At 46.2% G+C, this 56,680-nt stretch carries 62 protein-coding genes, 1 pseudogene and 1 riboswitch (2 of these 64 only partly in view); of the genes and pseudogenes, 13 read left to right on the top strand and 50 right to left on the bottom strand.

The window, feature by feature from the left end:
• From groL to ABLT31_RS16035, 7 genes are all read right to left on the bottom strand, one after another.
• Nucleotides 1-1,617, bottom strand: the 5' portion of a protein-coding gene (gene groL, locus ABLT31_RS16065; RefSeq protein ID WP_367753344.1) for a chaperonin GroEL. The gene continues 21 nt to the left of window position 1, outside the view; the window shows 1,617 of its 1,638 coding nt (coding positions 1-1,617); the start codon lies at nt 1,615-1,617; the stop codon falls past the left edge of the window.
• 103 nt (nt 1,618-1,720) lie between these two features.
• Nucleotides 1,721-2,002, bottom strand: coding sequence for a co-chaperone GroES (gene groES / locus ABLT31_RS16060; protein WP_367753342.1), 282 nt, complete (start codon nt 2,000-2,002; stop codon nt 1,721-1,723).
• 347 nt (nt 2,003-2,349) lie between these two features.
• The gene (tatC, locus tag ABLT31_RS16055) at nt 2,350-3,126 is read right to left on the bottom strand and encodes a twin-arginine translocase subunit TatC (protein ID WP_367753340.1); all 777 of its coding nucleotides are present in this window, start codon (nt 3,124-3,126) and stop codon (nt 2,350-2,352) included.
• Entirely contained in the window at nt 3,119-3,766 is a 648-nt protein-coding gene (locus ABLT31_RS16050; RefSeq protein ID WP_367753338.1) for a redox-sensing transcriptional repressor Rex, read from the bottom strand. The genes tatC and ABLT31_RS16050 overlap by 8 nt, the downstream gene beginning before the upstream one ends.
• A 26-nt stretch (nt 3,767-3,792) precedes the next feature.
• Complete coding sequence (locus ABLT31_RS16045; protein WP_367753336.1) at nt 3,793-4,785, bottom strand: molybdopterin-binding protein; 993 nt, start codon at nt 4,783-4,785, stop codon at nt 3,793-3,795.
• A complete protein-coding gene (locus tag ABLT31_RS16040; protein WP_367753334.1) occupies nt 4,779-5,294 on the bottom strand; it encodes a MogA/MoaB family molybdenum cofactor biosynthesis protein in 516 nt (171 codons plus the stop codon). The genes ABLT31_RS16045 and ABLT31_RS16040 overlap by 7 nt, the downstream gene beginning before the upstream one ends.
• Before the next feature lie 104 nt (nt 5,295-5,398).
• Complete coding sequence (locus tag ABLT31_RS16035; RefSeq protein ID WP_367753332.1) at nt 5,399-5,980, bottom strand: 5-formyltetrahydrofolate cyclo-ligase; 582 nt, start codon at nt 5,978-5,980, stop codon at nt 5,399-5,401.
• A 79-nt stretch (nt 5,981-6,059) separates the two neighbouring features.
• Between ABLT31_RS16035 and ABLT31_RS16030 the strand changes: the two genes are divergently transcribed.
• Entirely contained in the window at nt 6,060-7,985 is a 1,926-nt protein-coding gene (locus ABLT31_RS16030; RefSeq protein ID WP_367753330.1) for an ABC-F family ATP-binding cassette domain-containing protein, read from the top strand.
• Between the two features lie 53 nt (nt 7,986-8,038).
• Nucleotides 8,039-8,275 carry a hypothetical protein gene (locus tag ABLT31_RS16025; protein WP_367753328.1) on the top strand — a complete coding sequence of 79 codons (237 nt, stop codon included), beginning with the start codon at nt 8,039-8,041 and terminating at the stop codon, nt 8,273-8,275.
• Between the two features lie 185 nt (nt 8,276-8,460).
• On the opposite strand, the gene ABLT31_RS16020 is transcribed toward ABLT31_RS16025, so the two are convergent.
• From ABLT31_RS16020 to tsaE, 5 genes are all read right to left on the bottom strand, one after another.
• A complete protein-coding gene (locus ABLT31_RS16020; RefSeq protein ID WP_367753326.1) occupies nt 8,461-10,626 on the bottom strand; it encodes a hypothetical protein in 2,166 nt (721 codons plus the stop codon).
• Nucleotides 10,627-10,939: 313 nt separating this feature from the next.
• Nucleotides 10,940-12,010 (bottom strand): tRNA (adenosine(37)-N6)-threonylcarbamoyltransferase complex transferase subunit TsaD, encoded by a 1,071-nt coding sequence (gene tsaD, locus ABLT31_RS16015; protein WP_462976500.1) that lies wholly within the window; start codon nt 12,008-12,010, stop codon nt 10,940-10,942.
• Nucleotides 11,973-12,458, bottom strand: coding sequence for a ribosomal protein S18-alanine N-acetyltransferase (gene rimI / locus ABLT31_RS16010; protein WP_367753322.1), 486 nt, complete (start codon nt 12,456-12,458; stop codon nt 11,973-11,975). The genes tsaD and rimI overlap by 38 nt, the downstream gene beginning before the upstream one ends.
• Nucleotides 12,459-12,466: 8 nt before the next feature.
• Complete coding sequence (tsaB, locus tag ABLT31_RS16005) at nt 12,467-13,159, bottom strand: tRNA (adenosine(37)-N6)-threonylcarbamoyltransferase complex dimerization subunit type 1 TsaB (RefSeq protein WP_367753320.1); 693 nt, start codon at nt 13,157-13,159, stop codon at nt 12,467-12,469.
• On the bottom strand, nt 13,156-13,623 hold the full coding sequence (gene tsaE, locus ABLT31_RS16000; RefSeq protein ID WP_367753318.1) for a tRNA (adenosine(37)-N6)-threonylcarbamoyltransferase complex ATPase subunit type 1 TsaE: 468 nt from the start codon (nt 13,621-13,623) through the stop codon (nt 13,156-13,158). Before tsaE ends, tsaB begins: the two co-directional genes overlap by 4 nt.
• Before the next feature lie 155 nt (nt 13,624-13,778).
• Between tsaE and ABLT31_RS15995 the strand changes: the two genes are divergently transcribed.
• Together ABLT31_RS15995 and cmpA are read left to right on the top strand one after the other, a co-directional pair.
• A complete protein-coding gene (locus ABLT31_RS15995) occupies nt 13,779-14,120 on the top strand; it encodes a hydrolase/acyltransferase (protein ID WP_367753316.1) in 342 nt (113 codons plus the stop codon).
• An 88-nt stretch (nt 14,121-14,208) separates the two neighbouring features.
• On the top strand, nt 14,209-14,334 hold the full coding sequence (cmpA, locus tag ABLT31_RS15990) for a cortex morphogenetic protein CmpA (RefSeq protein WP_367753314.1): 126 nt from the start codon (nt 14,209-14,211) through the stop codon (nt 14,332-14,334).
• A 47-nt stretch (nt 14,335-14,381) separates the two neighbouring features.
• On the opposite strand, the gene ABLT31_RS15985 is transcribed toward cmpA, so the two are convergent.
• From ABLT31_RS15985 to ABLT31_RS15925, 13 genes are all read right to left on the bottom strand, one after another.
• A complete protein-coding gene (locus tag ABLT31_RS15985; protein WP_367753312.1) occupies nt 14,382-16,541 on the bottom strand; it encodes a Tex family protein in 2,160 nt (719 codons plus the stop codon).
• A 203-nt stretch (nt 16,542-16,744) separates the two neighbouring features.
• On the bottom strand, nt 16,745-17,095 hold the full coding sequence (gene ndoA / locus ABLT31_RS15980) for a type II toxin-antitoxin system endoribonuclease NdoA (RefSeq protein ID WP_367753310.1): 351 nt from the start codon (nt 17,093-17,095) through the stop codon (nt 16,745-16,747).
• 3 nt (nt 17,096-17,098) lie between these two features.
• Complete coding sequence (locus tag ABLT31_RS15975; RefSeq protein ID WP_367753537.1) at nt 17,099-17,368, bottom strand: CopG family ribbon-helix-helix protein; 270 nt, start codon at nt 17,366-17,368, stop codon at nt 17,099-17,101.
• Between the two features lie 268 nt (nt 17,369-17,636).
• Entirely contained in the window at nt 17,637-18,791 is a 1,155-nt protein-coding gene (gene alr, locus ABLT31_RS15970; RefSeq protein ID WP_367753308.1) for an alanine racemase, read from the bottom strand.
• Nucleotides 18,792-18,799: 8 nt separating this feature from the next.
• Nucleotides 18,800-19,225, bottom strand: coding sequence for a hypothetical protein (locus ABLT31_RS15965; protein ID WP_367753306.1), 426 nt, complete (start codon nt 19,223-19,225; stop codon nt 18,800-18,802).
• A gap of 143 nt (nt 19,226-19,368) precedes the next feature.
• Nucleotides 19,369-20,406 (bottom strand): DUF4367 domain-containing protein, encoded by a 1,038-nt coding sequence (locus tag ABLT31_RS15960; protein WP_367753304.1) that lies wholly within the window; start codon nt 20,404-20,406, stop codon nt 19,369-19,371.
• 121 nt (nt 20,407-20,527) lie between these two features.
• Nucleotides 20,528-22,057, bottom strand: coding sequence for an NAD(P)H-hydrate dehydratase (locus tag ABLT31_RS15955; RefSeq protein ID WP_367753302.1), 1,530 nt, complete (start codon nt 22,055-22,057; stop codon nt 20,528-20,530).
• 66 nt (nt 22,058-22,123) lie between these two features.
• A complete protein-coding gene (gene acpS, locus ABLT31_RS15950) occupies nt 22,124-22,504 on the bottom strand; it encodes a holo-ACP synthase (RefSeq protein WP_367753300.1) in 381 nt (126 codons plus the stop codon).
• A gap of 151 nt (nt 22,505-22,655) precedes the next feature.
• Nucleotides 22,656-24,404 (bottom strand): pyruvate kinase, encoded by a 1,749-nt coding sequence (pyk, locus tag ABLT31_RS15945; protein WP_367753298.1) that lies wholly within the window; start codon nt 24,402-24,404, stop codon nt 22,656-22,658.
• Between the two features lie 17 nt (nt 24,405-24,421).
• On the bottom strand, nt 24,422-25,381 hold the full coding sequence (gene pfkA / locus ABLT31_RS15940; protein WP_367753296.1) for a 6-phosphofructokinase: 960 nt from the start codon (nt 25,379-25,381) through the stop codon (nt 24,422-24,424).
• The gene (locus ABLT31_RS15935; protein ID WP_367753294.1) at nt 25,378-26,358 is read right to left on the bottom strand and encodes an ROK family glucokinase; all 981 of its coding nucleotides are present in this window, start codon (nt 26,356-26,358) and stop codon (nt 25,378-25,380) included. Before ABLT31_RS15935 ends, pfkA begins: the two co-directional genes overlap by 4 nt.
• A 153-nt stretch (nt 26,359-26,511) precedes the next feature.
• Nucleotides 26,512-27,537 (bottom strand): sugar-binding transcriptional regulator, encoded by a 1,026-nt coding sequence (locus tag ABLT31_RS15930; protein WP_367753291.1) that lies wholly within the window; start codon nt 27,535-27,537, stop codon nt 26,512-26,514.
• An 89-nt stretch (nt 27,538-27,626) separates the two neighbouring features.
• The gene (locus ABLT31_RS15925; RefSeq protein ID WP_367753289.1) at nt 27,627-28,313 is read right to left on the bottom strand and encodes a polysaccharide deacetylase family protein; all 687 of its coding nucleotides are present in this window, start codon (nt 28,311-28,313) and stop codon (nt 27,627-27,629) included.
• 116 nt (nt 28,314-28,429) lie between these two features.
• Here ABLT31_RS15925 and uvsE point away from each other — a divergent pair, with 116 nt between their 5' ends.
• A complete protein-coding gene (uvsE, locus tag ABLT31_RS15920) occupies nt 28,430-29,395 on the top strand; it encodes a UV DNA damage repair endonuclease UvsE (protein ID WP_367753287.1) in 966 nt (321 codons plus the stop codon).
• Between the two features lie 68 nt (nt 29,396-29,463).
• Here uvsE and ABLT31_RS15915 read toward each other — a convergent pair whose 3' ends face one another.
• The 5 genes from ABLT31_RS15915 to ABLT31_RS15895 form a co-directional block, all read right to left on the bottom strand.
• Nucleotides 29,464-29,886, bottom strand: a complete 423-nt coding sequence (locus tag ABLT31_RS15915) for a hypothetical protein (protein WP_367753285.1) — start codon at nt 29,884-29,886, stop codon at nt 29,464-29,466.
• Between the two features lie 350 nt (nt 29,887-30,236).
• Complete coding sequence (locus ABLT31_RS15910; RefSeq protein WP_367753283.1) at nt 30,237-31,832, bottom strand: peptide chain release factor 3; 1,596 nt, start codon at nt 31,830-31,832, stop codon at nt 30,237-30,239.
• Nucleotides 31,833-31,908: 76 nt separating this feature from the next.
• Entirely contained in the window at nt 31,909-32,526 is a 618-nt protein-coding gene (locus ABLT31_RS15905) for a YdcF family protein (protein ID WP_367753281.1), read from the bottom strand.
• The gene (locus ABLT31_RS15900; protein WP_367753279.1) at nt 32,498-34,006 is read right to left on the bottom strand and encodes a hypothetical protein; all 1,509 of its coding nucleotides are present in this window, start codon (nt 34,004-34,006) and stop codon (nt 32,498-32,500) included. The genes ABLT31_RS15905 and ABLT31_RS15900 overlap by 29 nt, the downstream gene beginning before the upstream one ends.
• Complete coding sequence (locus ABLT31_RS15895; RefSeq protein WP_367753277.1) at nt 34,003-34,533, bottom strand: RNA polymerase sigma factor; 531 nt, start codon at nt 34,531-34,533, stop codon at nt 34,003-34,005. Before ABLT31_RS15895 ends, ABLT31_RS15900 begins: the two co-directional genes overlap by 4 nt.
• 195 nt (nt 34,534-34,728) lie before the next feature.
• On the opposite strand from ABLT31_RS15895, the gene ABLT31_RS15890 reads away from it, so the two are divergent.
• From ABLT31_RS15890 to sspK, 3 genes are all read left to right on the top strand, one after another.
• Nucleotides 34,729-35,094 carry a group I truncated hemoglobin gene (locus tag ABLT31_RS15890; protein WP_367753275.1) on the top strand — a complete coding sequence of 122 codons (366 nt, stop codon included), beginning with the start codon at nt 34,729-34,731 and terminating at the stop codon, nt 35,092-35,094.
• Between the two features lie 125 nt (nt 35,095-35,219).
• Entirely contained in the window at nt 35,220-36,083 is an 864-nt protein-coding gene (locus ABLT31_RS15885; RefSeq protein WP_367753273.1) for an SDR family oxidoreductase, read from the top strand.
• A gap of 55 nt (nt 36,084-36,138) precedes the next feature.
• Nucleotides 36,139-36,279: a small acid-soluble spore protein K gene (gene sspK, locus ABLT31_RS15880; RefSeq protein WP_367753271.1), complete on the top strand. Its 141-nt coding sequence runs from the start codon at nt 36,139-36,141 to the stop codon at nt 36,277-36,279.
• 89 nt (nt 36,280-36,368) lie between these two features.
• On the opposite strand, the gene ABLT31_RS15875 is transcribed toward sspK, so the two are convergent.
• The 10 genes and pseudogenes from ABLT31_RS15875 to glpK form a co-directional block, all read right to left on the bottom strand.
• A complete protein-coding gene (locus ABLT31_RS15875) occupies nt 36,369-36,941 on the bottom strand; it encodes a nitroreductase family protein (protein WP_367753269.1) in 573 nt (190 codons plus the stop codon).
• A 190-nt stretch (nt 36,942-37,131) separates the two neighbouring features.
• Entirely contained in the window at nt 37,132-37,881 is a 750-nt protein-coding gene (locus ABLT31_RS15870; protein WP_367753267.1) for a FixH family protein, read from the bottom strand.
• A gap of 106 nt (nt 37,882-37,987) precedes the next feature.
• Nucleotides 37,988-38,362, bottom strand: a pseudogene (locus ABLT31_RS15865) (universal stress protein); the annotation flags it as partial.
• 40 nt (nt 38,363-38,402) lie between these two features.
• Nucleotides 38,403-39,383 (bottom strand): S66 peptidase family protein, encoded by a 981-nt coding sequence (locus ABLT31_RS15860; protein WP_367753265.1) that lies wholly within the window; start codon nt 39,381-39,383, stop codon nt 38,403-38,405.
• Complete coding sequence (locus tag ABLT31_RS15855; protein WP_367753263.1) at nt 39,352-39,546, bottom strand: hypothetical protein; 195 nt, start codon at nt 39,544-39,546, stop codon at nt 39,352-39,354. The genes ABLT31_RS15860 and ABLT31_RS15855 overlap by 32 nt, the downstream gene beginning before the upstream one ends.
• Before the next feature lie 118 nt (nt 39,547-39,664).
• Nucleotides 39,665-39,824: riboswitch (cyclic di-AMP (ydaO/yuaA leader) on the bottom strand.
• Between the two features lie 112 nt (nt 39,825-39,936).
• Entirely contained in the window at nt 39,937-41,445 is a 1,509-nt protein-coding gene (locus tag ABLT31_RS15850) for a leucyl aminopeptidase (RefSeq protein WP_367753261.1), read from the bottom strand.
• Nucleotides 41,446-41,796: 351 nt separating this feature from the next.
• Nucleotides 41,797-41,943 carry a YtzI protein gene (gene ytzI, locus ABLT31_RS15845; RefSeq protein ID WP_367753259.1) on the bottom strand — a complete coding sequence of 49 codons (147 nt, stop codon included), beginning with the start codon at nt 41,941-41,943 and terminating at the stop codon, nt 41,797-41,799.
• A gap of 99 nt (nt 41,944-42,042) precedes the next feature.
• Nucleotides 42,043-42,993 carry a cation diffusion facilitator family transporter gene (locus tag ABLT31_RS15840; protein ID WP_367753257.1) on the bottom strand — a complete coding sequence of 317 codons (951 nt, stop codon included), beginning with the start codon at nt 42,991-42,993 and terminating at the stop codon, nt 42,043-42,045.
• Between the two features lie 11 nt (nt 42,994-43,004).
• Complete coding sequence (locus tag ABLT31_RS15835; RefSeq protein ID WP_367753255.1) at nt 43,005-43,313, bottom strand: ArsR/SmtB family transcription factor; 309 nt, start codon at nt 43,311-43,313, stop codon at nt 43,005-43,007.
• Between the two features lie 102 nt (nt 43,314-43,415).
• Nucleotides 43,416-44,909: a glycerol kinase GlpK gene (glpK, locus tag ABLT31_RS15830; protein WP_367753253.1), complete on the bottom strand. Its 1,494-nt coding sequence runs from the start codon at nt 44,907-44,909 to the stop codon at nt 43,416-43,418.
• A 133-nt stretch (nt 44,910-45,042) separates the two neighbouring features.
• Between glpK and ABLT31_RS15825 the strand changes: the two genes are divergently transcribed.
• A complete protein-coding gene (locus tag ABLT31_RS15825) occupies nt 45,043-45,651 on the top strand; it encodes an IMEF encapsulin system ferritin-like cargo protein (protein ID WP_367753251.1) in 609 nt (202 codons plus the stop codon).
• Between the two features lie 15 nt (nt 45,652-45,666).
• On the top strand, nt 45,667-46,515 hold the full coding sequence (locus tag ABLT31_RS15820; protein WP_367753249.1) for a family 1 encapsulin nanocompartment shell protein: 849 nt from the start codon (nt 45,667-45,669) through the stop codon (nt 46,513-46,515).
• A gap of 129 nt (nt 46,516-46,644) precedes the next feature.
• On the opposite strand, the gene ABLT31_RS15815 is transcribed toward ABLT31_RS15820, so the two are convergent.
• From ABLT31_RS15815 to ABLT31_RS15785, 7 genes are all read right to left on the bottom strand, one after another.
• Nucleotides 46,645-47,103 carry a hypothetical protein gene (locus tag ABLT31_RS15815; protein ID WP_367753247.1) on the bottom strand — a complete coding sequence of 153 codons (459 nt, stop codon included), beginning with the start codon at nt 47,101-47,103 and terminating at the stop codon, nt 46,645-46,647.
• Between the two features lie 114 nt (nt 47,104-47,217).
• A complete protein-coding gene (locus ABLT31_RS15810) occupies nt 47,218-47,997 on the bottom strand; it encodes a hypothetical protein (protein WP_367753245.1) in 780 nt (259 codons plus the stop codon).
• A gap of 10 nt (nt 47,998-48,007) precedes the next feature.
• Complete coding sequence (locus ABLT31_RS15805) at nt 48,008-48,460, bottom strand: flavodoxin (protein WP_367753243.1); 453 nt, start codon at nt 48,458-48,460, stop codon at nt 48,008-48,010.
• 129 nt (nt 48,461-48,589) lie between these two features.
• On the bottom strand, nt 48,590-49,312 hold the full coding sequence (locus ABLT31_RS15800) for an IucA/IucC family C-terminal-domain containing protein (RefSeq protein ID WP_367753241.1): 723 nt from the start codon (nt 49,310-49,312) through the stop codon (nt 48,590-48,592).
• Nucleotides 49,313-49,320: 8 nt separating this feature from the next.
• Complete coding sequence (locus ABLT31_RS15795; RefSeq protein WP_367753239.1) at nt 49,321-50,145, bottom strand: ABC transporter ATP-binding protein; 825 nt, start codon at nt 50,143-50,145, stop codon at nt 49,321-49,323.
• A gap of 14 nt (nt 50,146-50,159) precedes the next feature.
• Entirely contained in the window at nt 50,160-51,221 is a 1,062-nt protein-coding gene (locus ABLT31_RS15790) for a FecCD family ABC transporter permease (protein WP_367753237.1), read from the bottom strand.
• Entirely contained in the window at nt 51,218-52,228 is a 1,011-nt protein-coding gene (locus ABLT31_RS15785) for a FecCD family ABC transporter permease (protein WP_367753235.1), read from the bottom strand. Before ABLT31_RS15785 ends, ABLT31_RS15790 begins: the two co-directional genes overlap by 4 nt.
• Before the next feature lie 178 nt (nt 52,229-52,406).
• Here ABLT31_RS15785 and ABLT31_RS15780 point away from each other — a divergent pair, with 178 nt between their 5' ends.
• Nucleotides 52,407-53,399 (top strand): ABC transporter substrate-binding protein, encoded by a 993-nt coding sequence (locus ABLT31_RS15780; protein WP_367753233.1) that lies wholly within the window; start codon nt 52,407-52,409, stop codon nt 53,397-53,399.
• 14 nt (nt 53,400-53,413) lie between these two features.
• Here ABLT31_RS15780 and ABLT31_RS15775 read toward each other — a convergent pair whose 3' ends face one another.
• From ABLT31_RS15775 to ABLT31_RS15765, 3 genes are all read right to left on the bottom strand, one after another.
• Nucleotides 53,414-53,758 (bottom strand): phage holin family protein, encoded by a 345-nt coding sequence (locus ABLT31_RS15775; protein WP_367753231.1) that lies wholly within the window; start codon nt 53,756-53,758, stop codon nt 53,414-53,416.
• 95 nt (nt 53,759-53,853) lie between these two features.
• Complete coding sequence (locus ABLT31_RS15770) at nt 53,854-54,252, bottom strand: hypothetical protein (protein ID WP_367753229.1); 399 nt, start codon at nt 54,250-54,252, stop codon at nt 53,854-53,856.
• A gap of 120 nt (nt 54,253-54,372) precedes the next feature.
• Complete coding sequence (locus tag ABLT31_RS15765) at nt 54,373-54,834, bottom strand: YhcN/YlaJ family sporulation lipoprotein (protein WP_367753227.1); 462 nt, start codon at nt 54,832-54,834, stop codon at nt 54,373-54,375.
• A gap of 126 nt (nt 54,835-54,960) precedes the next feature.
• Between ABLT31_RS15765 and ABLT31_RS15760 the strand changes: the two genes are divergently transcribed.
• Together ABLT31_RS15760 and ABLT31_RS15755 are read left to right on the top strand one after the other, a co-directional pair.
• The gene (locus tag ABLT31_RS15760) at nt 54,961-55,770 is read left to right on the top strand and encodes a DUF2935 domain-containing protein (RefSeq protein ID WP_367753225.1); all 810 of its coding nucleotides are present in this window, start codon (nt 54,961-54,963) and stop codon (nt 55,768-55,770) included.
• Nucleotides 55,771-56,022: 252 nt separating this feature from the next.
• Nucleotides 56,023-56,680, top strand: partial view of a carbonic anhydrase gene (locus ABLT31_RS15755; protein ID WP_367753223.1) — the 5' portion only. Its footprint extends 44 nt past the window's final position; the window shows 658 of its 702 coding nt (coding positions 1-658); its start codon is at nt 56,023-56,025; its stop codon lies off the right edge, out of view.

Below are 56,680 nucleotides of genomic sequence, written 5' to 3'. Positions count from 1 at the left end.
ACCCATTCCGCCCATGCCGCCCATGTCAGGCATTCCAGCGCCTTTTTCTTCTGGCTTATCAGCGATTACCGCTTCAGTTGTCAAGAACATCGCTGCAACGGATGCTGCATTTTGAAGAGCAGAACGAGTAACCTTAGCAGGGTCAACGATACCCGCTTCGATCATGTTTACCCACTCGCCAGTAGCTGCATTGAAGCCTGTTCCAACTTGCTCATTCTTCAAGCGCTCAACGATTACAGATCCTTCTAGACCAGCATTGCTTGCAATGATGCGAACTGGCTCTTCAAGCGCACGAAGCACGATGCGAGCACCAGTAGCTTCATCCCCTTCAACTTGAACAGCTTCTACAGCCTTAACTACGTTGATAAGAGCCGTACCGCCACCGGATACGATTCCTTCTTCAACGGCAGCGCGAGTAGCATTCAAAGCGTCTTCGATGCGAAGCTTCTTTTCTTTCAATTCGGTTTCAGTAGCTGCACCAACTTTGATTACAGCAACTCCGCCAGCTAATTTAGCCAAGCGCTCTTGAAGCTTTTCCTTATCGAACTCAGAAGTTGTAGTTTCAACTTGAGAACGGATTTGCTTTACGCGAGCATCGATGTTTTCTTTATCTCCTGCACCTTCAACGATAGTAGTGTTTTCCTTAGAAACTACTACGCGTCCTGCTGTACCAAGGTGTTGGATTGTAGCAGCCTTAAGGTCTAAGCCAAGATCTTCTGTGATTACTTGACCGCCAGTCAACACAGCGATATCTTCTAGCATAGCCTTGCGGCGATCCCCGAATCCAGGAGCCTTAACAGCTACAGCAGTGAAGGTTCCGCGAAGCTTATTCACAACTAGAGTTGCAAGAGCTTCCCCTTCTAAATCTTCAGCAATGATCAACAAAGACTTACCTTGTTGAACAACCTTCTCTAATACAGGAAGGATATCTTGAATGCTAGAGATCTTCTTATCAGTGATCAAGATGTAAGGATTCTCAAGAACGGCTTCCATCTTGTCTGTATCAGTGATCATGTAAGGAGACACATATCCGCGGTCAAATTGCATACCTTCAACCACATCTAGTTCTGTGTTGAATCCTTTGGATTCTTCTACAGTGATAACGCCTTCCTTGCCAACCTTTTCCATAGCTTCTGCGATCAATTGTCCGATTTCTTCGTCAGCAGCAGAAATAGCAGCAACTTGAGCGATAGATTCTTTGGTTTCAACATTCTTAGAGATATTCTTGATCTCTTCAACAGCAGCACGAACAGCTTTCTCGATACCCTTGCGGATAACCATTGGGTTCGCACCGGAAGTTACGTTTTTCAACCCTTCACGGATCATAGCTTGAGCTAATACCGTAGCAGTAGTTGTACCGTCACCAGCTACATCGTTCGTCTTTGTTGCTACTTCTTTAACAAGCTGAGCACCCATGTTTTCGAATGCATCTTCAAGCTCGATTTCCTTCGCGATCGTTACGCCATCGTTAGTAATAAGAGGAGAACCAAACTTCTTCTCTAATACTACGTTACGGCCTTTTGGTCCAAGGGTAACTTTAACCGCGTTGGCTAGAGTATCCACACCGCGAAGCATAGAGCGGCGAGCTTCTTCACTAAATCTAATATCCTTTGCCATGTTAATGAAACCTCCTTCTAATTCTCATATGTAGTGCCGAATCTATTTTTCAATTTTCCCGCAGGAAAATTCCATTCATAAAGATAGCTTCCAATCAATGAATTTATTGTAGGATAGCTAGAATATCGCTTTCGCGCATGATTAAATATTCTTTGTCACCGAATTTCACTTCAGTGCCAGCATATTTAGAGAAGATAACTTTATCTCCTTCTTTTACTTCAAGAGCAACGCGCTCTCCGTTTTCGATACGTCCGGAACCTACAGCAACAACGCGGCCCTCTTGAGGCTTTTCCTTTGCTGTGTCTGGCAGAACGATCCCACTTGCTGTTGTTTCTTCCTTAGCAATTGCTTCGAGAACCACACGATCACCTAATGGCTTTAACACTGTGAAACACCCTCCTTAAGGACATTTGCGTTTTATTAGCACTCGCTTAACTTGAGTGCTAACACAATTATTATAATAGTCATTTTTCCCCAACTTTGCAAGCCCCTAAAACAATTTTTTTTCCAAGGTAGCCAGACCACTTTTGTCTAAGCCTTTTATTGTTCTGGAAAAGTTTGTTACTTCCTCATTTTAGCATCTAAAAGTTTTTCATCCAGTTAAAAAATTGTAAAAGATTTCTAATCCTAGGGAATTACCCTTTACATTGTAACCGAAGGAGGGCTAGAGCATACTACAGGCATCCGCAGTGAGCGCAAAAAAGAGAGGATCGACATCTCCCCTCTTCTGATCTAATCATCCGTATCTATAATGGCAAACTCTTCTTCATCCTTTTCCCATTCCTTATCTCTTTCCTGCTGTCTGCGATAAACAAATTTGGATAACCAAATACTGATTTCATAGAGTGCGATGAGAGGAATGGAAACGAGGATATTAGAGATGAAGTCTGGCGGTGTCACCATGGCTGCAATGGTCACAAATACTAAAACTGCGTATTTTCTCCACTTGGCGAGAATAATTGGATTGACTATCCGAATGGTCGTTAAAAACAAAATGACGACAGGCAGCTCAAATAATAAGCTTACGGGCAATACCAGGTTAAACATGAATTGAAAATATTGAGTCAACCCGTACGTTTCCTCTGCCCCGAGAGCCGAGGTGAAATTGGACATAAAGCCAATAATCATAGGAAGTAAAATATAATATCCGAATGCTATGCCCAACAACAACAGAATGACAGCAAAAGGAATATACGTAAGCAATGCCCTCTGCTCCACCTCAGTCAAGCCTGGAGACATGAAGCGCCAAACATGGAAAAGGATTACAGGCATCGTCAGGACCAAGGCAATGATAAAAGATACCTGCATGTAGATGCGCAACGCATCAGAGAGCCCGAACACGTGCCAAGATACGTTTGATGCTGCCGGGTCGTTTTTCAAATGTTCGACTACAGCTGGTGCTGCTAAAAAGCCGAGTATCATAAATAAGATAAAACAGGCGATAACCCAAATGAGCCTTTTGCGAAGCTCAGACAGGTGATCTACCATGGACATTTCTTTATCATTCATCTTCTTCTACGACCACCGGTTCATTTTTTTTCAAGAAGTATACGAGTGACTGCAACTCCACACTAAGGTCAATGTAGTGGATTTTTATGTCGTCTGGCACCTGCAGCCGAGTCGGAGTAAAGTTTAGGATTCCCTTGATGCCGGACTTCACCAATTGATCCGTAACCTCCTGTGCAGCCTGTACAGGAACGGTCAAAATGGCTACTAGAGCATGTTCTTCACGGACGATCCTATCAAAGTTGTTTAGAGGATAGATGGGGATGCCATTAATTTTTTGTCCCACTTTCGAAGGGTCATTATCAAAAGCGGCAACGATCATCGCATTATTTTTCAAAAAGTCATACTGCAATAAAGCCGTCCCTAGATTTCCTACTCCAACTAGAATGACATGTGTGGTCTCATCCTGCTTCAAGAACTCTCGCAGAAATTGAATCAGATATTCCACATCATATCCATACCCTTTCCTGCCCAAGGCTCCCAGATAAGATAGATCACGGCGTATCGTTGCTGGATCGATATTCAGGGACCGGCTGAGCTCCGCTGACGAGACCCTGCGGATCCCTAGGGAGGAGAGCCGATCGAGATAACGAAAATAAATGGGCAATCTCTTAGCCGTAACCTTTGGTATGGCATGTTCCATAAACTCACCTCCTCACCGTCTAATTGCTAACAAGTATGAAATCCTCCATATCCCAAGGAGGTAATGTCTTTTTCTGTAATCTTTTCACCTGCTAGGATCCGCGGCAAAAAGACATCAAATGAGGTAAAAGGATCATGCATGACACAGCCGGGCAATCCCATGATCGGGGTATTCCCAAAGTATGCAATCAAAAGCATAGAACCTGGAAGCATCGGTGTCCCATAGCGGACAATGTCAGCTCCTACCCCTTTAATGGCACCAGGCGTCCGATCGTCCGGATCCACCGACATGCCTCCTGTAACAAGGATCAAGTCCATTTTTTTCTCGATAAAATGCTTGATTTCATCTTGGATATGATCCGCTTCATCATTAGCGAACCGCTGCTCAACCATCTCGGAACCAAAAGCCTGAAGCTTTTTTTGAATGATGGGTCCGAATTTATCCTGAATTCTGCCCGTGTACACTTCACTTCCGGTCGTCACCACTCCAACCTTTAAAGAATGGAAAGGCTTAACGGTTATCGCGGGTTGGGAGGCAATCTGCTCTACATGGGCAATTTTCTCTTCCTCAATAATTAGCGGAATCGGCCGGACTCCTGCTAAAGATTGACCGGATTCAACCACGCGGTTGTTCAGTAAGGTGGATAGAGAGATTCCATCGATTTCATTTACCATATGGATAATATCTTCACGCACCTTTAGCAACCCGTGAATGGCTGATTTTAACGTCACTTTTCCTTCTACAGGTTCGGTTAAGTGAATGTTTTCCCCCGCCAATGCCCGCGCCATTCGCTCGGCTCCCTCATTCTCATGAAGAAAGCCCTCAGGGATATCCATAATATAGATGTGTCGTTTGCCGATGTCCAGCAATAAGGGAATGTCCTCTTCCGTGATGACGTGCCCTGCTTTAAATGCTCTTCCCTTAAACTCCCCAGGAAGAATCCGGGTTAAATCATGGCCTAGTCTCATTCCTACCGCTTGTTCCACCGGCACTTCAACTAGATAGGATGGCTTCACCACTTTTCCTCCCTTGTGATAGAACCAGCGCCTACATTCCCATGGATAATGTTAATGGCATGAGGAATTTGATCGGAGATGGCTGTAAAGCATTCTTCGACCCCTTTCGGATTGCCGGGGAAGTTAATAATGAGCGTATTTCCTCGCGTACCTGATATCGCTCGGGTTAACATGGCGCGGCGGGAATTGGCAAGGGAAGCCCTTCTCATCTCTTCCGCCAATCCAGGCACATGTCGATCGATAACAGCCTCTGTAGCCTCAGGAGTAACATCTTCAGGGCTTAATCCCGTTCCCCCGACGGTTATCAGCAATTCCACCCGCTCTCTATCCGTTAGCTCTATCATGTTTTCCTTGAGGATTTGAATATTATCGGGGGATACACGATGAATATGTATCTCGCTGTCCAAGTGGCTTTTTAGCAATTCAACCAATTTCTCAACGCTGTCGTTTACCCTTTCCCCCCGGAAAATTGAATTGCTTGCAGTGATGACACCAATTTTATATACAGACATAAAAATCCTCCCAATTTAAAATAAAAAAAGCTTCATTGATAAAGCCAGACTATCTTTAGAGGAAACAAGAGTCCATCTATATTGTACATTATTTCACAACGTAATTAAAACGAATTTGTACAAGTGATCGAATCTTGATCCGTAACAAGGCCATCTACTCGAAAATCATGGTTTTCCATAGGAATTTGATCGATGACTTGCTCTGAAAAGCATGGAGCGATCATATGGGGATGTTTAGGAAGATCAGCTAAGAACCGGTCATAGTAGCCTCCCCCATATCCTAGCCTTCCTCCCTGCTTGTCAAAGGCCACCCCCGGCATAACAATCAAGTCTATCTTCGCCGGATCTGCCATTTCTGCGCGTTCAGGATCTGGTTCCAGGATCCCATAAACCCCAGTAACCAATTCGTTCCACCCCGTAAACAAATAGGGAACCATCACCTTTCGATCCGTAAAAGTTTTCGGTACACCTACTTTCTTCCCATCCCGGACAGCTGTAGACAGGATCAAACGGATATCAGGTTCATCCCCAAAAGGGATATAGGAGAACAGATAGCTCGCATTTTGATAGCTCTCACTTTGCAAAAAAGCTTTTACGATTTGGTTCGATTTCTGGGCACGCAATTGGCTTCCAATCCCGCTTCGCAAAGCCAGCATTTGCTTCCTTAGCTCCTTTTTGTTCAGCACGTCCCTTCCTCCCTTCCCCATCACCTTTCCCATAGGAATATGGTACACTAGAACTGTATATTATTTCGAGGTGACATCCATGATTTTATTACAAGCAGTTGAGATTTCCAAATCGTTTGCTGCCGAACCTATACTAAGCGGAATTAACCTGCAGATCCAAACGGGTGAGAGAATCGGGCTCGTCGGGGTCAATGGCGCAGGAAAATCGACCCTATTAAAAATCATTACCGGGCAGCTTCTCCCTGATACAGGGGATATTCGCAAGGGCAAGGATGTTCAGCTCGGCTATTTGGCCCAAGACAGCGGACTAGAATCCGTCCAGACCATTTGGGATGAGATGCTGTCTGTATTTTCATCTTTGCGTTCCATGGAAAAGGAGCTCCGCGCCCTGGAAAGCAAGATGGGTGATCCGATGCCCGCGAAAGACTATGAGCAGCTGTTAGCGCAGTACTCCGCTATGTCCGAGCAATTCAAGGAACGGGGCGGCTACCAATACGAAGCTAATATTCGAAGCATTTTACATGGTTTAAGATTTTATGAAGACGACTACCAAACGTTGATATCGTCACTCAGCGGCGGTCAGAAAACGCGATTGGCCCTATGCAAATTGCTTTTGACTACTCCTGACATCCTCGTACTCGACGAGCCGACCAACTATTTGGATATTGAAACCCTAACCTGGCTGGAACGTTATCTCCATAACTATACTGGGGCTGTGCTGGTCGTATCCCATGACCGATATTTTCTGGATGCTCTTGTCACCGTAATCTATGAGATTGAGCGGACTCATTGCAAACGCTTTGTCGGAAACTACTCTAAGTATCTGGACCTAAAAGCAGAGGACATCGAACGCCAATTAGCTATGTTTGATAAGCAGCAGTCAGAGATTAACCGGCTCGAGGATTTTATCGCGCGAAACATCGCCCGGGCTTCAACGACCAAGAGGGCTCAGAGCCGACGAAAAATGCTGGATAAAATCGATCGCATCCAGCGGCCCATTACGGCTGACAAGCGCGTATCTTTTTCCTTTGACATTGATCGGGTCAGCGGAAACGAGGTCATCAAAATCAAAGACCTTTCTGTCGGGTACAAGGACAAGAAGCTAAGCTCCGGACTGACCTTTCAGCTTGACCGCGGAGAACGGGTAGCTTTGCTTGGCCCTAACGGAATCGGTAAATCAACCTTGCTCAAAACGGTCATCGGAGAACTCGAGCCTCTCTCCGGGACAATCGCTCTGGGCTCCAACGTAACGATTGGCTATTACGACCAGGAGCAAAAAGAGCTTCATTCCGATAAAACGGTTCTTCATGAGCTATGGGATGATTACCCTCTCATGCCTGAAAAAGATATTCGAACCGTACTGGGCAATTTTCTGTTTAGCGGGGATGATGTGCTGAAGAAAATTTCCTCTTTAAGCGGCGGCGAAAAGGCTAGAGTCAGTCTGGCCAAGCTTATGCTGCAAAATTCCAATTTTCTCATCCTGGATGAGCCGACTAACCATCTGGATATCTACAGCAAAGAAGTCCTGGAAAATGCCCTGGAGGATTACCCTGGCACTATTTTATTCGTGTCCCATGACCGTTATTTCTTGAATAAAATGGCCAGCCGGGTCATCGAGCTTCATTCCCATGGCGCTGTCAGCTACTTGGGAAATTACGAATACTATCTGGAAAAGAAAACGGAAATGGAAGATCTTGGGAAGATGCCCGCAGCTCATGTTCAGGATACTCTAGAAGATAAAAATCGGAGAAATTCGGACAAAGAATCGTTCCTTCTGGATAAGGAGCAACAGAAGAAAGAAAGGCAGCGCCAGCGAAAAATCGAAGAGATCGAGAAAAAAATCGAGGAGCTGGAAAGCGAAATTGCCAACTTGCAGGATCTCCTATGCCAGCCTGAAATCTTCGAGGATCCCGCTAAAGCCCATGAAACCAATCAACAGCTGGAAGAAAAAAATCAACAGTTGGAAGCTCTACTGGAAGAGTGGGAAACGCTGCAGGAAGAGTAAGGAGGAGGTTAAGTTTCAGGCGGAGGGTCACGTCCTCAAGTATGTTTTCTTTAATGCTTAAAAAAGAGGGTGTCCGCAAAAATAGGCTTTTTGGGTCACCCTCTCCCCATTTGAAGAGTTCACTTCTGCCGGTTAAACGGAGCGTGAAAAGTCCATTTAGTGGAGAAACTCCACTTAAAATCAAAATCAAGCTAGATAAAGTCGAAATAGCTGGAAAAGCTCCACCTAAATCAGCTCAATCCCAACATTTTGGTCGTTTCAACTCCATTAGTGGGCGTTTTTCCACCTAAATTCGTGATAAAGTAATGCTCTGGAGGTTTAATTGTATAATCTCCACTTATTCCAAATCCATCCACCTTTCCCTCACAAATCTGCCGATCCTATCACGCAACTGCATCTAATCTTCACGCTAAATCACCTAGACTGGGCAGGCTGATCCCCAAAAGCCGTTATTTACCGACCTTTAGGGACACCTTTATATTCCATCGACACCCCCTTGCTTCTCCACCACCTTTTCCTCCAATCCTAAAAACAGCAATGGCACCACCATATAAATAATCGTCGTCGCTGCCGCCACGATCCCGGAATCATTGACAACCAAAGCAGTAAACGCCCCAACAATGATGCCAAAAAATCCTCTCACGGCATAAGGGTACTTCTCCGATAAACGGCCGATCATTCCAGCGGGTCGATAGCAGAGAAGCCCGAGAACTAACAAGGATGTAATAAATACTTTGCTCCATGAAGATACACCGATCAGTTTCCAGTTCATCGCTAATTTCCGTTCCACGATATTGAAGATTTCGCTCCATTCTCCTTGAACCAGCTTTTGCATCGCTCTGCCGATGTGAGATTGCATCTGGTCCGCTGCCATCATGTTAATCAGAAACAAGCTAGATAGGGCAACAACAATGGACAACAGTCCCCAGAAGATATACCTCGCATTCAGCCGGACATCAAACAAGCGGACAAAGGATGTGCTGTAGGCCGCAACGGCGGTTAACGCTCCTCCCGCATTCGTTCCCCACCCTGGTAAGGAGAAAAACACCAGATAGAGACTAAACACCCCCATCGCTATCGCCTTGACGATTCTCATATGCTTTTTTGTCAGTTCCAGCAGCATGGCTAAGCTGAGAATCGAACTACCGATCACCACACCCATATATTCATTGCCAATGCCATAATACCTTGCACCGATAATCGGATCGTAGCCCAGATAAGACCGCTTCATCAGTGCAGACTGCCATCCGATGCCATCAAGCAGCACAGGCACCCAGTTAATCAAACTAATGAAGAAAAACAGCCAGGGAAAAGGAAGTCGAATCACGGAAGCTGATAGGGCGGTTCCCAGTACGAGCAAGAAAATCACCGTTAGCTTCGCTTCTTTTATAGCGGGAAATAACGGCAGGATTAAAAACATAAAAGGCGACAAGGTTATAACCAGCAATAAAAACCGAAGGATTCCGTTAGCGACCGGAAATAGAGAGTGGCCAGGACGGGCAAAAAACCAAAAGGCTGCTGCTAAGATAAGTACCGCCACCTGAAACGTGACATACCCATATAAAACGGTGGAGCGAGTGGAATAAATATGCTTGATCTCTTCCCAATCACTCCAAAAGGATTGGTTTCCCTGCACAACCGATATGGCTCTGCCCGTTACCTCCTGCGGAATGGGAATGCCTAACCATTGCAGAATCGTCGGGGTCACATCCATATTAGCGACCACTCCAGCTTGCCTGGTTGTCGAGGTGTACAGGATCCCCTCCCCCTTGTGCGGCCCGACATGAATAAAGGGAGCCATCATGGATTTCATTGCCTGGGCATCCGAATGAACCATCGGAGTCAATACCAGAATCAATTCTTCCTCACTTCGGCTTTCCACCAGAGTCTTCATGAAACCATTCATCTCTTCAAGGATCCGTTCCTTCATCAAAGAAAAATGCGTTTCATCCATGGCACCCTTCGCGGAATATAGCCGGTATAAATCGCCTAATTCTAGGACCATTAGCGGAGATTTTTCGCGTTGAACCTGAACCTGGCTTAACATATAGTCATAATTCGTAGAAATCCCGTACACCCGCTGTGGATTCTTCCTGTTCACCCGATCCGAGATATCCCCAGCTTCCACCACACCTTGGCTATTCGTCACAAGCAAAGGAGCAAATCGGACCTTATCCTGTCCCCTGTCCGAGTTTCCCATGACATAAGTGTGGATTCCATAGCGCTGGAGCTGATCGCCCAAAAGTCCAGGCTGAATGGTATAAGGTTGTTTTCTGTTGTTATCCACAAGCTGGCGGAAATCGGGAAGATAGATTGCCTCCTCTTCCCCAGGGAAACCAACAAGCTGTTGATAAACCTCCCAAGCCCGCATATCCTGAACCTTCTCTTCGCCCATATAGGCTTTAGCTGACTTCGCAGGCCCGACCGCGCGACTTCCGCTATTCATTGTGACGAGGTTATTCCACTCATTAATCTCAGCAGCCGTCCTTAGATTCATCGCCCCGATTACGCCTTGCTTTATCCACAAGCCATTTTCCATTGATTCCATCTGCTTCACATCTTCTAAAGAAAGATGATTAATCAATACGACTGAGACACGATTTGTCGGCTCCTGTTGCATCGCCATGACCGGTAGTGACAAGAATAAACAGAAAAAAACTAAAAGTGTGGATAAAATATTCCGAATCATCATAAATTACCCTCTTTTCCACAATACCCACAGAGTTATACACAACCTTTATTGCTATAACCGCGCGTTTCTACTCCATTATCCACATATTCGACAAAATCCGCTTCAATTTTTATTAACGACCTGAGTAAAGCCTAAACCTTGATAAATCAGTTATTCACAGACTTACTCACATTATCCACAGAAACTTATGAATAACTTGTCCACGGGAACATATGTATGTAAAGAAACGCAAAAAAAGACAACTAGTAACATAGTTGCCTTTTTAACTTAAGGGTAAACCAGGAATTGCATTCAAATCCAATTCGCTGAAATTCCCTTTAAGATATTGGATATACCCTGCTGCGGCAATCATCGCTGCGTTATCCGTACATAGAGAAAGCGGCGGGATAACCAGGTCGATCCCTTCCTGCCCGCTCCTCCGCGCCAGTTCCGTACGCAACCCTTGGTTGGCAGCCACCCCGCCGGCTAAGAGGACTTGTTTTACTCCGTATTGCTGAACGGCGCGAAAAGTTTTTTCCACCAGCACTTCTACCACAGAAGCCTGGAAGCTGGCTGCCACATCCGCTGGAGCTAAACTTTCCCCACGTTGCTGAGCATTGTGCAAGGTATTAAGTACTGCCGATTTTAGCCCGCTGAAACTAAAGTCATAGGAGCCCGGCTCAAGCCAAGAGCGAGGGAAGGGGATCGAAACCTCTCCCTCATGCGCCAGCCGATCGATATGAGGGCCTCCCGGATAAGGCAAGGACAGCGAACGAGCCACTTTGTCATAGGCTTCGCCTGCGGCATCATCTCTGGTTTGGCCTAAGATTTCGTAGGATCCATGCTCCTTCATGTACACCAACTCTGTATGTCCTCCGGAGACCACAAGAGAAATCAGCGGAAATTCCATTTCCTTAACCAAACGATTCGCATAGATATGGCCTGCTATATGATGCACGCCAATTAAGGGGATGTGTCTGGCATAAGCGAGGGCTTTCGCTGCCGAGACTCCCACCAGCAATGCCCCGACTAGCCCGGGACCATAGGTGACGGCAATGGCAGATACATCATCTAGTGAAATTTCAGCCTTATCTAACGCTTCTTGCAGGATGACCGTAATCCCTTCCACATGCCTGCGGGAAGCGACTTCCGGCACCACGCCGCCAAAGCGCTTGTGGATATCAATCTGAGAGGAAATCACATTCGAGCAGATTTCCACACCATCTCGAATAACCGCCGCTGACGTTTCATCGCAGCTCGTTTCAATTCCTAGAATATAGCAGGGCTTCCCGGAAGCTTTTTGCCGTTCATATTTCTCAAGAGCTTTTTGTTTCCATCGGTTTGTCTGCATCATGATCAAAATTCACCCACATAATCAGGGCATCCTCGCCATTATCGGAATAATATCTTGGACGAACCCCGGTTTTATCAAAGCCTAGCTTTTTATACAGATTCTGCGCTACCGTATTGGATGCCCTGACCTCCAGGGTCATGGCATTCGCTCCTTGGCGGATGGCATGGAGCTTCATCGCAATCATCAGCTTTTCGCCCCATTTCTTCCCCCTGTATTCAGAAGCGATGGCAATATTGGTCACATGGGCTTCATCCCCGATGACCCACATGCCTCCGTATCCCGCTACTTGTCCTTCTACCTCCAGAATCAAATAATAGGCAAAATGATTATTGACTAATTCATTTTGGAAAGATTGCCTGGACCAAGGAATCGTAAACGTCGAATTTTCAATCTCCTCAATGGCATCTAAATCGTCTAGCGTCATGCGCCGAACAAGATAATTGTCCATCTCATCACCTACTTTTTCTGGGAAGCCAACCATTTCGACTCTGCTTCCGCAAGCTGGAGATATTGAGGGGCAAAAGCATCCACTTCCATATGAAGCCCGTCACGTATCTTTTTCAACCCAGTTCTAGCGATATAAGCTGCTCTGGGAACATTCCACTCGGCTTGTCCAAAAAAAGCTAACGCTCCCATCTTATCCACAATCGTCTCGCGATGCAGCGCCGCATCATCACCTAAAAACAAGACAGGCTCCCCCGCTTCCGCTAATTCCTTTGCCCATTCCTCCATGAGACGAATTTGGTCCTCCGCCACGCGATTTCCGTTTTCGAACAAGCTTGTATACGCCTGTCCTCTTCTGGCATCAAATAACGGACATACTCTCCCGGAGAAATATGGAACATTTCCCGCCACCGCTTCCAAGCTGGAAATGCCCACAAGAGGAATCTGAAGGGACCAAGCCATCGTCTTAGCCGTGGTGACGCCCATGCGCGTACCCGTGTAGGATCCAGGACCGTGAGCCACCGCAATTCCATCCAGCTCGGCAGGGTCTACCTCCACTTCATCCATCAGGAGAGAAATGGCTGGCATGAGCCGCACTGAGTGATTTTTCTTCAGATTGGTCGTATATTCTCCCAATAGCTTATCTTCTTCCATTATCGCTACGCTTAGAACTAAGTTGGAAGTATCGATCCCAAGTATCTTCATTTCTTCAACTCCTCACAAATCTTACGGAAGCGCCCGCCCTTTGGAGTGACCTGAATCTCTCGGGAATCCCCTTCCAATCGCTTGATATAAATGGACAGCAATTCAGGAGGAAGAGCGGAAGGAATCCGGCTTGCCCATTCTACCACCGTCACGCCTTCCCCGTAAAAATACTCATCAAATCCCATTTCTTCAAATTCATCATCCATTCGATACACATCCATATGATAGAGGGGCATGCGTCCCTGATATTCTTTGATCAGCGTAAAGGTCGGGCTATTCACCACTCCCTTAACCCCTAGGGCCTGTGCTAATCCTTGTGTAAAGGTCGTCTTCCCCGCTCCAAGGTCCCCCTCCAAAGCAATCACATCGCCCGGTTCAAGCCGCTGCGCCAGCTTTTCCGCCCACTTTTTTGTGTCCTCCGGAGAGTGAGAGGTAAAAATATATTCATCAACTGAAGGATTCAAGTTAAGACACTCCTACTAAATTAGAAATTGTTCCCTGCTTATTATATCTTTCACCAACCTTGACCGCAATAAAACCACCCGGAAACTTGAAAAGGCAAAGGGGATTGAAGTAGACTTAAAAGCAGATAGAAAGCAGAAAAGATGGAGGAAAAAATATGCGCTATTGCCTGCTTCAAGGACAACAAGGCCTTGAATTTGTCGCTATACCCAAAGACCATATGTACCAATTTGTGGCTTTATTTCGCCGCTTGCACAAAGAAATCGATAAGCTGACCGCTGGACAAAAGCCTTCCCTGCCCACCGTTATTGCTGAATGCAGCGACTTGGAGCTGGTTTCCTATGACCATGAGGTGGCATCAGGCCTGGACTATATCAATCGCTTGGAAGCTAGCTTCGCGGGAGTACAGGAAGAAAATTATCCGCTGATCTCCCTTTTGACTGAAATCCGCGCTTTTCAAGCTCAGTTAGAATATTTAGCTGAAGAAGAAGAAATTTAGTTGTTCACCCTCTCCCCTTTTCTGAATATCTTATAGGTAACAGAACTCCCTAGAAGACAGCAGAAAGGGGACAGAGGAGGGACACATGATGCCAGAGTGGCTGCGCAAACAATTAATGCGTGCCTTTCTCGGTAAAGACCGGAGACAAATCCGTCTTTTAAACGATTGCTGGTTCGTCTACAAACAAAAAAATAACGGCAGAAGCTTTTCTTAAAGCTTGCTTAGAATATAAAAAGAAGCAGTCTGGGAGACTGCTTCTTTTTATGATGTGATCGGAACCATCGAAAGCCCTACACGCATTTTCTTGACATCGATTTCCGTCACCCAGACGGTTACAATCTGACCGACAGACACCACGTCAAGAGGATGCTTGACATATTTTCCGCTCATTTTCGATATATGGACAAGACCATCGTTTTTCAATCCAATATCCACGAAGGCTCCGAAGTCTACCACGTTTCTCACCGTACCTTGAAGCTCCATGCCTACCTTTAGATCCTCGATCGTCAGTACATCCTTTAGCAGCAACGGCTTCGGCAATTCATCGCGAGGATCTCGGCCCGGTCGCAGCAAGCTGTCCAGGATGTCTTTGAGGGTGGGCTCTCCCACTTCTAACTTTTCAGCCATCTCTGGGATGTGCACCGCTTGCAGCTTTTCTTTCGCTTCCGGTGAACCAATGTCCTCCGCTTGGATCCCGATCAATTCAAGCAGCTTGGCAACCTTGTCATAGGATTCAGGGTGGATTGGGGTTTTATCCAAAGGGTTTTCCCCATCCATCACCCGCAAAAATCCGATACACTGCTCATAGGTTTTATCTCCTAACCGGGGGACCTTCTTCAATTGAGCGCGATTGGAGAATTTGCCGGATTCCTCTCGCATTTTCACAATGTTCTTCGCTACCTGCTTGCTTACGCCGGATACATACTGAAGCAAGGAAGGAGAAGCCGTATTTACATCCACACCCACGTAGTTTACTGCTGATTCGACAACGAACTGCAGGCTTTCCGCCAATCGGGTCTGACTTACATCATGCTGATACTGACCTACCCCAATGGATTTCGGATCAATTTTCACCAGCTCCGCTAGCGGATCCTGCAAGCGGCGGGCAATGGAAACCGCGCTTCGTTCCGCTACATCCAAGTCAGGGAATTCTTCCCCAGCCAGCTTAGAAGCGGAGTAGACGCTCGCCCCAGCTTCGCTGATGATAATATAGAAAATCTCCTGATCCATTTCCTTCAGCATGGAGGCTGCGAATTCTTCTGTTTCCCTGGACGCTGTCCCATTTCCAATAGCAACGAGATTGATTCCGTAGGTTTGGATGACATCCTTAAGTATTCGCTTGGCCTCTTCCACTTTTTTGGCTGGAGGCGTAGGATAAACGACCCCTACTTTCAAAAGCTTTCCTGTTTCATCTACGACAGCAAATTTGCATCCTGTCCGATAAGCCGGATCAAGTCCTAGAACCATTTTTCCTTTTACGGGAGCTTGCAGCAACAACTGGCGCAAGTTTTCTGCAAAGATATGAATTGCTTGCTCTTCAGCCGTTTCCGTTAGCTCATTTCGCACTTCCCGCTCAACCGCCGGAGCAATCAGGCGTTTATAGCTGTCCTCCAAGGCCTGTTCCAAATAAGTTGCGGCTACGGTTTGACGGGGAATGTATTTCTTTGTCAGGTAATGCATAATAGGATCCGTATCTACTTCTAGCTTAACTTTCAGGATGCCTTCCTTTTCACCTCGGTTGATGGCCAAGATGCGATGCGGGACAATCCGCTTCACCGGTTCCGAGTACTCGTAGTACATCTCGTAAACGTTCTTTTCCGATTCCTCGTCTTCTTTTTTCTCCGTTTGGATTAAACCGTTTTGCATCGTCTGCTTGCGAATCCACTTTCGGACGTCCGGATCATCGGATGCCATCTCTGCAATGATGTCCATCGCTCCATGCAGAGCTTCTTCCGCAGAGGTGACCTGTTTCTCTTCGTTTATGTACTGCGCAGCTTCTTCCAGCGGATTTCCCTTCATGGGCAAGCTCATAAGATAGACGGCCAGCGGCTCCAATCCCTTTTCTTTTGCCATCGTCGCTCTCGTTCTTCGCTTTTGGCGATAAGGACGATAGAGATCCTCTACTTCCTGCAGCTTCGTAGCGGCTAGAATGCCTTTTTCCAGCTCCTCGGTGAGCTTGTCCTGCTCTGCGATCAGACGGATGACTTCCGCCTTCCGTTCTTCCAGGTTACGCAAATAAGCCAATCTCTCTTGAATGGTCCTTATTTGATTTTCATCTAGCGTTCCAGTGACTTCCTTTCGATATCGGGCAATAAACGGAACGGTATTCCCCTCATCAAGCAATTCTACTGTATTTTTTACAAATTTGGATACGATGCCGCTTTCCTGCGCGATCGTTTCAATCATTTGGTTCAAATCCATAGCCTTTCGCTCCTCCGATAGCAACTAACTGCCTTCCATTCTATCACAATCACTGCCGGAATATCTAACCTATAGCCTTAAAAGAAAAGTTAAAGGGCTCACCGAAGTGAGCCCTTACATGATGGATATTCATGTTAATTACAGCTATAAGATTAGCTTGCCAAAAAAATATTCGAATTATTGCAAGTAATGAGCTATATGAACTAAAAGTCAATCAATCCTAGACTAATTTGCAAGGCTTCATTCACCTTATCCATCATCTCATCATCCAGATGGGTTATTTTATCCGTCAAGCGCTGCTTGTCGATTGTACGTATTTGCTCCAAAAGTATGACGGAATCACGGTCAAATCCATAGCTTTTTGCATCAATCTCGACGTGTGTAGGAAGCTTAGCCTTCTGTATCTGAGCTGTTATGGCCGCGACGATGACCGTCGGACTGAAACGATTTCCTATATCATTTTGGATAACTAGCACTGGACGAACTCCGCCCTGTTCTGAGCCCACAACAGGAGAAAGGTCCGCAAAGTAGACATCGCCACGTTTAACAATCACAAACTACACCCCGCTTACTAAGCGGCCCAAGGTATAATTCGCTTCCTCTTCCGCTTGAAAAGCCTCCGAAGCCATGTTGAGATTAATGTTGGCCATCTCCATGTACCCCTTCTGCATGGTTTCACGGATATGGCGCTTCTTGCGCTCTCTAAGATAGAGTTTCATCGCTTGTCTGATAAATTCGCTTCGATTTGATTGTTCTCTTTCCACGACACCATCCACCTCTTCCAGCAAATGATGCGGCAAGCTGATCATAATACGCTTGGTATCCATCCTAGACAAGACAAACGCACCTCCAACGACACTTACACCATGTGATCTGCATAAAACGCATGCAATAATACCATTATGTCGAATTGCATGCAGAAATATACCAGTGAGTATATATCCTAGCACGCATCTTCATTCAACACAAGATACTAATTCTCTGACGAAAGCCGATTTCCTTCTACCAAATAGTAGAAATACTGACTCCACTGGCGCATTATACTCCATGATTGTACCATTATACTCGGATTCCCGACAAGTTAATACGACATTTTCATAAGAGAAAATTTTTGGTCATTACGGTGATGCCATCCCTTAGGTACACCCTAGGAACCCGCTTGCTGATCATGCAAGTCACTTCGTAATTGATGGTCTGAAGCTGATCGGCCACCTCATCTACAGGTATCCGTTCTTGATGCTGCTGCCCCATCAATACCACTTCATCCCCTATACGCGCATCTGCCACTGTTGATACATCGAGCATCAGTTGATCCATGCAGACTCTTCCGACAATAGGCACCCTGTTTCCTTTCACTAAAGCATTCCCTTTATTCGATAAAGAACGCGAGAAACCATCGGCATATCCGATAGGAACAGAAGCGATGATTGATTCCGTTGTAGTCGTATAAGTAGCACCATAACTAATTGATGTTCCGGCTGGCACTTCTTTGAGGTGGGAGATTTTTGATTTTAGAGAAAAAGCCTCTTTTAGATCGATCCCTTTATCTTTTGTAAAAGAAGACGGATATTGTCCATATAAGCTTATTCCTAAGCGCATCATGTTATAACCCCAATTTGGATAAAGAATCCCGCCGGCGCTGTTGCTGCAGTGGACAAAGGGGAAAGAATACGATTCAATCGCTTTTCTAAACGTATGATGCTGATTCTCCGTATATGACGGATCTTCTTCATCCGCACAGGCAAAATGGGTAAAAACCCCTTCCGCCTCAACGCGCGGGGACTGCTCTATCGCCTGCATCAGCAAGTCGAGCTCTTCTTTTGTCCGGACACCGATTCGCCCCATCCCAGTATCGAGCTTCAAATGAACCTTCGCCTGCTTCTCCAGTCGATCCGCTTCCCGCTGCATGGCATGAATCACTTCCGGATGGAATGCCGTCAAGGTGATGTTTTGGGAGATGGCTTCCGCTGCAAATTCATGGGCGGTGTAGCCGAGTACAAGAATAGGAGCGGTGATCCCTGCTTCCCTAAGCTCGATGCCTTCATCCAACAAGGCCACCCCCAGATAGGATGCGCCTGCGGCTAAAGCTTCTCTGGCTACAGGAACGGCACCATGTCCATACCCATCCGCCTTAACCACCGCCATAATTTGGGTTTGCTGAGGAAGGTGGGTCCGGAAAACCTGTACATTATGGGCAATGGCATCAAGATCAACCTCTACCCACGTATCGCGGTAATACTTTTCTCCCATAGGTTTCATCACCTTTTCTTAGTTTTTCGCACTTTCTGTAATTGATTATCCAATTTATTTAAAAATTCCCGAGATACCATTAAGGGTTCCTTTTTCCCCTTTAACTTAAATAAAGCCTTCCATTCCGAGGCCCTCTCTACTTCAAGCAGTGAAAATACCCGTTCTTTCCCCCGTAAACGGATAATGAATTCCGTCTTGGTCAGGATGTATTCTGGAGCAAGCACCTTTTGATAGAGAACGGGAGCTCCTCCAATAATAAGAACAGCAGATAGAACAGCCATTACTTTATATAAACCACTTTCTGCAGGTATATAGCCAGCCAGGGCAAATATCACCGCCATATAGGCAAGCGTCTCATAAACCCGGTATCTTCCAGGGCGTTTTTGGAAGATATCCATATAGCCGGATTGCTCTCGAATTATGACATCTTTCATCCTATGCCCTCCTTGCCCTACCGCTAAGAAAGGCAGCCCGCTTTAGGCTGCCTATTTTCATCTCTACCTTAGCGGATTTGTTGAAGGAAGTCAATTTGTTTAACTAAAAAGAAAAAGGGAGCTTTTCCGCTCCCCTTTTCTGCTTATTTTCCTATTTGATTAAACGTAGACTTTGCCACCGAGATCATTTCTTCTTCTGGAAGGTCCCCGGTCAGTAGATATTCTACCCCATCGTAAGTCCAGGTCATCGTTTTCTTTCGCTCACCTGTCATTACCGCAACTGTGTGGCCCAGATCAATGATTTCCCCATTAGGGTAGCTAACCGTAGCAGCCTTCGGCCTCTCTTCGATTAAAGTAAAGTTATAATCTCCCTTGTATCGAAGAACGACCTGTGGTCCTTCTGCCGTATCAGCTTTTTGTACGCCAGAGAAGGTTACCCCTTCCGGCACATACGTAGGCTGGATGACACCAAAGCTGCCTTTTGGCTCTTCTTTTGGCTCTTCTTTTGGTTCCCCGTTAGCCATCGTAGGGATAGATGATGGAAGCATGCTGGTTTCCATGTTCCGATCTTTATTAAAGGAGTCGGAGTCGAATTTCGCATCCGCTTCGAAATTAGCGAAGTCTACAGTGACCATCACATTTTTGTTCGAATCCATAACGTCAACCTTAACAGGCGCCAGATCTGTTCCTAGCCAAATCTTCTGTGTCGTCAATGAACGGTTCTGATAGTCGGCCTTGACCTCGAATGCATACTTGCCTTCTTCCTCTGTAAATACGCGCTGCTCGTCATCCAAAATGCTCTTCACCAAAGATTCGTAAAGATAAACTTGAGCATGGTTTTCCGGCCATCCGCTTTGGAAACGGAAGCTCTTATTCAGATGAGGGGTAAGGACAAACACACCCTCTTGATTGCGCAGAATGATTTGAGTAATCTCTCTTTCTTTCGAGGTTAGGGCTACCCGGTAAAAATCCGGTTTATTATGCCACACTTCAACGTCATAGGTTTGTGGGTCTTTGCCTGTCTGCAGCGTAAGCTTTGCGTTCATCTTATAGCCCGTCATCTTATCGACTTGCGTTTTCAAGTCCCCGACTATGTCCTCTACACCCTTAGGGCCGCAACCTGTAGCGAGCATGGATATGATCGTAACGAGCATGATTAGCCATCCTAGTTTGCGTTTCATTCCTGTTTCATCCCCTTCGCTCATTTTGGCAAGAAAACTTGTCTGACAGGTTTTCTTGGTTCCTGTACGTGTATACAGGAGAACAAAGGAGGGTCCCTTTTCGGGTTATATACTGTGTATTTTACGCGTGATTCGCTAAAAGACTTTTCACAGCTTTTCCGATCCAGGTTCCCAGATCATAAGCTGCACCGCTGTATTCGTCCATGAATTCCCCCGACATTCCATGAAGATAAACTCCTAACAGGATCCCTGACAGCATGTTCCCCGTTTGATTAACGAAGGAACCGATCATGCCTGATAGGACATCGCCAGATCCCCCTTTGGCGAGCGAAGAGCTGCCGCGCGGACTGACAAAGAGTTCTCCTTGTGGAGTAGCAATGATGGGATAAGTTCCTTTAAGCACAACATACACCTGATGGTCAACAGCAAACTGTCGGGCAACGTGAGGCCGCTGGGCTTCTACTTGCTGGACGGATATTCCTGCAAGCCTGGCCATTTCGCCGGGATGGGGAGTAATCACAACCTGCTCTCGGCGCTGAATCATCCTCAGATCCTTAGCTAAAAGGTTCAAGGCATCGGCATCGAGCAAAAGCGGCCCTGCCGTATGGCGAACAATCTGTTCCAGCCACTCGCTTCCAGGGGCCTGGCCGATCCCAGGGCCTACAATGGTAAAATCGTATCGCCCTTTTCTTTCCGTGAGCAGCTTCCAGCTATTTTTAGAGAAATAGCCTTCCGTCTCCGGCCAAAGCCAGTAAACGGGTTCAGCTACTTTTCCCGCAACCATCGGCTGGATGGTCTTCGGAATAGCCAAAGTCACCATGCCTGATCCCGATCGAAGCGCTCCGATTGAAGCGAGTGCAGGAGCCCCTACATACGAATGGCATCCGGAAATGATGAGGACGTGCCCGTAGGTCCCTTTATGCGAGTGGCGGGTGCGATTCGGGATAAGCGAAGCCATTCCCTTCTCGTCCAAAACTCGGGCAGAAGAAGCGATCTGTTCCCCCACCCAGTTTGGAATCGAAATATCCTTCACAAGAAGCTCGCCACAGTAAGCAGCCCCCGGGAACAGATATTGCCCCCACTTCGGGTAAGCGAAAGTCACCGTAAGGTCGGCTTGAACCGCTTCGCCTTCTACAGCACCCGTATCCGCGTTGACACCGCTTGGGATATCGATGGCGATCACCTTGGCCTGTTCCTGTCGGTTGACTTCTTGGATAATCCGACCCATCGGCTCCCGAGGCGGTCCCTGGACTCCTGTTCCGAGCAGCCCATCCACGATAAGATCCGCCCACTTCAGATCAGCGGTAAACTCTTTCCAGTTCAACTCATTGAGTTGCTTGAGCGCATATCGGCTTCCGATCAGTGCACCAAAAGCGATGTAGGCATCCTCACTGAATTTTTCCTGAGATCCCGCGAACCAGGTAAGCACCTGAAACCCCTTATTTTGCAGATGCCTGGAAACGACAAAGGCGTCACCGCCATTGTTGCCATGACCGGCCAAGATGACGATTCGGGCATCCGCCCATCGTTCCTCCACTGCTTTAGCAACAGCTTGCCCTGCTGCCTCCATCAAAATGATGCCTGGAATGCCGACTTCCTCCATGGCGAAGCGGTCAATCTCTCGCATTTGCTGCGCATTCACCAAATACACCCTTCTTCCCTCCTGATCCCGCGTTATATATGTATGTCCACACCTGTCCAGTTATTCCGACTATGCTTACGTCACCTCAATAATAACCTGTGCGACGGCATATTGCTTTTCATGAGAAATTGAAACATGGTAGACTTGCTGCCCCTCTGGAGCATGTTGGGCTAACCAAGTCTCAGAAACCTGCAGGGTTGGCTTGCCTCTATCGTCACGCTTGATCTGGACATCCTGCCAGCTCAGCTCCTTGCCGAATCCAAAGCCCGTCGCCTTAGCAAAGGCCTCTTTCGCCGCAAACCTGCCCGCCACATATTCGACCAGGCGGCTTCCCTCAGGCAGCCCAACTCTCTCTTCTTCCGTAAGAATTCTACGGATGAATTTTTCTCCCTGCCGGTTCAGCACCAGTTCCATTCTTTTTTTATCGACAATATCGATTCCTATCCCTTTGATCATTGGGGGTCTCCTAACCATTAATATCCTTACTTTAAATATAGATGACTTCAAAAAGAAAAGAAAATGATGACTACAAAAGCCGAATGATGGATCAACCTAATCAACCTAAAAAAGGTGTGAATCCCCTTGGACTCACACCTTTTCCTTTTACTTACAGCACTCGAGCAAACCCGTGATAAATATGCCCTTGATGCGGATCAACAGTTATTTCGTCTCCGTCCTTCAAGAGGGTTGTTGCATCCTCTACGCCGATGATGACGGACTTGCCTAAATGAAGACCAACAATCGCTCCGTGAGAAGTCAAACCGCCCTCTTCTGTTATGAGTCCGGCTGCTTTTTCGATATACGGAGTTATTTCCTTATCCGTAGCTTTGCCGACTAAAATGGTATTGGCGTCAACTTGGGATTCCCATCCTTCCGATCCGACCACGACAACTTTGCCAGTTGCGGAAACATCGCCGATCCCTTTTCCTCTGGCAACTACTTTTCCGACCACATGGACTTTCATCATATTGGTGGTTCCAGGCTCGCGGACTGGCACACCGGCTGAAATGACGATGAGATCCCCACGCTTGATGATTTTTTCGTGAACAGCTGCTTGAATGGCCTTTTCCATCATTTCGTCCGTGTTATCTGCACTCTCAAACTTGATCGGGACCACACCCCAGACTAGAGCGAGTCGATTCACGATGTGATCATGCGGTGTGACGGCAACAATCGGGCAAGCCGGGCGATGCTTGGATACCACGTGGGCGGTATAGCCGCTTTCCGTTGGCGTCAGGATAGCTGCAGCATTCAAAGAAGAAGCCGTAGCCGTAACAGCCTGTCCCATAGCATCCGTGATCGTCACTTTGCCAGAAGCAAAATTTTGCCGGATTCGTTCCCTATACATTGGGGATGACTCCGCACGGCAAGCGATCCGATTCATCGTTTCGACGGATTCAACAGGGTATTTTCCTGCTGCGGTTTCTCCAGACAGCATGATTGCATCCGTACCGTCAAAAATGGCATTCGCTACATCGCTCGCTTCTGCACGGGTCGGACGAGGATTATTCTGCATGGAATCAAGCATTTGTGTGGCTGTAATAACTGGTTTTCCCACTCGATTGCAGCTGCTGATCAATTTCTTTTGAACCAGCGGCACTTCTTCGGCCGGAATTTCTACCCCAAGATCGCCGCGGGCTACCATAAGACCGTCTGCTACCCCAAGAATTTCATCAGCATTTAATACGCCCTCTTCGTTCTCGATCTTGGCGATGATCGAGATATTGGCACCTTGCTCTTCTAACATCTGGCGTATTTGCAGAACGTCGGAGGCTTTGCGCACAAAAGAAGCCGCGATAAAGTCCACGCGTTTGCGAATCCCAAAATTGATATCTGAGACATCCTTTTCCGTAATGCTTGGCAGGTTCACTGCGATCTTGGGCAAGTTAACGCCTTTTCGATTTTTCAGAACGCCTCCATCCACCACTCGGCAACGCACATCTCTAGATCCAATTTCCTCCACTTTGAGCTCGATGAGGCCGTCATCAATGAGAACAGTGGCTCCCACGTTCAAATCCTTCGGCAGCTGTTCATAGGTGACACTGACTTTTTCCTGATCCCCTTCCAGCTGCTCGGTCGTTAAAATAAAGGAATCACCCGTTTTTAAAGTAATCTGTCCTTCCTTGAGTACCCCTGTACGGATTTCAGGTCCTTTGGTATCCAGCATAATAGCCACATTCCGGCCTAATTCCTTTGCACACTCTCGGATGCGGTCAATCCTCACCTCATGCTCTTCATGAGAACCATGCGAAAAATTCAAGCGAGCTACATTCATACCTGCCATAATCAGCTTTTTAAGAGTTTCCGGCTGTTCACTTGCTGGGCCAATTGTACATACGATTTTGGTTCTTCTCATCCCGTCACCTCATTTGTTTATATGGAAAGACTTCTGGCTAAGTGATATTTTGACATGTCTAAGGTATGTTTATCTTTGGCCGCTTCAAGGAAAGGAGCATGAACAAGTTGTCCGCCCTTTAAGCCAACCATGACGCCCTTTAATCCTTCAATAAGTAGATCTACCGCTTTTGCTCCCATCTGGCTTGCCATCATTCGGTCATAAGCGCTTGGCGAACCCCCTCGCTGAAGATGACCCAGTACAGTGACTCTCGTTTCTAAACCAGTCCGTTCCTGAATAATCTTGGCAATTTCTGATCCGCTGCACACCCCTTCAGCCACGACAATAATACTGTGTTTTTTCCCGCGGCGGTTACCGTGCTCCAAACGGGTGATAACATCATCCATATCCGTTTCTGCCTCGGGGATAATAATGGATTCTGCGCCCACACATAATCCGGCCCATAAAGCGATATCTCCCGCATCCCGGCCCATGACCTCGATGATATAGGTCCGTTCGTGGGATGAAGCCGTATCACGGATTTTGTCGATTGCCTCGACCACCGTATTGACTGCAGTATCAAACCCGATGGTATAATCCGTTCCAGCAATATCATTATCAATGGTTCCAGGAATCCCAATCGTCGGAAATCCCTGTTCGGTTAGCTTGCCTGCTCCTCGGAAGGAACCGTCACCGCCAATCACGATCAGTCCATCGATTTCGGCCTCTCTCATCTTCTTGAGGGCTTTTTGCTGTCCTTCTGGTGTCTTAAACTTTTCGCTGCGGGCACTGCGCAAAATCGTTCCGCCACGGTGTATTATGTCTCCGACACTGCCCAAGTCCATCGGTATGAAATTACCATTCATTAATCCATCATATCCGTGCTCCACGCCAAAAACGCTCAATCCTTGATAAATCCCCCGGCGCACAACAGCCCGGATGGCTGGATTCATGCCTGGTGCGTCTCCACCGCTCGTTAAAACGGCAATTTTCCTCATGGTAAATCCCCCCCAATTCCTGCATTTCGATGGACTAGCCAAGCAGCTCCAAGCCATCCCGCTCGATTCCCAAGCTTAGCTGGCAGGATGTCGGTTGATCCACTTACTCTGGATAGCGCATACTTGTTGAAATTCTCTCGAATAGGGTCCATGAAAAAGTCCCCTGCCTTAGAAACTCCGCCCCCAATGATGATTTTCTGAGGGTTCAATACATTCGACAGCTGGGCTAGCGTAAGACCCAGGTAATATCCGACGTGACGGACAATCCTTTGCCCTATTTCATCCCCCTGCTTGGCCGCATCGATAACATCCTTGGCCGTTACTGTTCCTGTTCTTTTCATTACATCAGCCAAGAGAGTAGCTTCCCCTTCTTCCACAGCTTTTTTCCCATAAAAGGCTATCGCCGTGGCAGAAGTTTCCGTTTCCAGGCAACCGGTTTTACCGCAATTGCAAGGGCGTCCTTCATCAGGCCGGACGGTAACATGGCCAATCTCACCGGCTAATCCGTTTGTCCCATGGAAAATATCCCCATTAAAAATGAGTCCTCCACCAATTCCTGTGCCTACTGTTATGCATATCAAATGGTCTGCCCCTCGGCCAGCCCCCTGCCACATCTCCCCAAGAGCTGCCGTGTTGGCATCATTATCAATATAACAAGGAATTCCAAGCAATGTGGTTAACTCCTGTTTGAGAGGGACATCCCTCCAGCCTAGATTGACAATTTCATAGACAAATCCCTTCTCGATATCTAGTAAAGCTGGAACTCCGACCCCGACACCAGACAACTGATTTAGGGATAGATTCACCTCTGAGAGCAAGTCTTGGAGCATCTGTTGAAATGCTTCCAAAACCTTACTATAATGTCCTTGGGGTGTAGGCCGCTCTCGTTCAATGACCATTTCCCCTTGCTCTGTGCAGATTCCCATCTTAATCGATGTTCCGCCCAGGTCAATGCCAGCATAGAACCTCTTACCCATAATTCGTGCTCCTTAGAATCTGGACTGATTACGTCCCATGATTACATTTTTTGTCCATGGTCATATTTTATACGATTTCAATTCGATTGACAACGCCCATTTTTGTATTATTCTGCCAAACCATGCCCGTGCTATTCAAGCTTTTCAAAGCGCCTAAGCATTTAGCTTAAGCACCCCTTCGGCAGCCGATTCATCCATAATCATGATATCGATAAACCCTACTCTGGCAATCGCATAAATAGCTTCTGCTTTGTTAATTCCCCCAGCCAAGCCAATGACATATCTTGCCTGCTTGACATCCTCCAACTGGAGGCCCATGGTTTCCATGTGGTAAACGATCTGTCCATTCCTATTAAAATAATAGCCAAAGGCTTCGCCTACAGCATTTCCCTGCTCAAGAATCTTAAGCAATTCACTTGGGGCATTTCGTCGGATGGCCATCTCCATTGCTCTACCGATTCCATGGACAACCACCTCAGATGAACGGATTAATTTCAGCATTTCGCTAATATAGGGATCGTTTTGCAGGGACTGGTAAGCAGAAGCACCTAAAAAGTCAGATATATGCAGCATTCGATATTGAGCCCCTAGCTTCTTCGCACAGTTTGCAGCTATCTGATTAGCCTGAAGCTCCACGTTTTCCCCAAGTCCTCCCCTTGCTGGGACAAATATAGCATCAGGGAATTGTCGGGTACTGCTCATCATTTCCGCCATCGTGGCGATCGTAGAGCCTCCCGTCACAGCAACTATATCCTGCTCTTTTAAAATGGACAGCAAATGAATCGCAGCTGCCCTCCCCAACTCCTTCTTGTCTAATTCCGATTCATCGGAACGGCCAGGGACCACAATGACCCGTTGGACTTGAAGCGTTTTTTGCAGCTCAGCTTCCATGTCGGATAAGCCATAGACATCTTTAATTAAACTTTCCAGGGATTCCAGTACCTGCAATCCCAAATCGGTCAAAGACATCCCGATACTTTCAACATGAACAAGACCCTGCTCCTTCAAAAAATCAACCTCTGCCCGTAGGATTCTTTCCGTCGTATTTAACGAAGCCGCCAGACTGCGGCGCCCGATCGGCTGTTGCAGATAGATGTTTCTCAGTATGGAGAGGCGCTTTTGCATGACTTCTACTAAGTCTGGTACTAGCTTGAGCTGCAACGAAAGAAATTCGCGCATAGCTATTCTCCTCTTGGTATATTTTGACTCTTGGTCTCATTATACGTTGATGGGACAATAATTACAACGAAGGACAAATCCAGTCCCTCCTACTTAATCTCCAGCAGCTCCGATACGGTGACAAATTCATAGCCATCCTTCTTTAAATCATGAATTAAGGATAGAAGGGCTTTTATCGACTCTTCTTGATTCACCCCGCCATCATGAAAAAGCAAAATATCCCCTGACCCTACCTTATTTTTAATACTGCCGGCAATCACTTCTGCCGTTCGGTCTCTTTTCCAGTCCTTCGGGTCTACAGACCAATGGATCAATTCATAGCCAGCATCATATGTAGCCTTGAGTACAGCAGGCGTAACCACGCCTCCCGGAGGACGATAGCAGGTCGGACGGTACCCCGTAGCACTAAGGATCACCTTCTCGGCACGTTTAATTTGCTGATAAACTTCAGCACGCTTTAATTTTTTGATATCTGGATGGGAATAGCCGTGATTTCCTATCTCGTGACCTGCCTTATAAATCCATTGTAAAATTTCTGGGGTCTTCTCCGCCTGCATTCCCAGAACGAAAAAGGTCGCTTTTACCCCTTCCAAGTGCAGAGTTTCCAACAAAATAGGGGTATATTTAGGATCTGGGCCATCGTCAAAGGTCAGCGCTACCACTTTTTTATCCGTATCGATCTTTAAGATCGGTGTCGCCTGATCCGTGTTCCCATGGGCATAGGGAATCGATGCGAATAACAATAGCGAAAAGATCCATAACACTTTCCATCTCATCAGCCTTCCTCCTTTTACAGAACACTTTCCATAGTATGATCTCGCAGAAAAGGAATCATCCTTGGCAGGAGGCTCAAACTAAACCTAAGAATCAAAGGATATAGGAGGGATCTAACATGAGGGTACGATTAGGGTATGTCGCCTTATCACTTGAAGTGAAGGACAGCTCCCCCAACAAGACCATTACTTGGAAAAATCTACAAAAGGTCAATCCTCAATATTACATCTCCAGGTTGAGACTGTTGTCAAAAGAGAATTTGAAAAACCAACTCCGCTTGCTCCGATATAACCTAGGAGAAAAAATTATGGTTTATCGCTTTACCTCCAAGCTTATCCCTTTGGCTACTCATGAAGCCGCTGCCGGTTGGGATTTCGCAAAGGATTTAGCTGAAGAATTTGCAGAAATTGGCGAATTTGCCCGAAAGCATGACATGCGGATAAGTTTTCATCCTGACCACTTTGTGAATTTGAACAGTCCCAAGGAAGATATTGTTGCAAAGTCAATTCAGGACTTGAATTACCACCTGCAGCAGAGCTTAGCTATGGGAATGGATGAACGAATGAAGTTCAATATTCATCTGGGAGGAGCCTATCAGGATAAAGGAAAATCGATTCAGCGCCTCATCGACAACTTCCGCCTGGTCCCCGAGGAAATCCAAAAAAGGCTTACTTTTGAAAATGATGACAAAACCTTTACCGCTCAAGAAACCTTAGAGGCTTGCCAGGCCCTGGGCATTCCCATGGTGCTGGATATCCATCATCATCGCTGCAACCATGAGCAACAGGATATTTTCTCTCTTTTGCCTGCTATTTTTGCTAGTTGGAAGGACACGGGACTTCCGCCAAAAATCCATGTTTCCAGTCCGCGAGGGACAGAGTCCCCTGCTGCAATGAGGAGCCATGCCGATTTTGTCGACCTCCATGACCTCCTCCCCTTTTTACACATGGCCAAGCAGCATACGGATGCTCTCGACGTCATGGTAGAAGCTAAGAACAAAGATCAAGCGTTAAAGCAACTCATGAGCGAATTGTCAAAACAAGAGGGAGTTCACCCATTAACAGAAGCTTCCTTTGAAATCTAATATGTATGCATGAAAAGCCTATGAAGGAAGAGAGGTGTTCCTTGCTCTCCGCCAACATAGGCTTGTCTTTAAACAGTTATCGTGCGGATTAAGTTTTTCTTCGTCTTCGTAATACTCAATCCTTCCCAAATATCCGGCTTTGCAGCAATGACCTCAACCAATTCTCCCTTATCATCATAGACATAAATGACATCATTTCGATCAAACTCGGTATCACATTGCAAACAGTACCAATGCTTTTCCGCAAGAATGTAGTTGACGAGCTGACTTTCCTGGCAAACCGGACAGCTCCGTTGCTCCACGTTCTTTTTTCGGTTATATCCTGTTTTCATGGTCTGTTTTTTCGGCAAATGGAGATTGAACTTAGAAAACCATGCCCTTACCGTTTGGGGAGTGACATTCCATTTCTCAGAAATCCAATCCACCGTCTTGCCAGCAATTAAAAAGCCTTTAAGTGTATCTTTATCGGGTGTACTCTTAATTCCTTTCATCCTTATTCGACTCCTTATATCTTTTTTATATATAAATGAAGAATATTAAATTCTAATATTTACTTTTATGTATTAATACGAATTATCAAAGGAAGAAGTTTCGTTTTTTTTATAAAAAAACTTATCAAATGAATAAGAGGTCTGACTTTAATTCGTCGTATAAAGTAAAAAATAACCGGAGAAAGTCCGGTTATTTGAGAATTCGAAATAAGAATCAATGCTATAACAGGAGAAAATCCGACTATTCTTTAAAAAATGGCCAAAACCATGAGATAATGGGTCTTAACAGGAAAAAGTCCGCTTACGGAAAATCTCCTGTTACCGCCCGACCCCAGTGTGCCCACTATTCCCTACAGCTTCGTTGGGCTATCCACAAATCGGATATCCGGATACTTTTCTTGCGCCCAGCGAAGTCCGAACTCGTTCTGGAACAGAGCTACGAAACGATCTTGTTTATCCAAAACGATCACATTGCTTCCGTTCACAAATTTAGTGACCAGGTCCTTCGGCCCATCCAACCAACGGGCTAGCTCATAGCCCAAGCGGTGCAGCTGGATATCCACCCCATACTCCGCCTTCATCCGATGCTCAAATACTTCATACTGGAGGACGCCGACAACGCCAAGAATCATCTCATCGATTCCTGTTCCATGCGTTCTAAATATCTGGATCGCGCCTTCTTCCGTTAACTGGTCGACCCCTTTATGGAATTGCTTGTACTTCATCGCGTCCTTCACGGTTACCTTGGAAAAATGCTCAGGAGCAAAGTGAGGCATCTCATCAAACGTAAAAGTCTCCCCTTCGCATAAGGTATCTCCGATTTGGAATAGGCCTGGATCGTACAAACCAATAATATCTCCTGGGTAGGCTTCCTCAATGATTTCTCTTTCTTGGGCGAAAAATTGCTGAGGCTGCGATAGCTTGATCGTTTTTCCCGTACGCACATGCTGGACAGGCATACCTCTTTCGAAATGCCCCGAACAAATCCGCAAAAAAGCAATGCGATCGCGGTGCGCCGGGTTCATATTAGCCTGGATCTTGAACACATAGCCAGAGAACTGGGGACGGTTAGGCTCGACTTGCCCTTTTTCGCTTTTCCGCGGTCCAGGAGGCGGAGCGAGCGTCAAGAAATGGTCCAAGAAGGTTTGGACCCCGAAGTTATTAATCGCACTGCCGAAATAAACAGGCGTCAGCTCCCCTTTTTGAATCCGTTCCATGTCAAAAGGATCTCCCGCTACGTCAAGCAGCTCGATATCCTCCATTACTTTTTCATAGAGTGACTCCCCTAGAAGGCTGATTAAGGCCTCCTTGTTCCCGTCAACTACTTCTACTTCATCTTTTTCATAGTAATGGCCATGTCGATAAAGAACCACTTCATTTTCATTGCGGTCATAGATTCCCTTAAAGTCCTGTCCCATGCCAATCGGCCAGTTCATCGGACAAGAACGGATGCCTAAAACCTCTTCTAGCTCTTCTAACAAATCGAGAGGCTCTCGTCCTTCCCGGTCCATCTTATTAACAAAAGTAAAGATAGGAATGCCTCGCATACGGCAGACGGCAAAAAGCTTTTTGGTTTGCGCCTCTACCCCTTTTGCCGCATCGATCAGCATGACGGCGCAGTCCGCCGCCGTGAGGGTCCGATAGGTGTCTTCACTGAAATCTTGGTGACCAGGCGTATCCAGGATGTTGACCTTGATATCCTTATAGGTAAATTGCATCGCACTGGAAGTAACCGAGATTCCTCTTTGCTTTTCAATTTCCATCCAGTCGGATGTTGCTGTTTTTTGCGATTTGCGCCCTTTCACCGCACCTGCCAAGCGAATGGCTCCCCCAAATAGGAGGAGCTTTTCCGTAAGAGTTGTTTTCCCTGCATCAGGGTGGGAAATGATCGCAAAGGTACGTCTGCGGTCAATCTCCGTTAGCATTTTTTCATGAGTTTTATCCATATGAATCTCCCTTGAGTGAGAAAATAAATTTAAGTGATATACAACCATTCATTGTACATCCAAATACGGGAGAAGTCTAGCGTGTAAGATCATCCAATTCTTTATCTATATTTATCGAATAGGCAGCAAGGGCCAAGCATTCCCGAATCGTATAATACACCACGTTTAAGGGAGTTACCGTGACCGGTTCAGCCGTTACTGATAAGCCTAGATCGCCAGCCATTTTCAAGGCACGATACGTATGGAATCCATGGGTTACCACAATTGCGGAATGCAGCCCCTGATCGCTCATAATCTTTTGACTGAATACTAGATTCTCCCACGTGCTGGTTGAACGGTCTTCAAGCCATATGGCTTCCCCTGGAACCCCTTTCTGGACGAGATAGTCCCTCATCACTTGCGCCTCGGAAACCTCTCCTTGACCGATCCCGCCGGAAACTATAATCCGATCTGTCATTCCCTTCTGATATAAGCCTAATGCCACATCCAGCCGTTCCCTCATCGCGGGACTCGGACGTCCATCCCAAACCGCCGCTCCTAGAACAATCGCACAGTCGCTTTTTATGCCCTGGGCTGATTTCCAGGTGGACACGATTTTCCAGCTGGTCCACCCCAGATAAGCAGCCGCTGCCAGCGTCATAGCCAGCATCAGATACAGCCATTTATTATTTTTTAAGAGGAATAATCTGATCATCGACCTTCAGCGTCCCATCTTGCTGGAATTCGTAGCTTGAAATAAACTCACGTTCAATCGGTGCCATCACTTCCTGGCCGGATTCTAAATCAACGACACATAGGTACATCTTGCCTGCTGCATCAGGCGGAAAGCTGTGTACGCGAAACGCAGCCCATTTTCCATCCGAAGAAAGCTTGGCTTCGCTGTCCAAAGCGATCGGTTCATTGAAGGTCTTTTCATAGACGGCGCTATATTGATTATTTTGCAAATCATACAGCCCAAATCGCAAGCCAAAGCTCTTTTGGTCTGCGGTAAAAACAGAGCCGATGAGCTGCTCCTCCCCTTCTTTTATTCCTCTGAAATGGTACTGGTCATAGAACCGCCCCTTCGAAAGAACGGCCAGATTATCAATGGGCAGGAATTCTCCTCGGTCCAGATGAAAAGCATGCAGCCTTTCCGTCCCGTGGAACGATACGTCCATGATCCGGGCTCCCACGCTAACAATGGCTACCCGTGGCTCTTTTCCTACGGGAACCGTAATTTTCTTTACGTACTGGCCCTTCGGAAACTCTGGAAGTCCCACCTTGTATTCCCAGGCGGATTGATTCTGCGGATTGACGCCGTAGAACGAGAGAGAACCAGGATTATAAACCAACAGCTCTTCATCATTCACCCATGCTACCTCCCAGTTCATGCTTTGTTCAGGCATCTCCAGGTTCACTTCAGTCGATTCACGGGTAATTTGGCCATATAAAGGTTTGAAGGTTTGTTCGTCCAGCTGTCCAACGATCCACTCTTCGTTACTTTCCATAGCGAGATAAGCCGTGTTCCCAGATGGCGACCATTCCAACGTATGGCTGGTATTATAGCCTGGTTGAGGAACGTCCTGGATTTCGTTGAACGTTCCATCCTGTTTTAAAAGATAGAAGTGGTCTGTTCTTTTCACTTTTTTGTCCTTTACGAGCTCCTTATCCTCAATAAACCAGACATAAAACTGGCCCTGCTGGTTCGGAAACGGATAGCTTCTAGCCGACATAATCTGGGTATCCTTTGTTTCATAGAGGAGCACTCCCCTGCCTTCGATTACAGCATAAAGCTTTGTTTTATCCGGCGTCGTAAACAAGGCTAGCTTATGGTTACCGAGATAATCCGAGTCCATCAATTCCAGCTGATTTGTATCGATCGGTTCCCACTGATCGGAAGGCATCGTAACCGGTGGACGAAGAGCCTGAGATGGATCCGGGTTTTCCTGCTGATTGACTTGGTTGTTTATCCAACCTATAAGGTTGCCTTGAGAAGCTAATGCGCCTACGAGCAGTGTCGCAGCTACAGTCCCTGACCAGGCTACACCCCGAAAAAATTTACGCTTTCTTTTAACCTCTCTTGCCTCTTGCAGAAATTTAGCTTTTAGGCGAGCTTCAAAGGCAGGATCGGGCTCAGGAGACGTATACTGCTGCAGCGATTCAATGATCTTCTTTTCTTCAGATTCTTGTCTCATTGGATTTCCTCCTTCACCCCATTTTCCTTGCTTACCAGTGTTCTTAGTTTTGCCAGCGCCCGATTCTGCGTAACACTCACTTGATTAGGCGATACATCCAAATACAGCGCCGTCTCTTGAACGGAAAGACCCTTAATAAATCGGAGATAGATGACCGATCTCATCTTCTCGGGCAAATACATCAGCATTTTGTAAATGGAGTCTTTTTGCTCCTTTTTTTGCAAGACCTCTTCAGGCAAGTCGAAATCATCTGCCGCTTCATAGTCTTCCGGAATGTGATTTTTCCAGAATGTCATGAATTTCTTTGTCTTTTTTTGTCTTGTGAAATCTATGACTGTCCTTCTCGCAATGGTGTAGATCCAGGTTGAGATCGAGCTTTCTCCGCGAAATTGGTGGTAAGAAGAAGCCACCTTCATAAAAACCTCTTGTGTAATATCCTCCGCATCTGTCTTATTGCCTACCATGTAATAGACATAGTGATAGATCGAATGGAAATTCTCTTGGAACAATCGTTCAAACTCATCCATGTTTATACCTCCCCCCAATGAGTTGGCATCCTTGAAGCCCTGGGGTTGTTATCTATTTATTTAGACGAAGAAGACCTGCATTTCTTACAACCAAAATCTTTTTACAGAATATCATTGATTCAGTGATATATATCACTGAAATCAAACAAGCTTAACCATATATTTAACGTAGAAACCATATTAGGAGGGAAAATCATGCAGGAAACCCAAACACTATATGAGCTATTAGGTGGACAAGAAGGAATCGCTAAGGTCGTTGATCATTTTTACGTGAAGGTTCTCGCTGATGAAACCATCAGCCATTTTTTCACAGACACGGATATGGAAAAACAACGCCGTCATCAAACATTATTTATTAGTTGGGCAGTCGGCGGTCCGAATCAATATAGCGGAAAAAGCATGGAACGCGCCCATGAGGGGATGAACCTGCAGGAAGCCCACTTTGGCGCCGTAGCCGGTCATTTGGTTGAAAGCTTGCAAGAGTTCGGTGTAGAACAGCAGTATATTGATCAAGTGGTGGCCAAGCTTCTGACCTTAAAAGACGCCGTTTTAGGAAAATAATATTTCTTCATGGAAATCCCCCTTAACTTCACGGGGGTTTTTCTTTTTCATATAAAGTCATTGCAGTACAAAAATATGGGAATCCTACTCCAGGACATAATTATAAAAAGGAGACTTAACTCATCATGAATCAAAATCAAAAATCAGGATTCCCTCCCCAACATCAAAATCAGCAGCCTGGAATCGAGGCAGAAATGAATCCCCGCCCCATCTCCATTAACCCTTCAACCAACAGCGGAGGGAAACTGCAAAACAAAGTGGCCATTATAACGGGTGGCGACAGCGGCATCGGCCGCGCGGTCGCTTATGCCTATGCCCAGGAAGGTGCAGATCTCGCCATCGTCTACCTGAATGAGACGGGGGATGCAGAGGAAACCAAACAACATGTGGAAAGCCAAGGCAAGCGTTGTCTGCTATTTGCTGGAGATATTGGCGATGAGAGCTTTTGCAGCCAAGTGGTGAAGCAGACGGTCCAAGAGTTCGGACGACTGGATATTCTCGTAAATAATGCAGCTGAGCAGCATCCTCAAAAAAACATCTTAGATATTGCCACCGATCAATTAGAACGAACCTTTCGGACCAATATCTTTTCCTTTTTTCATTTTACCAAGGCTGCACTTCCTCACCTCAAGCAAGGAAGTGCCATCATTAACACGGCATCCGTAACCGCCTATAAAGGAAATGAACAGCTGCTAGATTATTCAGCCACTAAAGGGGCCGTGGTTGCCTTTACTCGTTCCCTAGCCCTGCAGCTGGCTAATCAAGGGATTCGGGTAAACGGTGTAGCCCCCGGCCCTATTTGGACTCCCTTGATCCCTTCTACTTTTACGGAGCAGGAAGTCGCTAAATTCGGTACGGATACGACGATGAAGAGAGCAGGTCAGCCCGTCGAAGTGGCTCCCAGCTACGTCTTCTTAGCTTCCGAGGACTCCTCCTACATGACCGGGCAAATGCTCCATCCGAACGGCGGAATACCGGTCAATGGATAAACCTATTCAATCCGGGAATTTTATAGAGGGAAGAAAGTAAAAGGAGGGATAACGAATGGTACGCAATAAAGACGGAAATTTCCCTGGTGACCGCGAGATTGAGGATCCAAAGGCCAAAGCCGCCCACTCTCCGCTTAAGCCCAATGGCCAAACAGCTCCTCGGCCACAGGAACGGATGGCAAAAAGAACAGAATAAGAAAAGTTCTATTGAATTAGCAATAAAAAAAAGGCTGTCCCGAAAGATCGGTAAAAACCGACTATCGGGATCAGCCTTTTCTTCTCTTATCAGCTCTCCATCCAAATGGTCTTTTCGGCAACAGGCTTTCGTATCCCCGGTTTTACGACCTGATCGGGGTATCCTACATAAATAAAACCAAGTAAATGTTCGTCCGGCTTTAATTCAAAAAATTCCTTAAGCCTTGGTTCATAGGTAATTCCGCCAGTTCGCCAAATCGTTCCAAGCCCCATTTCGTGGGCAACCAGCATCATGTTTTGCACAGCGCAGGCAACCGCCTCGATTTGCTCGATTTCAACCACTCTTGCATCCTCAGATGATTGGGTGGCGACGGCAATCACAACGGGTGAGCGAAGCGGTTTATTCTTCTCTTTTTGCAGCCTTGCCGCTGATTCGTCTGATTCAGGCTCAGTTAGCGTATCCCTTACAATAGCAGCCATTGCCTCTCCTAGACGTTCCCGGGCTGCTCCAGTCAAAACAAAAAACTTCCATGGCTCGGTGCGATAATGGCTGGGAGCCCAATTTGCTGCTTCAAGCAATTTTTCAATGGATTCTCGTGGCGGGACCTGTGCTTTCATTTTACCGATCGAACGCCTACCCTTTATTGCCTCCCATAGCTCCATATCTAGATTCCCCCTTGGCTAAACTCTTTGAAGTTGGGTATTCTTTAATTAGTTGATTAACTAACAGTCATCTATTCCTTGCTGTGGTAAGGGCCTTCATCCTATTCCTATTCTTTTTTACTATCATACATGATATTTCCTTAAAAAAAGACACCTAACTGAACAATCAGCCTCGGTGCCTTAAAGCATATTACCGAACAGTTAACCTGTTTTCCGCATGCTCATGAATGTCGCCTTTTTCTACATGGGTAACCACTCGATAATTGCCAGCCTCCGCTAACGCAACTTCCGCTGCATACTCTCCAGACTTCCCTTCATATGCATCCGTAAAGATATGTTTTGAATCGTCCTCTCTCCAATATTCGAATCGAACCACTGCCCCCTCTAAAGGTTTCCCATCTTTCAGAATTTGAGCAAGAAAAACCTGAGACTGGTTCACTTTAGCTTCCTTATCAGGGACATAGTGAATGTCGACATCTGCATGATGGTGATCTTGCGCATGCTGTGCAGATGAGTCTTCATGAGCCGGATGTTCCAAGCTCTGCTCCTCCCCCGCTACAACCACCTCCATGGGCTTCATATCATGCATGTCCCTTGCGGTTACATGATACATCACATGATAAGTGCCCGCTTCATGGAATCTTTCCATAAAGGAATAAATCCCTTTTCCTTGATTTTCAGCCTCCACAATATCGTGCTGCTCTTGGCCCTCTTTCCATATCTCAAATTCTACTTCTTGAGCATCCTCCACCAGCTCTTCTCCTTGCTTCACAAGAACCTGAAGGCTTGCAATCTCTCCGGCTTTAATCAGCTCAGGCTCGACTTTAAATTCCACCGTTATCGGAACCGGAGCTTCCGGTATTTCCGGTTCTTGCGGAGCCTGGCTGCAGCCAATAAGAATTCCTGGTATAAGTAGAATCCCCAGCAAGATTTTAAACATATCTAAAGACCCCTATCTATAATTGCATCGTTTTCTTCTATCGTACCCTATTTGCTGACACGAAAAAATGACCCGTATGGGTCATTTTCTAGACAACGTCTATTTCCTATTTTACAATCAGTACTGGACACTTCGCTTCATGCAGTACCCTTTGGCTAACGCTGCCCATGATGACTTCCGTTATCCGGCCTAATCCTCGGCTTCCCATAATAATCATGTCACATGCTTGCCGGGCGGCAAAGCTGACGATCTCCAGAGCAGGGTCCCCCCAAGCGACTTCTAACTGATAGTCGATCCCCTGTTCCTTAAAGCGGGCTTCCGTTTCCTTCAAAGCTTCGTGAGCCTGATCTTCCAATACGGACATCACATTAAAATGGGCCTCCAACAGCTTGCTTCGCGGCGGTACGGTGGTACTCACATGAATGATGGTCACCTGTACATCCGATAAGCCTCCCGCGAAAAAAAGGGTTTGTTCCACCGCCCTGCTCGCGTATTCTTAGCCGTCGGTAGCTAGCAATATTTTATACATGGGTTTCTACCCCTTCCTCGAGGAACTCCAGCCATCCTTCCGTTGCATTGATCCTTGCCTTCACCCCAATAGGCAAGGTCAAGTTAGGCTGGCAATGGCCTGACTTCAGACCATAATATGATGGGATCCCAAGGGGCCTAATCAGGTCGTGAAGCACTTGTTCCAAGGTTAAGGTCGGTTTATCCGGTTTAGGCTCCGCTTCACTAAAATCGGTAAATAACAACCCTTTCGCTTGTTGCAGCTTCCCAGCCAGCTTCAACTGGGTCAACATTCGGTCAATGGAATAGGGCTCTTCCCCTATATCCTCGATAAACAAGATTTTGTCCTTGGTATCGACTTCGAAAGCCGTCCCTAATGTAGCAACAAGAAGGCAAAGGTTCCCCCCAACAAGTCTCCCCTCTGCAACGCCTTCGACTATAGAGTATTGCAGCATATCTTTCGGATAACGATGCCCTGCTTGCAAACCTGACAGATGGTTGAAAAGAGTAGGCCATGTCGTAGCGTGGGGGTCATCCGCAAGCTCTGCGATCATCGGCCCATGGAAGGTGACTAAACCGGTATGTCGGTGGATAGCTGAATGTAAGGCTGTAATATCGCTGTAGCCTACAAAAGCTTTTGGGTGATTTTTTATCAGGTCATAGTTCAATGACTCTAATATTCTTGGAGTTCCATATCCGCCCCGCAGACAGATAATGGCATCCACTTCCGGATCAGCAAACATTTGGTTAACATCGCTCGCTCGCAGTGCGTCATTCCCGGCTAAATATCCGTATTCCTGCCCAACGGTTTTACCTAGCTTCACTTTATAGCCAAACTCTTTAAAGATATTTAACGATTTTTCAATTTTCTCCAGCGGCACAGGGCTAGAAGGAGCAATAACTCCGATGGTATCCCCAGCTTGTAAAGCCTTTGGTTTAATGACCTCCATGGCTAGCAGCTCCTTACAGCTTACGAATGCTTTTGATTTGAACATCCGTTACCGTATTGATTTCGCCATTATTCAGTGTAACTTCTGCCATACAACTATCAGGGCTCAGCCAGCTTAGAACACCGCGAATCTTGCCATTGGTTTTAGTCAAGATCTCAATTTGCTGTCCTAAATGATCCTGAAGCTGCCTTCTCATTACTTCATTCATCAGAAAGCCTCCCCCATTGTTTTCACAAGGTTTGTCATACAAAAAAGCCACGAGAAGAAGGCTTCTTCTCGTGGCTTCTAAGGCACAGCAAAAAGACTGCCCCTATCTTCACGATATCAGTGCCTCTCTCCGAACGCTTGCGAGGTTAGCTGACGGATTCGGGTATGGAAGTTACCCTACTCAATAATTTGAGATTCACCCCACGTGACAACATCAAAAAACACTGCCACAACAAATGGTTCCCCCGCTCCTATAAAAGGATTCAGCGATCAAGACATCTCTTTAACTTTGTTGGAAATAATGATACTCTTGCTATAAATGATTGTAAAGGCTAATTTTCAGCCAAGAAACCGCTTACTTCAACGATATTTAGCCTTTCCCACTCCTTTTCTACTTAGCGTGGTAGCGAATGGCGAGCTGTAGCAGTGTCCTGACTGCAACTCCCGTAGCCCCTGCCGGATGGTGTCCCTTATCCTTCTTCGTTGTAGCTGTGCCTGCAATATCCAAATGCACCCATGGCGTTTCGCCCGCAAAAGCTCCGATGAAAATAGCGCCCTGTATACATCCAGCAGGTCTTCCTGCATCATTTTTGATATCAGCAATGTCACTGTCAATGTACTCTTGATACTCTTCAAAATTTGGCAGCTCCCAGACCTTTTCCCCTGCAATTCGAGCGGCCTCCTTTACATCATTGGCCCATTGCTCATCGTTCGTGACTAACCCTGTAGCGGCGTACCCCAAAGCGGTTATGACCGCCCCTGTAAGCGTAGCCACATCTACCAGTTTCGTTGCCCCCAGGTGCTTAGCGTAAGCTACACCATCGGCAAGGATTAATCGCCCTTCGGCATCCGTATGAATAATTTCTATTGTTTTACCGCCAAAGGAGGAAATCACGTCTCCTGGCTTCAAATTATTCCCTGCAATCATATTTTCGCAAGTAGGGATCACCGCAATGATATTGACATGGGGACGGAGAGCCCCAACCGCATCCATTGTGGCGATAACCGCTGCAGCGCCGGCCATATCGGTCTTCATTTCACCCATGCCTTCATCCGGCTTGACTTGAATGCCCCCCGTGTCAAATGTAATACCTTTACCAACTAGGCCAATGACATCTTTGCTATCGGCTGCTCCCATATACTTCATGACAATCATTTTCGGCTCATTGGCACTCGCTTGTCCAACCCCAAGCAGAGCCCCCATACCCAATTCTTCCAAATCTTTCTTATGTAGGATCGTTATATCAATATTACGATAATGAGCGATTTGTTTTGCCCGCTCTGCCAATACGGCCGGTGTAACCTTGTTGCCGGGTTCATTAACGAGGTCGCGGGCCAAATTGGTCGCATAAGAAGCTGCTTCCGCCCGCTCTATCCCTGCCTGGATTGCTTCTTGCCTAAGCCCTTGGTCTACCACCAAGACCAAATCAGGGATGCCTTGCTCCTGCTCTTCTTTTTTCTTATACCCCTTGAATTGATACGTACCCAGGACGGCCCCTTCGACTACCCCTTGAATGATATCGACGGGGTTCCATAGCTTTTTTTCCACATAATAATGGGAAATTCCAAAGGTAATATTCCTAAACCCTTTTTGTTTTGCATGTCTAGCTGCAATCCCAATGGCATCTCGAACTTTCTCGACTGTCACCTTTGTTTCTTTGCCCAATCCTAAAACAAGGGTACGCCTTGCCGGAATCTTGCCCCAATTATGTAAGACCGTCAGTTCGCCAAACTTTCCCTTAATTTCATTTTCCGCTATAAGCTGGGAGATCCGGTGCTCAAGGGCTTCGTCCACGGTTTTTGTATACCCCTTAACATTATCTTGTCCTTCACAATACGTTACAATTAAACAATCCGTCGCTATGGAAGAAATCGGTTCTGTTGAAATTTTTACGTTCATATCCCAGTCTCCTTAGCCAAATTAGTTAAATTCCCAAACACTTCCATTATACACTAACAACCCCAAAAGATTGTACCCCAGAAAATGAAAATCCCCTCCAGCCTTTAAACAGCCTGAAGGGGAATATTTTTAAAACTTCCACTTTAATGTTTTAGCTAAGCGAGCGAATTTCTTTTGAGATAATATTTGCGCTTTAGGACCAAAGAAATACTTTAGCATGCTCATGCGCCTCCGTTCATGGGATATGATCTTCTTGATCTTATTCTATTACGAAAACGGGCAGCAAGCAATGGTATTTGGTATACCAAAGTTTTGTGTTTTGTCACATTTGAATTCACAATGATTTCAAAATTATTCTTGTTTCTCTTTTTTATCTTCATCGGGTAACTCGTCCACCGTATGCTTATAGGAATAGCCACTGTTGATATACCAAACTGCTAAACCGATCATGCCGATGCACATTAATATGACTAGTACCATAACTATTGATATTGACATACGATCATCCTCCATGATATAGCATAACAGCTTTCGAAAAAAATAGCGATAGGGAACCAAAGCAAAAAAGGCCCCTCGTTACATAGGAGCCTTCCATTCCTATACTTTCATCTCTGCATGCTGAAGCTCAGATTTCTCAACTTGGATGGTTGTATGCAGAATTTTAAACTTTTCTTCAATCTTATTGATAGCTTGCTGCAGAATAACCTGGCTGTCCTTATCGTCATCAATGAGCAAATGGCAGCTTAAGGAGTCTAATCCAGAGGTGATTGTCCAGATATGCAAATCGTGGACGTCCTTTACCCCATCAATTTTTTCTAAAGTTTGTTTGACTTCTTCTTGATCGATGGTAATGGGCGTTCCTTCCATTAAGATATGGACAGTGTGCCTGATCACTCCCCATGCTCCTCGCAGGATTAACAGTGAAACTATAACGCTGATAATAGGATCAGCCAAATACCAGCTGAAGATGTACATCACGAGTCCAGCTAAAATAGCTCCAACGGAACCGAGCGCATCGCCCAAGACATGAAGGTAAGCACTTCTAAGGTTGACATTATGTTTGACGTCCCCCTTGCGCATCAGGGCCCAGGCACTCAGAAGGTTGGCCAATAAACCGACTGCCGCTATCGCCATCATCATTCCGCTAGCTACAACTGGCGGTTCCAGAAAGCGATGATAGGCTTCCCAAACAATAAAACCGGCAATAATAAACAAGGTGACCCCGTTAAATAGGGCTGCCAAGATCTCAAAACGGTAAAAACCATAGGTTTTGTTTGGCGAAGCGGGTCTTGTGGCAAACCAAATAGCGAATAAGCTTAACGCTAAGGAGCTGGCATCGCTTAGCATATGCCCGGAATCAGAGAGGAGCGCAAGGCTGTTCGTAAGTAACCCTCCAAAAAACTCCAGCAGCATAATGCTCGTGGTAATCAACAGGGCAATGGTAAGGCCCTTCTTATTTCCTTCCCTTGTATGGTCGTGATGATGATGGTAGTCGTGGTCGTGACCATGGTGATGATGGTGGCCATGACCATGATGGTGGTGATGCATCCTGATCCCCTCTATTCGTGCGTGATATGATGAATCATTTGATTTAAAATCGTGATGACGTGTTCGTCGTCAATGGCGTAATAAAAGGTTTGACCCTCTCTCCTGTACTTGACTAACCGTAAATTTCTCAAAAAGGAAAGCTGATGGGATACCCCGGACTGAGTCATATTCAACATTTCCGCGATGTGGCCCACAGAGCACTCTTCCTGGGACAGCAGATGCAATATTTTTATGCGCGTAGGATCTGAGAGCGCCTTAAAAGTAAGGGCTACATCCTCAATCGTCTCTTGTGGCAAGAAATGATGTTGGCTTTTTTCCATTATAATCTTTCACCCCGCATTATATTATGTAATATATGAGCATTTGTTCATATATTATAACTTGTACCTGCCCAAAAAAATAGAGGCAATTTTCTGCCTCAGTTATGCCTTATATCCTATTGTGGCTTGAACAGCCCGCTTCCACCCATCATAAAGCTGATCGCGCCGCTGCTTCTGCATGTAAGGCGTAAATGTCCGCTCAATGACTTTATTTTGCCGGATCTCCTCTTGACTGGCCCAATAGCCTACCGCTAAGCCAGCTAAATAGGCTGCACCTAATGCCGTGGTTTCATTAACCCTTGGGCGCTCGACACTCGTACCTAGAATATCTGCCTGAAATTGCATAAGGAAATTATTTTGTACAGCCCCCCCGTCTACTGCAAGCTTCTTCAGTTGAATACCAGAGTCCGCCTCCATCGCTTCGAGCACATCCCTCGTTTGATAAGCTAAAGATTCTAAGGCCGCCCTAATCAAGTGGTCATTTGTCGTTCCCCTGGTTAAGCCAAAAATGGCTCCCCGCGCTTCCATGCTCCAATAAGGGGCACCTAACCCTACGAAGGCTGGGACAAAATACACACCGTCTGTCCCATCCACTGCGAGCGCATGATGTTCCGAGTCCGCTGCTTTACTGATCATCTTCAACCCATCGCGGAGCCACTGAATCGCAGCGCCTGCAACAAATATACTTCCTTCCAGCGCATATTCCACTTTGCCCCCAATCCCCCATGCTATGGTAGTAAGCAGCCCATTCCCTGATTGAACGGCTTTCTCTCCCGTATTCATAAGCATAAAACAACCAGTGCCATACGTATTTTTGGCCATTCCTTGGCGAAAGCACGCTTGACCGAACAGGGCCGCCTGCTGATCCCCAGCAATCCCAGCTATGGGGATAACTGTTTCAAACAGTGTTTTAGCCGTATATCCATAGCATTCACTCGATGGTCGAACGCTAGGAAGGATCGTCTTAGGAATATCCATTAGAGCCAAAAGCTCATCATCCCATGCTAGCGTGTGGATATTAAACAGTAAGGTTCTTGAGGCATTAGAGTAATCGGTCACATGGACTGCCCCATCGGTCAGCTTCCAGATCAGCCAGGTGTCGATCGTGCCAAAGAGGAGGTCGCCTTTTTCTGCTTTTTCCCGTGCCCCTTCTACATGATCTAACATCCATCTCACTTTAGTTCCGGAAAAATAAGCATCAATCAGCAATCCTGTTTTTTCTCGGATAAGCGGTTCGTGCCCTTGGTCTTTTAGCTGATTGCAAATGTCCATGGACTGTCTGCTTTGCCACACGATGGCATGGTAAATGGGTTTTCCCGTTTCTTTATCCCAAACGACTGTAGTTTCCCGCTGATTGGTGATCCCAATGGCTGCAATCTGGTCGGGCAGAACTCGATTTTCAATTAATACCGCTTTCAAAACAGCCAACTGAGTTTCCCAAATTTCCTCCGCGTTGTGCTCAACCCAGCCTGGCTTCGGATAAATTTGTGTAAATTCCTTTTGAGCGATCCCAATGATGGCACCGGAATGATCAAATAATATGGCTCGGGAGCTCGTCGTTCCTTGGTCGAGAGACAATATGTACTTTCTATCCATATACCCTCAAACTCCTTCCTTTCAATTTGTTAGGAACATTTTACCATAAATCTGGTTTAAATTTGATTTCAACTGGTTAACATGGATTAGTAGAGTAGTAGATTGATGTGGTATAGGGGGGTTTTATTTTTCTATGCGTCAGGACTTATCCCATCTTTATGAGATTTTTACCCGTACAGAAGGCAGTATTCGAGTTTTTATGGACATTCTTTCTCCTGTGATTGCCAATTCCCAAGATGAACATGAACGGCTTTATTTTCATCATATCTTCGAGGAAGAGGAGCAGCGGCTAGAGAGGCTTGGTGAATTTCTGCCCAAATTGGCTTCTTATCTAGACAGGGCAGATGAAACAGGTGGAGCCGATCCCGGATTTATTATGCTTTTGCAGGATATTAATCTTGAGAAGTTTGGACTTCATAATTTTCTGGAGCACTTAGAGCTGTCACTTTTTGAATTTCAAGATGAAGAACGATCGTCCGTCATACGTCCGATGCAGGAAGAGACTCGAGCCGATTACCTTGCCGTGAAGGATATTCTTGCCCGAATCAATGAAGCATACCTTCCTCAAGCCAGCCAGCTTAGAACTTCAGATCAGCATCAGGTCGCATCGGGCGCTCATGATCATGATCATGATCACGACCACGATCATCACGGCCATCATCCTGAGCCAGCAGTAAGCGCGGTGCCCACAATCCCAACACGCAAAGGACTCAGCGTAGGAAGCTTGAGATCTATCAGATAATAAGGAGGAATAGATATGGATAAAAGTATGAGGTACCCTGACTCCCCATTGAGCCCGCAGGAATGGGGACGAATGGATCAAACGGTCATCGATGCGGCAAGAAGACAATTAATCGGGCGTCGTTTTATTGACCTCTATGGACCGCTGGGAGAAGGGCTGCAGAGCGTAAGCAATGATATCTTTGATGAACCGCAAGGCGGCGGAATCAGCTTGCGTGGCGAGACGCTGGAGATGTCCCAGCCCACCCGGCGGGTGAACCTTTCCATTCCGATGCTTTACAAAGATTTCGTCTTGTATTGGAGAGACGTAGAGCAAGCCAAAACCTTAGGCATGCCCATTGATATGAGTCCGGCAGCGAATGCCGCTTTCCAATGCGCCCGTCTTGAAGATGATCTTATTTTTAACGGGTTTAAGGAGTTTGACCTCCCTGGCCTCATGAATGTCCAAGGACGGCTCACCCACATTTTGAGCGACTGGATGAAATCGGGTCAAGCCTTTAGCGATATTGTCGAATGCATTAATAAGCTCCAGCAGATGGGACATGTCGGACCTTACGCCCTAGTTTTATCGCCGGAATTATATGCTCTGATTCACCGTGTGCATCAAGGGACACACGTACTGGAAGTCGAGCATGTTCGTGAGCTAGTAACAGATGGCGTATTCCAATCCCCAATGATAAAAGGCAAATCTGGTGTTGTAGTAGCTACTGGGCAGCACAATCTTGATTTGGCCGTAGCGGAAGACTTTGATACGGCGTTTCTAGACCGTGATAATATGAACTACCTCTTCCGCGTCTTTGAATCGGTTGTTTTAAGAATAAAGCGGCCAAGTGCCATTTGTACGCTGGAGGATCACGAAGGATAGGTGGAGTTACTAAAAATTCACTAGAATATTCAAGAATTTACCCTCATCACCAACAATATGACTAGAATCAATTAAAGGGTGTTCCAAACCTCGCACGTGCGGCGGTCTTTGGGACACCCTTCATTTATTTTAAGCGATTTTAAATTGTACTTTTTCTGGTTGATTCTTGACTGCAGGCACCTGGATCGCAGCTTCTCCGAGATCCTCCATTACTTGAGCTAATTCCTTTAAGAACACGGGGTTAGTGGATCCTTCGTTTACTTGAATCAGTCTTTTAAGATATTTCAGCTTCTCTGCTGTCTTCTTCATCTTGGCAGCCTTATTCTTGAGTTCATGAATTCGCTTATGAACAGGTTCAAAAATCAAACTCACATCATCAATATGGCAAATGTAATTTTCACCTTGTTCACTCATAAAAGACACTGTGTAGATGAGTTGCCCGTTCATCTCCACACTCGTGATCATCGCATGAGGAAACTGTTCACCGCTGCGTAACCGAATATAGCCGACCTCGATAGCTCCTCCGAACTTTCGCTCGTTATTCAAGATCGTATGCATATCTACCAAACCATGTATCGGATAACTCATAATAATTCCCTCCTGTTTAGATCCACGTTGTCGTTTATATCGATATTCATTCTCAATGGTTATAGTTTATCAGGCGAAAGCCCTTTCTGTCAATAGTGAGAATCACTGTCAGTATTAAGACTCAAGGAAATGCTCTGTAACTTCTTGCTTCCCGGGCACCCAATCCCGATGACACTTTTTCTTAAATGGGCACTTTTTGCATTCGCTGAAAGACTTGGGTCTCGTATAGTCCTCTGCCTTTTGCAGCAGATCTTTCGTCAGGCGGAAATAGCCGATCGCATCCATGACATCCTCTTTTGCAGGGTAGAAAACATGCTCTTGCCCTGTTAGAAGATGAATAATCTCAATTCTTTCCGGCAATTGCTGAAAGGCCTTTTGCGAAAAGAGTACCGCTAAGTGCTTGTAGGTAATATAAAATTCTGGCTCTGCATCTATCACATACTTCTTTAAGCGAAAAGATTCCCCCGACCATTCCGCTACTTGGAAAGTCATTGCCAGGTCGATCTGAAGCTCTTCCACATTCGTTTTAAATTTCTCGTAAAGAAACAGCGGCGGATTTTCTTTTCTCTCTGTCAGCAGGTATTTTAATAAGTTACTCGTGATCTCCCCAAGTACCGTTAGGTAATGCTCCCTTGAATGAAATAATTCCACCTTCTTGATCCAATATCGGTGAATCAGCTCTAGGATTTTTACCGATGATCGCTGCGGCTCCGGGCATTGATTATACCCCATAACCACTTGATTCACAGTCTGCTGGACCATATGCCGCCACGATTGATAAGTTGTTGCCTGCCCAAGCAAATGCCGATAATAAAACTGGTAGGAGCACCTCATGAATTCTTCCAAGTGATAATCAGCAATTGTCTTAATGGAGACCACGGGCTTCTTATTCATCCCATCCCACCTACCCAATACTTAGTAACTCTGATGCAAAATGCTTTCCAAAACTCTTGCAAAGCTCCACCTCTTGGCCAGCTGGAGACATTTCAATTTTAAGGCCTGCCTGAACAAGTTCCGCGCCACACTCCTGCAGCTTGCCCTCAAGGATATCGACAGCCGCGCAAAAATGAATATAGGCATGATCTCCTGAGCCAAATACCGCTGCTTTTTTGCCTTTAAGGTCTAAACCATCCAACTCATCATAAAAATCCAAAAAATCATCTGGCAGTTCGCCATCACCCCATGTATAGGTTCCTAATAAAATTCCATCATAGTCCATTAATTCCTCAGCATTCGCCTGGAATATCTCTTTTATTTCTATTTCGCTTCCTGCTTGTTTTATGCCCTCCGCCACAAGATTGGCGATCTCCTCCGTATTTCCAGACATGCTGGCAAAAACCATTAGAATTTTATTCATAATAAGCCCTCCTTCTGATAACGATTTTCATTATCTATATTTCTTATAATACATAATAATGATAATTAATGTCAATTAATTATCAAAAAAAGCTGACCACACAGTGAAAAACGAAATCTTCACTGTAAGTCAGCCTTTGGCGTGATATTCAACTAACAGGTCTTTCCTCACTGCATGCTCGATGTTAGGGCAGGTCGTGCAGGAAGAAGCATTCGGCAGGCAGCTTCTTAGACAGCATTCTTTTCTTAGAGTTAGTTTTTCTCCTCTGAATAGAGGATGGTCGATACTTGTAAATTCTATCTGCAGGTCTTCTACGGTGCTAAGAATCAGCTGAAAATCCTCTTCCAATCGTATATGTTCAGCGTCATCCTGCGCTTCCTCCCTCCACTTGCGGGAGAGATAGTTCACCGCGTACGATGCATGAGCCCACAAGACTTGGCGCTTAATTCCGGTATGATCCACCAGATTGTCATAAACCGGCTGCAAATTCTCTAAAAAAAGAAGATCCAAGGTCTCTTTTTTGCCTTGCCCTCTTTCCATACCAATTGGTTTTTGATCGAGAACAAGAGAAGGACTCCACTTCTCACCCGTTTCCAGTGAGATATTATTCAATGAAAGATCCAGCTTTTCCCCCAAATGAATGAGGCTATACAAGCCACCTGCAATTAAAGCATAGCTATAGTATTTGGCAAACAACGAAGCCGTGACGACGGGAGATGGGGATTGTAAGCTCGTGCCCACAAGCCCCAGTAGCTGTTCCAGCTTATTCTTGTGTTTCAGTTCAGTGCCAAGGAAACGATAAGGCTTATCCCTGTTCGGCGAGAAGAACAGACCGTAGTCTTCTATAGACATGTTCTCACCTACCCTAACACACTGACTTTTTGATAAGAGGGCTTCACGACCCTTCCGCGTCCATAAGGGATACACATAGGCGTACCGAATAAAGGATCAACGGTGATCTGGCACTCCATGCCAAACACGCTCCGAATCATCTCGGCATCAACCACCTCTTCCGGCTTCCCTTGGGCAAACACCGTGCGGTTCTGAATCGCTACGATGTGGTGGGCATAGCGGCAAGCCAAATTCAAATCATGAAGCACCATCACGATCGTGCGCTGCTCGTTTTCATTCAGTTCAAAGAGAAGGTCGAGAATTTCAATCTGATGGGTTAGGTCCAGATAGGTTGTCGGTTCATCCAATAGGATGGTTTCCGTACCTTGAGCCAGCGTCATCGCAATCCACGCTCTTTGGCGCTGACCGCCGGACAAGGAATCTACCGGACGTTCCGCCAACGCCTTCATTTGGGTCGCTTCCAAGGCGCGGTTGACCATCTTTTCATCTTCCTCCGACCATTGCTTAAACCAATTTTGATAAGGGTATCTGCCTTGCTTGACTAGCTGCAATACCGTAAGTCCTTCCGGAGCTATCGGCCCTTGCGGGAGAATGGCCAGCTTTTTGGCTATTTCCTTGGTAGCCATCTTGCTGATTTCATTTCCGTCCAGAATGATAGAACCTGTTTGCGGCTTTAGTAAGCGGGCTAAGGATCGGAGCAGGGTGGATTTGCCACAGCCATTGCTTCCGAGAAAAACGGTAATTTTTCCTTTAGGGATTTTGAGATGAAGTTCATCAATAATGACTTCTTTCTCATATGCGAGAGTGAGTCCCTTGGTTTCCATGGCTTGCATCCTTCGATCTCCTCCTATGACACATTTCGATTTTTGTAAAGCAAGTAAATAAAGTAAGGCGCTCCTATTGCCGCCGTAAATACTCCAGCAGGAATGTCCAGCGGTGTAAAAGCGGTTCTTGCGACGAGATCGGCGACCAAAACAATAATTCCGCCGATGAGTGCCGATACGGGAAGCAACCCGCCGAAGGCTGAACCGACCAATTGCCGTGCGATGTGCGGGGCCATCAAGCCTACAAACCCAATTCCCCCTGCAAACGCGACAGCTCCTCCCGCTAAGGCCGTGCTAACGAGCAATAGCAGCAATCGGTGCTTTTGCACCACACTTCCTACCCCGGTAGCTAGGTCATCACCCAATTCCTGCACATTTAGGATGCGGGTGATCATGAACGTAAAAGGAAGAAGGAAGCATACCCAGGGAAAAAGCGTCCACACATTGTCCCAGGATGAACCATAAACGCTTCCTGTCAGCCAGATTTTCGACTGTGTCGCCAGGTACAGCGGGCCAAAAATCATCAGGAGCTGAGTCATGGCCTTCATCGCGGCATCCAAACCTACCCCGACGAGAACCAACCGAACGGGAGTTACGCCTTTGTTCCAGGATAAGCCGTAAATCAGGAACGCCACGAGAGTTGCCCCTAGAAAAGCTACAAAAGGAAGCCAATGAATGCTGACGGTTAACGTATTATTGCTGGAATCCAAATAAAAGGTCAGGAAGGTAATTACCGCTACTCCGGCACCACTGGTAATCCCGATTATATCTGGCGAAGCCAATGGGTTGCGCATAATGCCTTGCAAGATGGCTCCCGAAACAGCCAGGGATGCCCCTACTAGGAAGGCAATCAGGATGCGAGGCAGCCGGAACTGCTGGATGACTAGCGCATGCATATCCTCCCCTTGACCAAAAAGGGCACGCACCACATCCAACGGATGGATCTTCATCTCCCCCATTCCCGTGCTGACAATCATCAAAACGAGGGTAAAGAGCAGGAATAAGGTAAAAACCAACACGACTTTCTTGTCTATTAAAAAGGACATTCGACCCTTCTTAAGGCGAAACGATGCATACTTTTTCATTTGCGGTATAACCCCTTGCGAGCAATGTAAACAAAAAACGGTGTTCCGATCAGCGCAGTCATGACCCCTACTGGAACTTCCTTTGGCATGATAATGTAACGGGCACTAATATCAGCCAGTAGCAGCAGGATCGCACCCAAAACGCCCGAATAAGGAAGAAGCCAGCGATAGTCAGTTCCTACCAGCGCTCTTGCAAGATGAGGGACGACAATTCCAACAAAACCTATGGGTCCAGCTACAGCCACCGAACTCCCTGCTAGAAGGACGATCACAGCCCACGTGAGAGCCTTTATCCAAACGGTTCGCTGTCCTAACCCTTTCGCTACATCTTCTCCCATGCTTAAGGTGTTGACCTGTTTCGCTAAGAGAAAAGCCCCTACCCAGGCCAGGATCATATACGGAAGAACAGGAAGAAGCATTTCCAGCGAACGCCCTTCAACGGAACCGGCTAGCCAAAAAAGCACTTCCTCCAATGCTCTCTCATTGATGGATAGCATCCCTTGTGTTAAAGATGAAAATAGAGCCGCCATAGACGCTCCGGCCAAGGTCATTTTCATGGGAGAAAGCCCATTTCGACCAAGGGAGCCTAATACATAAATAGCTAAAGCGGCAGCCCCCGATCCCAAAAAGGCAATCCAGGTGAAGCCGGACAAGGTGGATACCCCAAGAAACACCACAGAAAACACAATAAAGAAACTGGCACCTGCGTTCAAACCGTAAATATCCGGTGCCGCTAAAGGGTTGCGGGTCAAGCCTTGCATCAGTGCCCCCGCCATGGCTAGACTAATCCCCACCGCTATGGCTATAAGTGCCCGCGGAACCCTGGAAGTCGTGATGATGATATGTTCATTGGAACTATCAAACTGTGTGTATGCCTGCAAGACCATTTCCCACGTGATCTCCGTCAATCCAAAGCGAATGCTGGAAAAACCGCATACAACCATTATAAAAAGAAATAAAATTAAACCTAAAATTTTCAACGGCCGTGTAGATAGCAAAAATGTCATATAACGCACCTTTTCATGTTCCCTGCTTATTTTCTCTTTTCCTCTAGTTTAAAGATAATGAAAATCCCTGTCAACGACGGTGATAATCACTTTCATTTTCTTGTTGACAATTTTTAGCTTCTCTTTTATGATATGAATCGTGAATGAAATTCATTATCAAAAAGGAGAGAGAACACGAATGTACCCAACTACATACAAAATGATGGCTCTTTTGCTCACATTCGCCCTATTCCTCGTTGGATGCGGCGGCGGGCAAACGCAAGAAACCACTGCGCCAGCCAGTGATGCTGCGAAACCAGAGGAAAAAGCAGCGCCGGCTGCCGAAGACGTTCGCGTCATCGAGCACGCCATGGGTAAAACTGAAATCAAGGGAACGCCTCAAAAGGTCGTCATTCTGACCAACGAAGGAACCGAAGCTTTGCTTGCTTTGGGAGTAAAGCCTGCCGGTGCTGTAAAATCGTGGACAGGAGACCCGTTTTATGAGCATATCGCTGCTGAGATGGAAGGCGTAACAGTTGTTGGAACGGAGAGCCAAGTAAACTTAGAAGCGATCGCCGCTCTTAAGCCTGATCTTATTCTCGGAAACAAAATGCGCCAAGAAAAAGTATATCCACAGCTTTCTGCTATCGCTCCTACCGTTTTCTCTGATACCCTCAGAGGGCAATGGAAGCCAAACTTTGAACTGTATGCAAAAGCTTTAGGCAAAGAAGAAGAAGGAAAAAAGGTTATCGCAGATTTCGATCAACGAATCGAAGAGTTTAAGACGCAGTTTGCGGATAAATTGGATCTTCAAGTGTCCGTTGTTCGTTTTATGGCAGGGAAAACAAGACTTTATTACAAGGACACTTTTACAGGGGTCATATTTGAACAAATCGGTTTAGCTCGTCCTGCTGCTCAGGATAAGCCTGATTTCGCAGATGAAATCACGAAGGAACGTACCCCAGAAATGGAAGGGGATATTCTCTTCTACTTCACTTATGACACGGGAGACGGGGAAGCGAACAAGAATGAGCAAGAATGGCTGAAGGATCCGCTATTCCAGAATCTAAATGTGGTTAAAAACAATAAAGCATTCAAAGTCAATGACGCTACTTGGAACACGGCCGGAGGAGTTAAAGCCGCTAACATTCTTCTTGACGATCTAACGAAGATTTATTCCGAATTAAAATAAGCCCCGATCGGGGCTTATTTTTTTTCGATTACTAAAGCATTTAACATCGAACTGATAATCGTCGTGACAATGGCCCCCCAGAAAGCCCCCCAAAACCCTGTAATATCAAATCCAGGTACGAGTAACGATGCAAACCAATAAGTGAACGCATTGATGATCAAAAGAAATAGTCCAAAGCTAAATATGGTAAGCGGTAGAGTAAAAAAGACAAGCAATGGTCTAACGATCATATTGACCAAGCCTAGAATAAGAACGGCAATCAAGGCTGTTCCAAAGCCTCTAACGGAAACACTGTCTAGCAGCCAATCGGCAATAATTAATGAAAAACCGCTGATAAGTAAACGTATAAGCCAATTCATTAAACAACTCCCCCCTCTTTACTCTTATTTTAATATATACAAAAAAAATCTCATACAGTCCGAAATGCATTTCGGTACCGTAAGAGATCTTTGACTTAATTCTCTCCATCTGAGGAAGCTGGATTGCTCCCCCCAACACCTAAACCGCTTAGTCCGCCTAAGCCCTTGAGAAGCAAATTGGGACCGAACACGCTGAACAGCCTGATCATCGGGACAATCATGCTAAGTCCGCCGCCTAAAGCTCCACCTAATCCACCTAATCCCTGGGCTCCTCCAAGGCCTCCCAGCAAACCCGATCCGCCAAGTCCGGAAAAGCCGACCTGCTGAGCTTTCTTGGAATCGATCCGATTCGCCTTCAATAAAACCTTGTCACCTTTCACCTCTTTTATACTGACTACATAGGGAACTCCCTTAGAAGATCTATATAAGATTGGTTTTCCTTTTAGCTGTTTTGCCGCCTTGCGCATCTTCTTGAGGCTCTTACTTTTACCCATCTACCCCACCTCGCTTTGGTTCTTCTTCATAGTTTATGAACCGCGTGGACAACGGGTAACGGCATACATCTTGGCATAAAGGATTTTCAAGGAGAAAAAGGGCTGAATGACAGCCCTTTTTTATCTTGGATTCGGAAACACTCTTCTTACCATCTCATTAAACTCCTCGAACAATCCAGCGACCGGCCGCCCTTGCTGGATGTCTGCAGAGTAGGTATTCATTCGATTGACAAAATCAGGGTTTGTAGACACGTAAACATTCTGAATCGACGGATCGGTTGATCTGACCTGGTTTGCCACCTTGTTTTCTACTTCTCTCGTCAGTTGGCCTTTATAATTGTCTTCCAATACTGCAGCCACATAAGCATTCCTATTCGTAACGATCACGTTTGCTCTACGCACTTCAGGCAGCTGAGAAATTTTATTTGCAGCTTCGCTAGATACCGCAAGGCGATCTCCATCAGCTCCTAGCTGATTTGCCCCCTGCTGTTGCTGCTGCGTACGGGCCATACCGCATCCGGTTAAAATAGCTACGGCTAGCACGAGAAGCATGGAAACCTTTACTATCCTAATTTGATTCACAGAAAATCCAACCCCCTTCAAAATAAACTAAATCAACTAGTAGAATTTCCTCTTTCATGAAATCGATACATTTCCTTCCAAACTAGGGAATAAGCTTTAGTGTATAAAAGAAGAAGGGGGTTGCACATGTCTAAAGTGGACTATCGGTCATCTGCCTTGTTTGAACACCGTTTTTGGCTGCAGGTCTTAGGAGACCATAGCCGCATGCTGCTCGACCAGCTTTCACCCAAAGAACAAGAGGAAGTAAAGAAAGCCCAATATTTTATTCCGATCTTTGACCAATTGCTAAGTCAAGCTCGGCAGAACCTGCAGGAAAATGAGTTGCAAGCTTTAACGGAATCGGCCAGGAAATATGCAGAAGAAATCAGAGAGTTCAAGCTTCACCTGATTCGCAGGCATTTGACCGAGAAAATCGCGATTGGCTTCCCCCCCACTTTCCTTAATCATATGGTCAATGAGGTAGAGGAATATCTTCGGATCTTGGAATTTCTCATTAAAGGAACCGTCCCTCCGCCTATGCACCCGATTCATCACCACTTGGTCTGGCTGCTTGATGCCGCTGGCCATGCCGCAGGGATCACTGGCGATTTGGATATGGTAGAGAAGAAACTAAAGGAGCAAAGCCAAAAGTTTGCTATGACTTTTGAACAATTTTATATAAAAGCGGTGGAAGTGGCCGGCTATATGCGTACCAAATTGCAAAGCTTCCCTGCCCTGAACCGTTTTAATCAGCAAGTAGAGATAGAAATTCTAGTCTTCCAGCAGTTTCTCAGAGAATTAGAGGTGATGGAGCTGCAGCAAAGCGTTTTGAGTACCCTTGCTCCGCTCATGCTTGATCATATGGCCAGGGAGGAATGCTATTATCTTACGAAGCTGGCTGAAGTGAATGCAGCCATCTCCCCACAATGCGACCCCACTAAGCCACGGACGGAGTAGCTTAAATAAATTAAAGGAACTTTCTTCCCTTATTTTCCTCTGAGCGCGAAAAGAATCCACTATAAGGGAAGAAACTTCCTTTATTCTATGGATTCGTTGGTTTTTTTAGCTATTTTATCAACATAGAGGAATATTGTTCCTCTATTTTTGTTTTTTTCTTTTACCGCACGCCTCTCCCCCTCCACCAACCCCAATGGGATAATTTCCACCCTTTCTATAAAAACTAAGGAAAATGACATCCGAGGTGTTTTTATGAAATCGAAAAGCAAGTGGATTGTCGGCAGCTCGTTAGCTCTGTTTGCTGGACAGGTGGTCGGCAGTTGGCTGCTTAATAACAAGAAGAACGTCCAAGAGAATACAGAGACCTCTTTCAACCTGATCAAGGATTACCCGACAATTCATCCCACTTCGTTTCTGCACCCTCAATCCTCTGTTATTGGACAAGTCCACATTGGAGAACAAGTATTCATCGCTCCCTTTGCTTCTATCCGTGGAGATGAAGGACTGAAAATACTTATAGGTAACCGTACAAGCGTACAGGATGGTGCCGTCCTTCACGGTTTGAAGAATTTTGAGTACGGGAGCAATATCACGCAAAACTCCGTGTTTGTAAAGGATGAGCCTTTCTCCATCTATATTGGGGAACGTGTCACGCTGGCTCACCAGTGTCAAGTGCATGGGCCGGCGCGAATTGATCAAGATGTCTTTGTTGGCATGCAATCCTTGGTCTTTAATAGCTATATTCATGAAGGAGCTGTGCTCGAACCGGGCTGCCGAGTGATAGACGTGACGATTCCCAAACAACGATATGTTTCCGCTGGGCGCATCATAACCAGACAAGAAGAAGCCGATCGCCTGCCGGAGATTACGCCGGACTATCGTTACTATCAATTCAACCAAAAGGTCACGG

It is taken from the genome of Ammoniphilus soli, from assembly GCF_040813775.1.
This window is presented reverse-complemented; position numbering and strand designations above follow the sequence as displayed.

Coding starts and splice junctions, on each gene's coding strand:
- ABLT31_RS15935 (WP_367753294.1), bottom strand. CDS start 26,358: ATGGGTAAGAGGTTCTATGCTGGCATTGACCTGGGCGGAACATCGATT.
- glpK (WP_367753253.1), bottom strand. CDS start 44,909: ATGGATAGAAAGTACATATTGTCTCTCGACCAAGGAACGACGAGCTCC.
- tsaB (WP_367753320.1), bottom strand. CDS start 13,159: ATGAAGATACTTGGGATCGATACTTCCAACTTAGTTCTAAGCGTAGCG.
- ABLT31_RS15915 (WP_367753285.1), bottom strand. CDS start 29,886: ATGAAAGGAATTAAGAGTACACCCGATAAAGATACACTTAAAGGCTTT.
- ABLT31_RS15930 (WP_367753291.1), bottom strand. CDS start 27,537: ATGCGCGAATTTCTTTCGTTGCAGCTCAAGCTAGTACCAGACTTAGTA.
- ABLT31_RS15815 (WP_367753247.1), bottom strand. CDS start 47,103: ATGAGTTATCCGATACATGGTTTGGTAGATATGCATACGATCTTGAAT.
- ABLT31_RS15770 (WP_367753229.1), bottom strand. CDS start 54,252: ATGGGTAAAAGTAAGAGCCTCAAGAAGATGCGCAAGGCGGCAAAACAG.
- ABLT31_RS15835 (WP_367753255.1), bottom strand. CDS start 43,313: ATGGAAAAAAGCCAACATCATTTCTTGCCACAAGAGACGATTGAGGAT.
- ABLT31_RS16050 (WP_367753338.1), bottom strand. CDS start 3,766: ATGGAACATGCCATACCAAAGGTTACGGCTAAGAGATTGCCCATTTAT.
- ABLT31_RS15895 (WP_367753277.1), bottom strand. CDS start 34,533: ATGGATGAGTTTGAACGATTGTTCCAAGAGAATTTCCATTCGATCTAT.
- ABLT31_RS15875 (WP_367753269.1), bottom strand. CDS start 36,941: ATGGAGCTATGGGAGGCAATAAAGGGTAGGCGTTCGATCGGTAAAATG.
- tsaD (WP_462976500.1), bottom strand. CDS start 12,010: ATGATGCAGACAAACCGATGGAAACAAAAAGCTCTTGAGAAATATGAA.
- cmpA (WP_367753314.1), top strand. CDS start 14,209: ATGCCAGAGTGGCTGCGCAAACAATTAATGCGTGCCTTTCTCGGTAAA.
- ABLT31_RS15975 (WP_367753537.1), bottom strand. CDS start 17,368: ATGGATACCAAGCGTATTATGATCAGCTTGCCGCATCATTTGCTGGAA.
- ABLT31_RS15850 (WP_367753261.1), bottom strand. CDS start 41,445: ATGAACGTAAAAATTTCAACAGAACCGATTTCTTCCATAGCGACGGAT.
- ABLT31_RS16030 (WP_367753330.1), top strand. CDS start 6,060: ATGATTTTATTACAAGCAGTTGAGATTTCCAAATCGTTTGCTGCCGAA.
- alr (WP_367753308.1), bottom strand. CDS start 18,791: ATGGGAGAAAAGTATTACCGCGATACGTGGGTAGAGGTTGATCTTGAT.
- ABLT31_RS15820 (WP_367753249.1), top strand. CDS start 45,667: ATGGATAAAAGTATGAGGTACCCTGACTCCCCATTGAGCCCGCAGGAA.
- ABLT31_RS15795 (WP_367753239.1), bottom strand. CDS start 50,145: ATGCAAGCCATGGAAACCAAGGGACTCACTCTCGCATATGAGAAAGAA.
- ABLT31_RS15860 (WP_367753265.1), bottom strand. CDS start 39,383: ATGTTCAAATCAAAAGCATTCGTAAGCTGTAAGGAGCTGCTAGCCATG.
- acpS (WP_367753300.1), bottom strand. CDS start 22,504: ATGATCAAAGGGATAGGAATCGATATTGTCGATAAAAAAAGAATGGAA.
- ABLT31_RS15885 (WP_367753273.1), top strand. CDS start 35,220: ATGAATCAAAATCAAAAATCAGGATTCCCTCCCCAACATCAAAATCAG.
- ABLT31_RS15785 (WP_367753235.1), bottom strand. CDS start 52,228: ATGACATTTTTGCTATCTACACGGCCGTTGAAAATTTTAGGTTTAATT.
- sspK (WP_367753271.1), top strand. CDS start 36,139: ATGGTACGCAATAAAGACGGAAATTTCCCTGGTGACCGCGAGATTGAG.
- rimI (WP_367753322.1), bottom strand. CDS start 12,458: ATGGACAATTATCTTGTTCGGCGCATGACGCTAGACGATTTAGATGCC.
- ABLT31_RS15900 (WP_367753279.1), bottom strand. CDS start 34,006: ATGAGACAAGAATCTGAAGAAAAGAAGATCATTGAATCGCTGCAGCAG.
- ABLT31_RS15925 (WP_367753289.1), bottom strand. CDS start 28,313: ATGAGATGGAAAGTGTTATGGATCTTTTCGCTATTGTTATTCGCATCG.
- ABLT31_RS15965 (WP_367753306.1), bottom strand. CDS start 19,225: ATGAAAGATGTCATAATTCGAGAGCAATCCGGCTATATGGATATCTTC.
- ABLT31_RS15995 (WP_367753316.1), top strand. CDS start 13,779: ATGCGCTATTGCCTGCTTCAAGGACAACAAGGCCTTGAATTTGTCGCT.
- ABLT31_RS15910 (WP_367753283.1), bottom strand. CDS start 31,832: ATGGATAAAACTCATGAAAAAATGCTAACGGAGATTGACCGCAGACGT.
- ABLT31_RS15805 (WP_367753243.1), bottom strand. CDS start 48,460: ATGAATAAAATTCTAATGGTTTTTGCCAGCATGTCTGGAAATACGGAG.
- ABLT31_RS15960 (WP_367753304.1), bottom strand. CDS start 20,406: ATGAAACGCAAACTAGGATGGCTAATCATGCTCGTTACGATCATATCC.
- ABLT31_RS15800 (WP_367753241.1), bottom strand. CDS start 49,312: ATGTCTATAGAAGACTACGGTCTGTTCTTCTCGCCGAACAGGGATAAG.
- ABLT31_RS15870 (WP_367753267.1), bottom strand. CDS start 37,881: ATGTTTAAAATCTTGCTGGGGATTCTACTTATACCAGGAATTCTTATT.
- ABLT31_RS15985 (WP_367753312.1), bottom strand. CDS start 16,541: ATGGATTTGAACCAAATGATTGAAACGATCGCGCAGGAAAGCGGCATC.
- ABLT31_RS15825 (WP_367753251.1), top strand. CDS start 45,043: ATGCGTCAGGACTTATCCCATCTTTATGAGATTTTTACCCGTACAGAA.
- ABLT31_RS15780 (WP_367753233.1), top strand. CDS start 52,407: ATGTACCCAACTACATACAAAATGATGGCTCTTTTGCTCACATTCGCC.
- ABLT31_RS15840 (WP_367753257.1), bottom strand. CDS start 42,993: ATGCATCACCACCATCATGGTCATGGCCACCATCATCACCATGGTCAC.
- ABLT31_RS15905 (WP_367753281.1), bottom strand. CDS start 32,526: ATGATCAGATTATTCCTCTTAAAAAATAATAAATGGCTGTATCTGATG.
- ABLT31_RS15810 (WP_367753245.1), bottom strand. CDS start 47,997: ATGAATAAGAAGCCCGTGGTCTCCATTAAGACAATTGCTGATTATCAC.
- ABLT31_RS15890 (WP_367753275.1), top strand. CDS start 34,729: ATGCAGGAAACCCAAACACTATATGAGCTATTAGGTGGACAAGAAGGA.
- tatC (WP_367753340.1), bottom strand. CDS start 3,126: ATGAATGATAAAGAAATGTCCATGGTAGATCACCTGTCTGAGCTTCGC.
- ABLT31_RS16025 (WP_367753328.1), top strand. CDS start 8,039: ATGCTTAAAAAAGAGGGTGTCCGCAAAAATAGGCTTTTTGGGTCACCC.
- ABLT31_RS15790 (WP_367753237.1), bottom strand. CDS start 51,221: ATGAAAAAGTATGCATCGTTTCGCCTTAAGAAGGGTCGAATGTCCTTT.
- pfkA (WP_367753296.1), bottom strand. CDS start 25,381: ATGAGGAAAATTGCCGTTTTAACGAGCGGTGGAGACGCACCAGGCATG.
- ytzI (WP_367753259.1), bottom strand. CDS start 41,943: ATGTCAATATCAATAGTTATGGTACTAGTCATATTAATGTGCATCGGC.
- ABLT31_RS15775 (WP_367753231.1), bottom strand. CDS start 53,758: ATGAATTGGCTTATACGTTTACTTATCAGCGGTTTTTCATTAATTATT.
- ABLT31_RS16040 (WP_367753334.1), bottom strand. CDS start 5,294: ATGTCTGTATATAAAATTGGTGTCATCACTGCAAGCAATTCAATTTTC.
- ABLT31_RS15760 (WP_367753225.1), top strand. CDS start 54,961: ATGTCTAAAGTGGACTATCGGTCATCTGCCTTGTTTGAACACCGTTTT.
- ABLT31_RS15855 (WP_367753263.1), bottom strand. CDS start 39,546: ATGAATGAAGTAATGAGAAGGCAGCTTCAGGATCATTTAGGACAGCAA.
- pyk (WP_367753298.1), bottom strand. CDS start 24,404: ATGAGAAGAACCAAAATCGTATGTACAATTGGCCCAGCAAGTGAACAG.
- uvsE (WP_367753287.1), top strand. CDS start 28,430: ATGAGGGTACGATTAGGGTATGTCGCCTTATCACTTGAAGTGAAGGAC.